The 57,671-nt window shown below is 31.8% G+C and carries 62 protein-coding genes and 1 riboswitch (1 of these 63 running past the window's edge); of the genes, 8 read left to right on the top strand and 54 right to left on the bottom strand.

Annotated features, from left to right (window positions below; translation table 11 throughout):
• From thiM to HMPREF2881_RS01260, 5 genes are all read right to left on the bottom strand, one after another.
• A protein-coding gene (gene thiM, locus HMPREF2881_RS01280) for a hydroxyethylthiazole kinase (RefSeq protein WP_002448660.1) crosses the window boundary here: on the bottom strand, window positions 1-402 show its 5' portion. It extends 387 nt beyond the left edge of the window; the window shows 402 of its 789 coding nt (coding positions 1-402); it begins with the start codon at window positions 400-402; its stop codon lies off the left edge, out of view.
• The gene (gene thiD, locus HMPREF2881_RS01275) at window positions 395-1,216 is read right to left on the bottom strand and encodes a bifunctional hydroxymethylpyrimidine kinase/phosphomethylpyrimidine kinase (protein ID WP_002455065.1); all 822 of its coding nucleotides are present in this window, start codon (window positions 1,214-1,216) and stop codon (window positions 395-397) included. The genes thiM and thiD overlap by 8 nt, the downstream gene beginning before the upstream one ends.
• Window positions 1,209-1,898, bottom strand: a complete 690-nt coding sequence (gene tenA, locus HMPREF2881_RS01270; RefSeq protein ID WP_002488134.1) for a thiaminase II — start codon at window positions 1,896-1,898, stop codon at window positions 1,209-1,211. The genes thiD and tenA overlap by 8 nt, the downstream gene beginning before the upstream one ends.
• A 76-nt stretch (window positions 1,899-1,974) precedes the next feature.
• Window positions 1,975-2,077, bottom strand: a riboswitch (TPP riboswitch).
• Window positions 2,078-2,288: 211 nt separating this feature from the next.
• Window positions 2,289-3,062: a transglycosylase family protein gene (locus HMPREF2881_RS01265; RefSeq protein ID WP_070653598.1), complete on the bottom strand. Its 774-nt coding sequence runs from the start codon at window positions 3,060-3,062 to the stop codon at window positions 2,289-2,291.
• A gap of 404 nt (window positions 3,063-3,466) precedes the next feature.
• Window positions 3,467-3,862: a single-stranded DNA-binding protein gene (locus HMPREF2881_RS01260; protein WP_002488153.1), complete on the bottom strand. Its 396-nt coding sequence runs from the start codon at window positions 3,860-3,862 to the stop codon at window positions 3,467-3,469.
• 193 nt (window positions 3,863-4,055) lie between these two features.
• Here HMPREF2881_RS01260 and HMPREF2881_RS01255 point away from each other — a divergent pair, with 193 nt between their 5' ends.
• The gene (locus HMPREF2881_RS01255) at window positions 4,056-4,496 is read left to right on the top strand and encodes a YwpF-like family protein (RefSeq protein ID WP_002448687.1); all 441 of its coding nucleotides are present in this window, start codon (window positions 4,056-4,058) and stop codon (window positions 4,494-4,496) included.
• 49 nt (window positions 4,497-4,545) lie between these two features.
• Here the strand turns inward: HMPREF2881_RS01255 and fabZ are convergent, their stop codons facing one another.
• From fabZ to fdaB, 27 genes are all read right to left on the bottom strand, one after another.
• Complete coding sequence (gene fabZ / locus HMPREF2881_RS01250; protein WP_002448673.1) at window positions 4,546-4,983, bottom strand: 3-hydroxyacyl-ACP dehydratase FabZ; 438 nt, start codon at window positions 4,981-4,983, stop codon at window positions 4,546-4,548.
• Window positions 4,984-5,010: 27 nt separating this feature from the next.
• A complete protein-coding gene (gene murA, locus HMPREF2881_RS01245; RefSeq protein WP_002488154.1) occupies window positions 5,011-6,276 on the bottom strand; it encodes a UDP-N-acetylglucosamine 1-carboxyvinyltransferase in 1,266 nt (421 codons plus the stop codon).
• Window positions 6,277-6,382: 106 nt separating this feature from the next.
• Window positions 6,383-6,613, bottom strand: coding sequence for a DUF1146 family protein (locus tag HMPREF2881_RS01240; RefSeq protein ID WP_002448711.1), 231 nt, complete (start codon window positions 6,611-6,613; stop codon window positions 6,383-6,385).
• A 308-nt stretch (window positions 6,614-6,921) separates the two neighbouring features.
• Window positions 6,922-7,323: a F0F1 ATP synthase subunit epsilon gene (locus tag HMPREF2881_RS01235; protein WP_002448708.1), complete on the bottom strand. Its 402-nt coding sequence runs from the start codon at window positions 7,321-7,323 to the stop codon at window positions 6,922-6,924.
• Between the two features lie 21 nt (window positions 7,324-7,344).
• A complete protein-coding gene (gene atpD, locus HMPREF2881_RS01230) occupies window positions 7,345-8,757 on the bottom strand; it encodes a F0F1 ATP synthase subunit beta (protein ID WP_002448706.1) in 1,413 nt (470 codons plus the stop codon).
• A gap of 21 nt (window positions 8,758-8,778) precedes the next feature.
• Window positions 8,779-9,645 carry an ATP synthase F1 subunit gamma gene (atpG, locus tag HMPREF2881_RS01225; RefSeq protein ID WP_002448682.1) on the bottom strand — a complete coding sequence of 289 codons (867 nt, stop codon included), beginning with the start codon at window positions 9,643-9,645 and terminating at the stop codon, window positions 8,779-8,781.
• A gap of 31 nt (window positions 9,646-9,676) precedes the next feature.
• The gene (atpA, locus tag HMPREF2881_RS01220) at window positions 9,677-11,185 is read right to left on the bottom strand and encodes a F0F1 ATP synthase subunit alpha (RefSeq protein ID WP_002448637.1); all 1,509 of its coding nucleotides are present in this window, start codon (window positions 11,183-11,185) and stop codon (window positions 9,677-9,679) included.
• Window positions 11,186-11,203: 18 nt separating this feature from the next.
• Window positions 11,204-11,743, bottom strand: coding sequence for a F0F1 ATP synthase subunit delta (locus HMPREF2881_RS01215; RefSeq protein ID WP_002448668.1), 540 nt, complete (start codon window positions 11,741-11,743; stop codon window positions 11,204-11,206).
• Window positions 11,743-12,273, bottom strand: coding sequence for a F0F1 ATP synthase subunit B (locus HMPREF2881_RS01210; RefSeq protein ID WP_002448661.1), 531 nt, complete (start codon window positions 12,271-12,273; stop codon window positions 11,743-11,745). Before HMPREF2881_RS01210 ends, HMPREF2881_RS01215 begins: the two co-directional genes overlap by 1 nt.
• Before the next feature lie 86 nt (window positions 12,274-12,359).
• On the bottom strand, window positions 12,360-12,572 hold the full coding sequence (gene atpE, locus HMPREF2881_RS01205) for a F0F1 ATP synthase subunit C (protein WP_002448651.1): 213 nt from the start codon (window positions 12,570-12,572) through the stop codon (window positions 12,360-12,362).
• Window positions 12,573-12,604: 32 nt separating this feature from the next.
• On the bottom strand, window positions 12,605-13,330 hold the full coding sequence (atpB, locus tag HMPREF2881_RS01200; protein ID WP_002448665.1) for a F0F1 ATP synthase subunit A: 726 nt from the start codon (window positions 13,328-13,330) through the stop codon (window positions 12,605-12,607).
• A 28-nt stretch (window positions 13,331-13,358) separates the two neighbouring features.
• Window positions 13,359-13,706: an ATP synthase subunit I gene (locus HMPREF2881_RS01195; RefSeq protein WP_002455060.1), complete on the bottom strand. Its 348-nt coding sequence runs from the start codon at window positions 13,704-13,706 to the stop codon at window positions 13,359-13,361.
• 147 nt (window positions 13,707-13,853) lie between these two features.
• Window positions 13,854-14,999 (bottom strand): non-hydrolyzing UDP-N-acetylglucosamine 2-epimerase, encoded by a 1,146-nt coding sequence (gene wecB, locus HMPREF2881_RS01190; protein ID WP_002448685.1) that lies wholly within the window; start codon window positions 14,997-14,999, stop codon window positions 13,854-13,856.
• Window positions 15,000-15,018: 19 nt separating this feature from the next.
• Window positions 15,019-15,648, bottom strand: a complete 630-nt coding sequence (gene upp / locus HMPREF2881_RS01185) for a uracil phosphoribosyltransferase (RefSeq protein WP_002448669.1) — start codon at window positions 15,646-15,648, stop codon at window positions 15,019-15,021.
• A 24-nt stretch (window positions 15,649-15,672) separates the two neighbouring features.
• Window positions 15,673-16,911, bottom strand: coding sequence for a serine hydroxymethyltransferase (glyA, locus tag HMPREF2881_RS01180; protein WP_002448684.1), 1,239 nt, complete (start codon window positions 16,909-16,911; stop codon window positions 15,673-15,675).
• 24 nt (window positions 16,912-16,935) lie between these two features.
• Entirely contained in the window at window positions 16,936-17,460 is a 525-nt protein-coding gene (locus HMPREF2881_RS01175; RefSeq protein WP_002448698.1) for a TIGR01440 family protein, read from the bottom strand.
• Between the two features lie 109 nt (window positions 17,461-17,569).
• Window positions 17,570-17,986: a low molecular weight protein arginine phosphatase gene (locus tag HMPREF2881_RS01170; protein ID WP_002448647.1), complete on the bottom strand. Its 417-nt coding sequence runs from the start codon at window positions 17,984-17,986 to the stop codon at window positions 17,570-17,572.
• The gene (locus tag HMPREF2881_RS01165; protein WP_002488137.1) at window positions 17,983-19,023 is read right to left on the bottom strand and encodes an L-threonylcarbamoyladenylate synthase; all 1,041 of its coding nucleotides are present in this window, start codon (window positions 19,021-19,023) and stop codon (window positions 17,983-17,985) included. Before HMPREF2881_RS01165 ends, HMPREF2881_RS01170 begins: the two co-directional genes overlap by 4 nt.
• A gap of 84 nt (window positions 19,024-19,107) precedes the next feature.
• Window positions 19,108-19,944: a peptide chain release factor N(5)-glutamine methyltransferase gene (gene prmC / locus HMPREF2881_RS01160; protein ID WP_002448696.1), complete on the bottom strand. Its 837-nt coding sequence runs from the start codon at window positions 19,942-19,944 to the stop codon at window positions 19,108-19,110.
• Window positions 19,931-21,007 (bottom strand): peptide chain release factor 1, encoded by a 1,077-nt coding sequence (gene prfA / locus HMPREF2881_RS01155; RefSeq protein ID WP_002488140.1) that lies wholly within the window; start codon window positions 21,005-21,007, stop codon window positions 19,931-19,933. Before prfA ends, prmC begins: the two co-directional genes overlap by 14 nt.
• A complete protein-coding gene (locus HMPREF2881_RS01150; protein ID WP_002448715.1) occupies window positions 21,007-21,606 on the bottom strand; it encodes a thymidine kinase in 600 nt (199 codons plus the stop codon). Before HMPREF2881_RS01150 ends, prfA begins: the two co-directional genes overlap by 1 nt.
• Window positions 21,607-21,780: 174 nt before the next feature.
• A complete protein-coding gene (locus HMPREF2881_RS01145) occupies window positions 21,781-22,038 on the bottom strand; it encodes a type B 50S ribosomal protein L31 (RefSeq protein ID WP_002448672.1) in 258 nt (85 codons plus the stop codon).
• A gap of 115 nt (window positions 22,039-22,153) precedes the next feature.
• Window positions 22,154-23,470, bottom strand: a complete 1,317-nt coding sequence (rho, locus tag HMPREF2881_RS01140) for a transcription termination factor Rho (RefSeq protein ID WP_070653597.1) — start codon at window positions 23,468-23,470, stop codon at window positions 22,154-22,156.
• Between the two features lie 239 nt (window positions 23,471-23,709).
• The gene (locus HMPREF2881_RS01135; RefSeq protein WP_002488147.1) at window positions 23,710-25,137 is read right to left on the bottom strand and encodes an aldehyde dehydrogenase family protein; all 1,428 of its coding nucleotides are present in this window, start codon (window positions 25,135-25,137) and stop codon (window positions 23,710-23,712) included.
• A 109-nt stretch (window positions 25,138-25,246) separates the two neighbouring features.
• Entirely contained in the window at window positions 25,247-25,582 is a 336-nt protein-coding gene (locus tag HMPREF2881_RS01130) for a winged helix-turn-helix transcriptional regulator (RefSeq protein ID WP_002488141.1), read from the bottom strand.
• 87 nt (window positions 25,583-25,669) lie between these two features.
• Window positions 25,670-26,941, bottom strand: coding sequence for a UDP-N-acetylglucosamine 1-carboxyvinyltransferase (locus HMPREF2881_RS01125; RefSeq protein WP_002488145.1), 1,272 nt, complete (start codon window positions 26,939-26,941; stop codon window positions 25,670-25,672).
• Window positions 26,942-27,337: 396 nt separating this feature from the next.
• Entirely contained in the window at window positions 27,338-28,195 is an 858-nt protein-coding gene (gene fdaB, locus HMPREF2881_RS01120; protein WP_002448638.1) for a class IIb fructose-bisphosphate aldolase FdaB, read from the bottom strand.
• 161 nt (window positions 28,196-28,356) lie between these two features.
• Between fdaB and HMPREF2881_RS01115 the strand changes: the two genes are divergently transcribed.
• The gene (locus HMPREF2881_RS01115; RefSeq protein WP_002455052.1) at window positions 28,357-28,878 is read left to right on the top strand and encodes a DUF2529 domain-containing protein; all 522 of its coding nucleotides are present in this window, start codon (window positions 28,357-28,359) and stop codon (window positions 28,876-28,878) included.
• 117 nt (window positions 28,879-28,995) lie between these two features.
• Here the strand turns inward: HMPREF2881_RS01115 and HMPREF2881_RS01110 are convergent, their stop codons facing one another.
• From HMPREF2881_RS01110 to HMPREF2881_RS01100, 3 genes are all read right to left on the bottom strand, one after another.
• On the bottom strand, window positions 28,996-30,603 hold the full coding sequence (locus tag HMPREF2881_RS01110) for a CTP synthase (protein ID WP_002448707.1): 1,608 nt from the start codon (window positions 30,601-30,603) through the stop codon (window positions 28,996-28,998).
• A gap of 197 nt (window positions 30,604-30,800) precedes the next feature.
• A complete protein-coding gene (gene rpoE / locus HMPREF2881_RS01105; RefSeq protein WP_002448639.1) occupies window positions 30,801-31,331 on the bottom strand; it encodes a DNA-directed RNA polymerase subunit delta in 531 nt (176 codons plus the stop codon).
• Between the two features lie 109 nt (window positions 31,332-31,440).
• A complete protein-coding gene (locus tag HMPREF2881_RS01100; protein WP_002448658.1) occupies window positions 31,441-32,301 on the bottom strand; it encodes a GNAT family N-acetyltransferase in 861 nt (286 codons plus the stop codon).
• Window positions 32,302-32,481: 180 nt separating this feature from the next.
• Here HMPREF2881_RS01100 and coaW point away from each other — a divergent pair, with 180 nt between their 5' ends.
• A complete protein-coding gene (gene coaW / locus HMPREF2881_RS01095) occupies window positions 32,482-33,282 on the top strand; it encodes a type II pantothenate kinase (protein ID WP_002488139.1) in 801 nt (266 codons plus the stop codon).
• 69 nt (window positions 33,283-33,351) lie between these two features.
• On the opposite strand, the gene HMPREF2881_RS01090 is transcribed toward coaW, so the two are convergent.
• The 3 genes from HMPREF2881_RS01090 to HMPREF2881_RS01080 form a co-directional block, all read right to left on the bottom strand.
• Window positions 33,352-34,017, bottom strand: coding sequence for a DUF2750 domain-containing protein (locus tag HMPREF2881_RS01090; RefSeq protein WP_002455050.1), 666 nt, complete (start codon window positions 34,015-34,017; stop codon window positions 33,352-33,354).
• A 104-nt stretch (window positions 34,018-34,121) separates the two neighbouring features.
• Entirely contained in the window at window positions 34,122-35,318 is a 1,197-nt protein-coding gene (locus tag HMPREF2881_RS01085; protein WP_002488135.1) for an L-aspartate--L-methionine ligase LdmS, read from the bottom strand.
• A gap of 4 nt (window positions 35,319-35,322) precedes the next feature.
• On the bottom strand, window positions 35,323-36,498 hold the full coding sequence (locus HMPREF2881_RS01080; RefSeq protein WP_002448654.1) for a M20 family metallopeptidase: 1,176 nt from the start codon (window positions 36,496-36,498) through the stop codon (window positions 35,323-35,325).
• 259 nt (window positions 36,499-36,757) lie between these two features.
• Between HMPREF2881_RS01080 and HMPREF2881_RS01075 the strand changes: the two genes are divergently transcribed.
• Window positions 36,758-37,228, top strand: a complete 471-nt coding sequence (locus tag HMPREF2881_RS01075) for an S-ribosylhomocysteine lyase (RefSeq protein WP_002448640.1) — start codon at window positions 36,758-36,760, stop codon at window positions 37,226-37,228.
• 66 nt (window positions 37,229-37,294) lie between these two features.
• On the opposite strand, the gene HMPREF2881_RS01070 is transcribed toward HMPREF2881_RS01075, so the two are convergent.
• From HMPREF2881_RS01070 to deoC, 4 genes are read right to left on the bottom strand one after another with little or no spacing between them, the layout of a single operon-like run.
• On the bottom strand, window positions 37,295-37,645 hold the full coding sequence (locus HMPREF2881_RS01070; RefSeq protein ID WP_002448667.1) for a DoxX family protein: 351 nt from the start codon (window positions 37,643-37,645) through the stop codon (window positions 37,295-37,297).
• 2 nt (window positions 37,646-37,647) lie between these two features.
• Window positions 37,648-38,832, bottom strand: a complete 1,185-nt coding sequence (gene deoB, locus HMPREF2881_RS01065; protein WP_002455047.1) for a phosphopentomutase — start codon at window positions 38,830-38,832, stop codon at window positions 37,648-37,650.
• Between the two features lie 11 nt (window positions 38,833-38,843).
• Window positions 38,844-40,145, bottom strand: coding sequence for a pyrimidine-nucleoside phosphorylase (locus HMPREF2881_RS01060; protein ID WP_002488152.1), 1,302 nt, complete (start codon window positions 40,143-40,145; stop codon window positions 38,844-38,846).
• 56 nt (window positions 40,146-40,201) lie between these two features.
• Entirely contained in the window at window positions 40,202-40,864 is a 663-nt protein-coding gene (deoC, locus tag HMPREF2881_RS01055) for a deoxyribose-phosphate aldolase (RefSeq protein WP_002488144.1), read from the bottom strand.
• 146 nt (window positions 40,865-41,010) lie between these two features.
• On the opposite strand from deoC, the gene deoD reads away from it, so the two are divergent.
• Window positions 41,011-41,721, top strand: coding sequence for a purine-nucleoside phosphorylase (deoD, locus tag HMPREF2881_RS01050; RefSeq protein WP_002448701.1), 711 nt, complete (start codon window positions 41,011-41,013; stop codon window positions 41,719-41,721).
• An 85-nt stretch (window positions 41,722-41,806) separates the two neighbouring features.
• On the opposite strand, the gene HMPREF2881_RS01045 is transcribed toward deoD, so the two are convergent.
• From HMPREF2881_RS01045 to HMPREF2881_RS01025, 5 genes are all read right to left on the bottom strand, one after another.
• Entirely contained in the window at window positions 41,807-42,247 is a 441-nt protein-coding gene (locus tag HMPREF2881_RS01045) for a Dps family protein (protein WP_002448670.1), read from the bottom strand.
• Between the two features lie 201 nt (window positions 42,248-42,448).
• Entirely contained in the window at window positions 42,449-42,844 is a 396-nt protein-coding gene (locus tag HMPREF2881_RS01040) for a thiol-disulfide oxidoreductase DCC family protein (RefSeq protein WP_002448659.1), read from the bottom strand.
• A 150-nt stretch (window positions 42,845-42,994) separates the two neighbouring features.
• Window positions 42,995-44,368, bottom strand: a complete 1,374-nt coding sequence (locus HMPREF2881_RS01035) for an EVE domain-containing protein (protein WP_002448691.1) — start codon at window positions 44,366-44,368, stop codon at window positions 42,995-42,997.
• Window positions 44,369-44,765: 397 nt separating this feature from the next.
• A complete protein-coding gene (locus HMPREF2881_RS01030) occupies window positions 44,766-45,698 on the bottom strand; it encodes a type I phosphomannose isomerase catalytic subunit (protein ID WP_002488146.1) in 933 nt (310 codons plus the stop codon).
• A 341-nt stretch (window positions 45,699-46,039) separates the two neighbouring features.
• A complete protein-coding gene (locus HMPREF2881_RS01025; protein ID WP_002488150.1) occupies window positions 46,040-46,696 on the bottom strand; it encodes an SDR family oxidoreductase in 657 nt (218 codons plus the stop codon).
• Between the two features lie 155 nt (window positions 46,697-46,851).
• On the opposite strand from HMPREF2881_RS01025, the gene HMPREF2881_RS01020 reads away from it, so the two are divergent.
• Window positions 46,852-47,178: an ArsR/SmtB family transcription factor gene (locus tag HMPREF2881_RS01020; RefSeq protein ID WP_002448641.1), complete on the top strand. Its 327-nt coding sequence runs from the start codon at window positions 46,852-46,854 to the stop codon at window positions 47,176-47,178.
• A gap of 3 nt (window positions 47,179-47,181) precedes the next feature.
• A complete protein-coding gene (gene czrB, locus HMPREF2881_RS01015) occupies window positions 47,182-48,135 on the top strand; it encodes a CDF family zinc efflux transporter CzrB (RefSeq protein WP_002448714.1) in 954 nt (317 codons plus the stop codon).
• 84 nt (window positions 48,136-48,219) lie between these two features.
• Here the strand turns inward: czrB and HMPREF2881_RS01010 are convergent, their stop codons facing one another.
• Entirely contained in the window at window positions 48,220-48,954 is a 735-nt protein-coding gene (locus tag HMPREF2881_RS01010) for a metallophosphoesterase family protein (protein WP_002448650.1), read from the bottom strand.
• Between the two features lie 128 nt (window positions 48,955-49,082).
• Here HMPREF2881_RS01010 and HMPREF2881_RS01005 point away from each other — a divergent pair, with 128 nt between their 5' ends.
• Window positions 49,083-50,144 (top strand): hypothetical protein, encoded by a 1,062-nt coding sequence (locus HMPREF2881_RS01005; protein WP_002448680.1) that lies wholly within the window; start codon window positions 49,083-49,085, stop codon window positions 50,142-50,144.
• A 57-nt stretch (window positions 50,145-50,201) separates the two neighbouring features.
• Here the strand turns inward: HMPREF2881_RS01005 and HMPREF2881_RS01000 are convergent, their stop codons facing one another.
• From HMPREF2881_RS01000 to cdaA, 6 genes are all read right to left on the bottom strand, one after another.
• Window positions 50,202-51,062 carry an HAD family hydrolase gene (locus HMPREF2881_RS01000; RefSeq protein ID WP_002448643.1) on the bottom strand — a complete coding sequence of 287 codons (861 nt, stop codon included), beginning with the start codon at window positions 51,060-51,062 and terminating at the stop codon, window positions 50,202-50,204.
• A gap of 63 nt (window positions 51,063-51,125) precedes the next feature.
• Window positions 51,126-51,986 carry an ABC transporter ATP-binding protein gene (locus tag HMPREF2881_RS00995; RefSeq protein ID WP_002488142.1) on the bottom strand — a complete coding sequence of 287 codons (861 nt, stop codon included), beginning with the start codon at window positions 51,984-51,986 and terminating at the stop codon, window positions 51,126-51,128.
• Between the two features lie 20 nt (window positions 51,987-52,006).
• Window positions 52,007-53,812, bottom strand: coding sequence for a glutamine--fructose-6-phosphate transaminase (isomerizing) (gene glmS, locus HMPREF2881_RS00990; protein WP_002488138.1), 1,806 nt, complete (start codon window positions 53,810-53,812; stop codon window positions 52,007-52,009).
• A 550-nt stretch (window positions 53,813-54,362) separates the two neighbouring features.
• Window positions 54,363-55,715: a phosphoglucosamine mutase gene (gene glmM, locus HMPREF2881_RS00985; RefSeq protein WP_002448705.1), complete on the bottom strand. Its 1,353-nt coding sequence runs from the start codon at window positions 55,713-55,715 to the stop codon at window positions 54,363-54,365.
• A gap of 28 nt (window positions 55,716-55,743) precedes the next feature.
• Window positions 55,744-56,676, bottom strand: coding sequence for a CdaR family protein (locus tag HMPREF2881_RS00980; protein WP_002488151.1), 933 nt, complete (start codon window positions 56,674-56,676; stop codon window positions 55,744-55,746).
• A 1-nt stretch (window position 56,677) separates the two neighbouring features.
• Window positions 56,678-57,484 (bottom strand): diadenylate cyclase CdaA, encoded by an 807-nt coding sequence (gene cdaA, locus HMPREF2881_RS00975; protein ID WP_002455035.1) that lies wholly within the window; start codon window positions 57,482-57,484, stop codon window positions 56,678-56,680.
• Window positions 57,485-57,671: the final 187 nt, after the last annotated feature.

Here is a 57,671-nt window from a genome sequence, read left to right as displayed (position 1 = left end):
AGTGCCTTTCATTGTAGTATTTGAATCTACTAAAGTAAGAATTTCAGATGCATTACCTTTAATTACAGAAACATTTATTTCAGAAAGAAAAGATTCACAAAATTGTTTACGATATGTTGATGCACCTACAGCAACTGGATCAAATACAATGGGTGTACCTTGTTGATTAGCAATTTTTCCAATTTCTAAAATATCTTTTTCATTTGCTTTAGTTAATGTTCCAATATTTATAAGCAGTGCCCCTGCTACTTTATAGAACTCTTCTGCTTCTTCTGGAGCTTCACTCATTGCTGGACTTGCACCAATACTCAAGAGTCCATTCGCAGTGAAGTTTTTAACCACATCATTGGTATAACAGACTACTAGTGGATTCTCTTGTCTTATCTTTTCTAAACTATTCATCGTCTAAACCTACTTTCTTCATATAAGCAAAATGGTTTACCGGGCCGCGTCCTTGACCGATTTCAGGTGTATGTTCAATACTTAATGAAATAAATTTTTTAGCTTTTTTTACAGCTTCATAAATGGTTTTACCTTTAGCTAGTTCGGCTGTGATCACAGCTGAAAATGTGCAACCTGTACCATGAGTATGTGGCGTATTAAATCGCTTCTCTTCAAAAGTATAGACATCATCTTTAGTAAATAAAAAGTCTTTAGCATTATTTAAATCAGCAGAATGACCGCCTTTAATTACTACACCTTTACTTCCTATTTCATTTATAAATATATGACCTGCTTTACGAATATTATCTTCAGTATCAATTTTCAAGCCAGTAATTTCTTCAGCTTCTGGAATGTTAGGAGTCACGACATCCGCTAATGGTAAGAGCGTTTTCTGAAGATGTTTTTTTGTTTCATCATCCATTAAGGAATCGCCACTTTTAGCTAGCATAACTGGATCGATAACATAGGGAATATCGCTATGATTTTTTAAATATGTTTGAATCAGTTCCATCGTTTCATGTGTAGCAATCATTCCAGTCTTAATTGCATGAGGTAATTCATCATCAAACACGCTATCTAATTGTTCTTTAACCCAACTAGTTTCTAGATTATGGATATGTTGAACTCCTTTAGTATTTTGAGCCACAATACTTGTAATAGCAGCCATTCCATATACGCCACAAGCATGGAATGATTTTAAATCTGCCATAACTCCTGCGCCACCAGAAGGGTCAGTACCAGCAATTGTTAACGCAATCTTAGGTTTATTCATGATTTGCTCCTCCAAAATCCCATTCTTCATCAATGTATGCCATATTAAAGAAATGACGTTCATGTACAGTACTTTGTAAAAATGCTTCTTTAATTTCTCTTTTTTCCTGTTCGGTACAATGTTCTGTAAGTTCATTTAACAAACGGTCAAATACTTCAATTAAAGGTGCCATTTCAGTGCTATAAAAATCAAACCACTTAGCAGTAAGTGCATCTCTATTAAGATTTGAATCTTCTAATCCCCATTTAGCAATCACTTCATATACGTAAGGACATGGTGCCATTGCAGCTATAGTGTATGCAGCATTTTCATGAGTATAAGCATGATAATACATATGTTTAATGTAATGGTCTCCACTAGGTGGCCACACTTTTTCTTTTACAATTTCTTCATAAGGTTCGTTAATATAGTCCGCTAAAATTTCATGAGCTTCTACTTCGCCTTCTAACATAAATTCAATTTGCTCTACTAAGAATTTTACTTCTTTCATAGTAGGTGCTTTAGGAATAAGTAAAGCATATAGATTAGTAAATTCTTTTAAATAAGAAGCATCAGCACGTAAGTATTGGCGTACTGCTTGTTTTGATAATTTTCCCTTTAATAAATCTTGAATAAAACCATCATTATAAATCTCTTCAATAATTGGCTTTGACGCTTGCTTTAATTCATCTGAAAAACTCATTAACTATTCCTCCTTAAATAAAAAAACTACATTTCAACGTAGAAATGTAGTCAATATTCAAAAAAATAGAATGAATGAATATGTATTACTACTTTCCTACGTTGGCATTAACCAAATCAGGTTATAAGGGTCTGAATGCTTCATCTCAGCCATATTCCATGGCTCCCCTAGTAGTCTTTAGTTTAACTTAACCATAACAAAACCATTGTTATAATTCAAATAAAAAAGATATTCATTGAAATAAGTTTAATTCATACAACTATTATTATAAATATAATAAATAAAGAATAGTACAGAAATCTTTTTAAATTCAGTCATTACTATCAATATATATAAAATGCCTAAGACAACTCATATTGTCTCAGGCACTAGTAAATTATTTATTAAGTTTTACGCTGTAACCCATTGAGATGGACCTGCAGTATTATAAAGTTTTACTGCCGCTGCATCTTGAACACTTTCAGGTGCTTGTGCTGGTGATACACCTTTATATTGTGCTGGTGCTACTGAATCCCAAGTAGATTGTAAGAATTGATATTTACCTGCTGCACCAGAAGAAGGGTTGATTGCATGAATATCTCCACCTGATTCGCGTTGAGCGATTTGTTGTAAATGACTATTTACATTTACAGATGAACCACTTGTTGATTGTTTAGGTTGATTTGTAGTTGCATTAGCAGGTGCTTGTTGTGTTTGAGTTGCTTGTTTAGTTTGTGTTGTTTTTGGTGTTTGTTGTGTTTGTGTTGTTTTTGGTGTTTGTTGTGTTTGAGCTTCATTTGCATAGTGTTGACTTACATTTGAAGTTGAAGCTGATTGATTTATATTTTTATAATTATTATTTTGGTAAGATACATTTTGTGCTGTTTGAGTTGAAGCTACATTTTGATTAGCACTATTTACAGTTGAACCGTTTGATGGATAATATTCCCATTTAAAATATGTTCCATCTGACCAAAAATGATAAGTTTTACCATTTAAATTAAATTGGTAATTATATGCTCCTTCTTGAATAGGATGTTGATTTAATGATTGATCGTTAGATTCCGCTAATTGAGCTAATTTTTCTTTATTAATTTGACTTTCACTTGCATCAGCATGACTTACGTTTCCTGCTACTAATCCTAAACCTACTGCTAATGAAGATGCAATAATTGTCTTTTTCATAATAGTATAATCCTCCTAAGTCATTTATTTTCTTAAATATTTTACAGGTACTACTCTAACATCTTAAAAAGCTTAGCAGGTTACAGTGAAATAAAAAAGAATGTATTTATTTTACATTAAAATTACATAGGTTTATAGATAATTCTTCTTATATATATACTATAAAAACTTTAATGGCAGTATTTATTAGATATATAATAAAAGAATTAACTGTAATCATCTTGTAATATTTCAGAAAAATGAACTGTATTTTTTATCATTCAATGAATTAGTTGTATCTAATGTCTCATACATAGTTAAAGAGGTCGGAATATTTATACCGACCTCTTGAGTATATTTGAGTATAATTGAAAGACTTATTTTATATTAATTGGAAAGGTTTGGAGTATTAAAAATAGAGAGTTTTATTTTATATTCATTAATTCGAGATGATCAAATGGATAAGTGTCTGTATTTAGTGAGTTATCTGAGAGTTTTTCATTATTTAATTTAGGGGACATAAATTTAATTGTTTCAACATATAATTCTGTTACAAAGTGAGTTTGTTTTTCCTTTTCATATTTACGAGAACGCATTTGGCCAGTAATACCTACTAATGATCCTTGAGAAGTATATTTTTCAATGTTACTGGCCATCTTACCAAATGCTTTACACAATATATAGTCACACGCCATTTCATCATTTTCATCTTTATAATTACGTTCAGTAGCCACACTAAACGTTGCGATTTTCACCTCCTCATTATTATAAATTTTTGCATCTTTAGTCATACGACCAACGATTACTATCTTATTTAACATGTGTCACCTCCTTATATCGTTATATTAAATAGAATTGAATATAACGTCAAAAAGCTATTTTTTTAAATTTCTTCCCTTTTTAGTATTAATATCTGATATATTTAAGAAAAATATTAAGATATGACACTTCTTATTTAACAAAAAAACAATAATCATATAATTTAAAAATTTTTAAGAGTATGGGAGTAATGTTATGAAGACGTTTAAAGCAGTTCGATTCCAAATAGTAAGCGATGGTAACAGGATTTCAGAATTTGAACTTTATGATGGTGTGATTATAAATAAAGAAAGTAGTGGTACAGGTTGGCTTCTGGAAATTGTAATTTCAGATACACATTATGATATCATGCAAAAATATTATGAATCACAAACAATATTAGATATCAGAGTAGTGATTACTAGACCTTCTAACGATCCAGCATTGTTTGATGCAACAATAAAAAACATTTCTCTATTTGCAGGAAAAATGTCAATTATTTTCGAGTGTCATATTTATACACATCGACAAGTATACGCAGAAACTCTATTAGAACAACTTATTGATGAAGGATTATCAGGAGAAGAATTGAAAATCACATTCAACAGAATGATGCAATCTAAGCCGAAATTAAAAGAAGAAAAATTTAAAAAATAGAAATAGAGTAGTAACGAAATGATTTATTTCGCTACTACTCTATTTTAAATTATGCATCTTGAATAGCAAAAGTAAGTTCACAACTACAAGCAAGCTGTCCATCAACAGTAGCTTTTGCTGTACCTTTTCCAATAGGACCTTTAATTTTTGTAATTTCAACTTCTAACATTAAAGTATCACCAGGTGTCACTTGTTTTTTAAATCTACATTTATCAATACCAGCAAATAAAGCAATTTTACCTTTATTTTCTTCACTATTTAACATAGCTACTGCTCCAGTTTGTGCCAAAGCTTCCGTAATGAGAACACCAGGCATAACTGCATAATCAGGAAAATGCCCTTGGAAAAATGGTTCGTTTCCTGAAACTTGTTTTAAACCTACACAACGCTTTCCTTCTTCATATTCAACAATACGATCAATAAGTAAAAAAGGTTGTCTATGAGGGATGATTTTTTTTATTTCATTATAATCAAAAATGGTTTCCATAACTATTACCTCAAATCTATTTAAAAATTAGTCATTGACTCTTTTGATATCTGCACCAAGTGATTTTAACTTCTCATGGAAATTAACATAACCACGATCTAAGTGTTTAAGCTCTGTCACTTGAGTTGTGCCTTCTGCTACTAAACCAGCCAAAATAAGAGCTGCGGCAGCTCTTAAATCGGTAGCTTTTACTTGAGCACCTTGTAGTTGACTTTTACCTTCTATTTTAGCACTTCTACCTTCTACATTAATATTAGCATTCATTCTTCTAAATTCTGCAACATGCATAAATCTATTTTCAAATACTGTTTCAGTAACCACTTTATGACCTTCAGCTGTTAATAATAATGCCATCATTTGTGATTGCATGTCTGTAGGGAAACCTGGATGAGGCAGTGTTTTAATATCTACAGGTTGAAGTTCACCATTTGTAGTGACATGTACACCCTCCTCATTAAAATCGAGATTAACTCCCATTTCTTCTAACTTATAAATTAAACTTGTCATATGTTCTTTAACAGCACCTTTTACAAAAACATCTCCTCTTGTAATTGCTGCTGCGATAATAAATGTACCTGCTTCAATGCGATCAGGTATAATTGCATGTTTAACTCCTGTTAATTTCTCAACACCATGGATAGTAATGGTATCTGTACCAGCACCAATAACGTTACCACCCATTTCATTGATATAATTAGCTAGATCTACAATTTCAGGTTCTTTAGCTACATTTTCGATAACTGTTTTTCCTTGTGCTAAAGAAGCACCCATTATAATATTTTGAGTTGCACCTACACTTGGAAAATCTAGATGAATATTTGCACCTTTCAATCCCTCTTTAGTGCTTGCATATATATTTCCGTTTTCTAAATGAATTTCTGCCCCTAATGCTTCAAAACCTTTGATATGTTGTTCAATTGGACGAGCACCAATTGCACAGCCACCTGGTAATGCAACGATTGCATGACCTAGACGTGCTAATAAAGGTCCCATTACTAACACACTTGCTCTCATTTTACTCACATATTCATAAGGCGCTTCTTCATTTAGTGTAGCAGAAGCATCAACTGTAACTAATCCATTTTCTTTATCATAATCCACTTTAGCGTTTAAAGTAGATAAAACATTATTGATAGTAACCACATCACTTAAATCAGGCACATTGGTTAATTTGCTTTTTCCTTCAGACGCTAATAACGATGCTGTAAGGATAGGTAATACAGCATTTTTAGCTCCTTCTACTTGAACTTCACCAGTAAGGCGATTGCCTCCATTTATAATTATCTTATCCATATTAATCCTCCACATTAAACTCCTATTTCTTATAACATTTCCCATTTTGAATTACTTATTTAATTAGTATATCTACATTTTTAGTTAATTGATAGAAATTCATTTTTTAAAATAAATATTTAATTTGTGTAGAGTACTGTAATAAATCTACGATAAAGTTACTTACTGCAGTACCCATTAAAATTGCTAAGAAAATCATACACACTTGCAGTCGTGTTGAATATCCTTTTTTAAAAAATTGATCTAATCTGAGAGAATGTAATGCCCAGTACGCAATACATATACATATTACATGTAAAAATAAATGTATTATTGCAAATTGTCCAACATATTCCATTCTTTTCTCTCCTTAAAGATTTCTGTAATATATTGTACATTAAAAAAGTTAATAATGATACATAAGAACGTTACAATATTTAATAAAAAGTAACTAAAATAAAAATTTAAAGTTATTATTATTCTAAGTTCTTTTATGTACAATAAAAAAAGAGTTTGAAACACTATTAAATGTCTCAAACTCTTTTAATATATTAAGAATAATTAACTAAATCAAAATATTTTAATACCTGTTACTTTTTCATTAACCATTCTCACTAAAGTGAGACAATATATTCATCATAAATATTATCCCACGTCATTTAATCATTATTTTAATTCAGCTACACGCAGACGGTTTTCCGCTCTAGCTAATGCGCGTTTAGCTCGGTTAATGTCACTGTTATCCTCTTCATCTAAATGAGACTGTGCTCTTTGACGAGCCAATTTAGCTCTTTCTACATCAATCTCACTAGCTGTTTCAGCTGTTTGAACAATGACAGATACTTTATGTTGTCTAATTTCAACAAAGCCACCACTAACAGCTATATACTCAGTACCATTCTTAAACTTAACTTTAATATGGCCTATCTTTAATGCGGCAACTGTCGGAATATGTCCACTCATGATACCTATTTCGCCCGCAGTAGTTTGAAATACAACGAGTTCAACATCATCTTTTTCGTAGACTGAACCATTAGGAGTGACAATATCAAGATTTACTGTGTTCATTATCTTTACCTCCTAATTAGTTTAAACTTCAACACCCATATCTTTAGCTTTAGCAATAACATCATCCATACTTCCAACTAAACGGAATGCATCCTCAGGAATATGATCGTATTTACCATTTAAGATATCTTTAAAGTTCGCTACAGTTGTTTTAACTGGAACATAAGAACCTTTTTGACCAGTAAATTGTTCAGCCACATGGAAGTTTTGTGATAAGAAGAATTGAATTCTACGCGCACGTTCTACTGTTAATTTATCTTCTTCAGATAATTCATCCATACCTAAAATTGCAATGATATCTTGTAATTCTCTGTATTTTTGTAATGTAGATTGAACTTCACGTGCAACTTCATAATGTTCTTGTCCAACAATAGATGGTTCTAAAGCTCTAGAAGTTGAAGCTAATGGGTCTACCGCAGGATAAATACCCATTTCAGTTAATTTACGTTCTAAGTTTGTTGTTGCATCTAAATGTGCGAACGCAGTTGCTGGTGCTGGGTCAGTATAGTCATCGGCAGGAACGAATACTGCTTGAATTGAAGTGACTGAACCTTTATTAGTAGATGTAATACGTTCTTGTAATTGACCCATTTCAGTTGCTAATGTAGGTTGATAACCTACAGCTGAAGGCATACGTCCTAATAATGCTGAAACTTCAGAACCAGCTTGAGTAAAGCGGAAAATATTGTCAATGAATAAAAGTACATCTTGACCTTGTTCATCACGGAAATATTCAGCCATTGTCAATGCTGATAAAGCAACACGCATACGCGCACCTGGCGGCTCATTCATTTGCCCAAATACCATGGCTGTTTTATTGATAACGCCACTATCGCTCATTTCATAGTATAAATCGTTACCTTCACGAGTACGTTCACCTACACCAGCGAATACAGAAATACCACCATGTTCTTGAGCGATATTATTGATTAATTCTTGAATTAATACAGTTTTACCTACGCCGGCACCACCGAATAAACCAATCTTACCACCTTTAATATAAGGTGCTAATAAGTCTACAACTTTAATACCTGTTTCAAGAATTTCTACTTCAGTAGATAATTCATCAAAATTAGGTTGACGACGATGAATTGGATCACGTCTAACAGAACTATCTATTTTTTCGTTTAAATCTATTGTTTCTCCTAAAACGTTAAACACACGTCCAAGTGTTTCTTCACCTACAGGAACACTAATATCTTTACCAGTATTCACAACTTGCATACCACGTTGAACACCATCAGTTGAATCCATTGCAATAGTACGAACAACATCATCACCTAGTTGCAATGCAACTTCTAATGTTAATTTAAATGTGCCATCATTTTTGGGTACTTCAATAATTAGGGCATTATTAATTTCAGGGACTTCATTATGTTCGAATCGAACATCAATTACAGGACCCATAACCTGAGTTACACGGCCATTACCCATGTTGTTTCCTCCTTTAAAATATTATTCAAGTGCGGCAGAACCACCAACAATTTCTGTAATTTGTTGAGTGATTTCAGCTTGTCTCGCTCTATTATATTGTAATGATAAGTCATCAATAAGTTCAGTTGCATTATCAGATGCATTTTTCATTGCAGTCATACGTGCTGCATGTTCACTAGCCTTAGCATCAAGAATCGTTCCATAAATTAAACTTTCAACGTATTGTGGAAGAATAACTCTTAAGATTGAGTCTTTATCTGGTTCAAATTCATATGAAGACATTTGACCTTGGCCTTGACTAGAATCTTCTTGAGATAATGGTAGAACTTGTTTAACAGAAGGTTTATTTTCAAGAACACTAACATAGTGGCTATAATAAATCTTAAGTTCATCAATATGTTCTTCACTGAATAAGTCAATCGCATGCTTAGCGATAGCTTGTATTGATTTAAATGAAGGTTGATCAGGTACATCAACAAGTGAACTTTCAACTTCATAACCTCTATTTTTAAGGAAATCAACACCGGATTGACCTAAAACAATAATGCTATATTCATCACTATTTGTATGTTTTTCTTTAATGTCATTGACTAGTCGCTTAAGCACATTCGAACTATAAGCACCCGCTAATCCTTTGTCACTTGTAATAACCAAGTAACCACTACGTTGAATATGTCTTGGTCTTAACATTGGATGATTTGAATTTTTACTTGCGCCTGCAATAGCAGTTATCGCATCTTGCATTTTTTCCATATAGGGTTCGAATTGCTTAGTATTTTTTTCAGCTCGACGTAATTTAGAACTTGAAACCATGTTCATCGCTTTGGTAATCTGTTTCATTTTTTTCGTCGATTTAATACGACTATCTATCTCTTTAAGAGAAGCCATTATCTCACCACCTTTTTGATTTAAAGTTTAGTTATTCAGATTTGCTAAAACTTTTCTTAAATTCATTAATAGCTGATTCAAATTTAGCATCATCTGGAAGATTACCAGTTTCTCTGATTTCCCCTAATAATTCTGAAGCATTTGATTTAGACCAACTATTTAATTCATCTTCAAAACGTGTAATGTCTTCTACAGGGATATCATCTAAATAACCTTTTGTTAAGGCATAAATAATTAACACTTGATTTTCAACAGGAAGTGGCTTGTTTTGATCTTGTTTTAAAACTTCAACCGTACGTTTACCACGTTCTAATTTTCTAGCAGTATATTCGTCTAAATCAGAACCAAATTGTGCAAATGATTCTAACTCACGATAAGATGCTAAATCTAAACGTAATGTACCAGCAACTTTTTTCATTGCTTTAATTTGTGCTGAACCACCAACACGTGATACAGACTGACCAGCATTAATCGCAGGTCGTACACCTGAGAAGAATAAATCAGATTGTAAGAAAATTTGTCCGTCAGTAATTGAAATCACGTTAGTTGGAACATATGCAGAGATATCCCCAGCTTGTGTTTCAATGATAGGTAAAGCTGTAATTGAACCGCCACCTAATGCATCGTTTAATTTAGCTGCTCTTTCTAATAATCTACTGTGTAAGTAGAAGACGTCACCTGGATACGCTTCACGGCCTGGAGGTCTACGTAATAATAATGATAATTCACGATAAGCAGCTGCTTGTTTAGTTAAATCATCATATACAACAAGTACATTTTTTCCATTAAACATGAACTCTTCACCCATTGTCACTCCTGAATAAGGGGCGATGTATAATAATGGTGCTGGTTCCGCTGCTGATGCAGATACAACAATTGTGTAGTCTAAAGCACCAGCTTGACGTAATTTTTCAACGTTTGCACGTACTGTTGAATCTTTTTGACCAATAGCTACATAAATACAAATTGTATCTAAACCTTTTTGGTTTAAAATTGTATCAATACCAATCGTTGTTTTACCTGTTTGTCTATCACCAATGATTAACTCACGTTGTCCACGACCAATTGGTACTAATGCGTCAATCGCTTTAATACCAGTTTGTAATGGTTCATCAACTGATTTACGATCCATAACGCCTGTTGCTTTTTGCTCAACAGGGCGTGTCTTAGTGGAATTGATAGGACCTTGTCCATCAATTGGTTGACCAAGTGGATTTACAACACGTCCGATAAGTTCTTCACCTACTGGCACTTCCATGATACGGCCAGTACGTTTAACTTCGTCGCCTTCTCTAATTTCACTATAAGGTCCTAAAATTACGACACCCACATTTGATTCCTCAAGGTTTTGTGCTAAACCAAGCACACCGTTTGAAAACTCTACAAGCTCACCAGCCATACAATCATTTAATCCGTGAATTAATGCAATACCATCACCAATTTGAAGGACGGTACCTACATCATCAACAGACATTTCTGACTCATAGTTTTCAATTTGTGAGCGAAGTAATGCACTGATTTCTTCAGCTTTGATGGCCATCTATGTCACTCCTCTTTTTTAATTAACTCTTTTAAATTTACGCTCTATTTGTTCTAAATCATTTTTTATACTACCATCTAATACAGTAGTCCCAACTTTTGCTCTAAACCCGCCAATTAAGTTAGGATTTATTTTAGTTGTAATATGTACTTTAGACAATTTAGTTTTGTTAAGAATTACTCTTTCAATATGAGATAATTCTTCTTCATTCAATTGATATACAGATTCAACCAAAGCATCACCTTGATTATAATGATGGTCATACAAATGTTTAAATTCTTTAAAGATAGAATGTATAAGCGCTAAATGACGATTATTTGCTAAAATCATTAGCATATTTTTTAAGTAATAGTTCGCATCCCCAAATACAATACCTGCAAATTTACGTCTTTCAGAAGCAGGTTGATTAGGATTTGAATCAATTGCTTTTAAATCATCAATGTAATTTAAAGTTGCATTACTAACTTCTTTTAATTCTTCATACATTAAATCTAATCGATCTTTATCTATAGAGACATCAAATAAAGCTTTAGCATATTTTTTTGCTACATCTGCCATTATTTATCGCCTGCCTCTTTAAGATACTTATCAACGAGACCTTTTTGATCTTGTTCTGAAATCTCTTTTTGTAAAACTTTAGAAGCAATTAAAACAGATAACTCAGAAACTTGATTATTAATATCTGCAAGAGCGCGTTCTTTTTCACTTTTGATTTCACTTTGTGCTGTTTCAATCATACCATTTGCACGTTCATGTGCATCTTTAATAATTTCTTCATGTTGTTTACGTGCTTGAATTCTTGCATCTTCAAGAATATGATGAACTTCATCTTGTGTTTCTTTAAGTGTCTTTTTATTTTCTTCTTCAAGTTTTTGTGCATTCAATTTTGCTTCTTCAGCTTCGTCAATATCTCTATTGATATCGCGTTCACGTTTATCCATTACTTCTTTTAATGGACCCCAAGCAAATTTTTTCAATAACGCCAATAGGATAATAAATGTAATAATTGTAACAATTGTTGTTCCCCATTCAACGCCACCTGCAGCTGCACCTAAAACAAATGAATTGGTTAATGCATTCACTGGCATTTGACACTCCTTTCATTATTAATCATCACTTTGCCACTAAATAAAACGAATGGCGAAGATCAAAGAGACTTCGCCTCGAACATTTCTTATCTGAATAATGTCATGAATGAGATAACAACGCCGATGATTGGTAATGCTTCAACTAAACCAATACCAATGAACATAATACTCATTAATTGACCACGTGCTTCTGGTTGACGTGCTACACCTTCAACTGTTCTTGAAACAATAAGACCGTTACCGATACCAGCACCTAATGCTGATAAACCGATTGCAATTGCTGCTGCGATTAAACCCATATTAATAATTCCTCCTAAAATGTTTGTTTATGTTAATGTGCGTCCGCAACTTTATGGGACATGTAAACCATAGATAGCATAATAAAGATATATGCTTGGATTGTACCGACAAAGATTGAGAATCCTTGCCATATAATTAAGCCAGGAATACTAATTATCCAGCCCCAGCCGTTTTGGAAAAACAGGCCAGCTAATAGTGATAATAGTAACTCACCAGCAAAAATATTACCGTAAAGACGTAAACCTAGTGTTAATGTTGAAGAGAATTCTTCAAAGACATTAATAATTGCTAATGGCCAGAAAGGTTTAAAGTAATTACCAACATATGCCTTTGTTCCACGCATTTTAACACCATAATAATGTGTTAATAAAATCATCATCGTAGATAACGTCAACGTTACAGTCGCGTCAGCAGTTGGAGATTTCCACCATAAATAATGATCATGTGTAACAATTGCAAATGGTAAACCTAGCATATTGGCAACAAAAATAAATAAAATTAATGTTACCGCCAAGAAGTGAAATTGACCACCTTTTTTCCAAGCCATGTTACTCTCAATAATGCCTCTTACAAAATCGAAAATCCATTCGATAAAGTTTTGTTTGCCACTAGGTCTTTTCTTGAGATTACGCGTACAAACAATAGCTATTATAAAAACAATAATAGCAGTAATAATAAGCATCATAATACTTGCTAAGTTGAAAACAATATCAAATCCAAACACATTCCAACTTACGAGTGGGGATTTGTGATCCATGTACTCACCTCTTTCTGTATATAGTTTACTATTTTAGCAAGAGAGGGCGTAAAATGATTAATACATAAGAAATCATAAGGCCTATCATTATACCAATGATATTTACATTCTCTTTAAAGACAACCCATACTATACATGCAATAATTGCGACTAAGTATCTCCATACATTGCCTGTAGAAATATGTATATTATCTGGTTGTTTTGTCCTAGAAAGATATATCTCAAAAATGTATGTGTTGATTAGAGACCCGAGTGTCCCAATTATTAAGCCTAATAAAAAAGAATTAGATTTAATAAAATACAAAATACTTAACATTATTAAAAAATAAATGTAATATTGAATGAATTGTCTAAATATGATGCTGAACCGTTTCATTCTTTGTGCCTCCAAAACTTATGACAATCATGGAAACCGTTCCACTCATACAAATTTAATAATAATATAGGGTAATTTATGTGTCAATTCTATTCAAATTGTTGTTTAATTTAACACCAATATTGTCATAAAATGTTCACAATTAAATCAACAATTTTTTAACTTTTCAAATTCTTTAGGTATTTCTTCGGTTAATCCTAAATAGTATTTAATGCTTTCACATATACGTTCAGATGCCTTTCCATCTCCATAAGGATTTTGAGCATATGCCATATTATTATAAACTTGTTTGTTCATTAATAATTTTCTTATTTCTTGATACACATGTGTATACTCTGTTCCAATTACTTTTAATGTTCCAGCTTCTACACCTTCAGGTCTTTCAGTTACATCTCTAAGAACTAAAACTGGTTTATTTAATGATGGTGCTTCTTCTTGAATGCCTCCAGAATCAGTCAAAATTAAATAAGCATGATTAGCAAAATTATGAAAATCAACAACATCTAATGGTTCAATAAGCTCTACCCTTGGATGTTTTTCTAAGTAAGCGTATGATAGTTTTCTAACTTCGGGATTCATATGTAAAGGAAAAACTACTACCACGTCTTCAATATCTTCAACGATATCTCTAACTGCTTTGAAAATATGTTCCATAGGTTTTCCAATATTTTCTCTACGATGAACGGTCAGCAATACAATTTTTTTATTTTTATGCTTTTCTATCAACTCAGAGGTATAATTTTTATTAATTGTAAAATTTAGTGTATCAATGGCAGTATTGCCAGTAATCACTATAGATGTCTTATCTTTATTTTCTTGAATTAGATTGTGTTTTGCACCAATAGTAGGAGCAAAGTGTAAATCGGCAATGTTACTAACCATCTGTCGATTTATTTCTTCTGGAAAAGGCGCATATTTATTCCCACTTCTAAGACCAGCTTCTATGTGTCCTACAGATGTATGATTATAAAATGCTGCTAATGCGCCAGAAAAAGTAGTCGTGGTATCACCATGAACAAGTACCATATCTGGACATTCTTTTTTCATAATTTGCTCAAGTTGAATAATAGATCTAGCTGTTATTTCTGAAAGAGTTTGCCCTTTTTTCATGATATTCAAATCATAATGGGGTGTTATGTTGAATGTTTTTAAAACTGAATCAAGCATTTCTCTATGTTGAGCAGTTACAACAATAATTGGTTCTAGCATTGAATCTTTTTCAAGTGCTTTAACTAAAGGTGCCATTTTAATTGCTTCTGGTCTTGTACCAAAGACTGTCATAATCTTTCTCATAATATTTACTCCTATAGTACTATTTAGTACCAAATAATCTATCCCCAGCGTCTCCTAAACCAGGTGTAATATATGCTTTTTCATTAAGTTTTTCATCTAAAGCTGCAATATAGATATCAACATCTTTATGCGCTTCTTGCATTTTTTCAACACCCTCAGGTGCGGCAATTAAACACATAAAACGAATATTCTTTGCACCTCGATTTTTTAGTGAATTGATTGCTTCGATTGCTGAAGCGCCTGTAGCTAACATTGGATCAACTACTATAATTTCACGCTCATCAATATCTTGAGGTAATTTAGCAAAATATTCTACTGCTTTTAATGTTTTAGGATCACGATACAATCCAATATGTCCTACACGAGCAGCTGGAACTAAGTTTAATACACCATCTGTCATCCCTAAGCCTGCTCTTAAAATAGGTACAATTGCTAATTTTTTTCCAGCTAATCGTTTGGCTGTCATAGTTGTTACAGGAGTTTCAATTTCTACATCTTGCAATTGTAAATCTCTTGTAACTTCATATGCCATTAGCATACCTACTTCATCAACAAGCTCTCTAAATTCTTTTGTTCCGGTATTTTTATCACGAATGTAACTCAATTTATGTTGAATGAGTGGGTGATCAAATACATGTACTTTACTCATAATTCATTTCCTCCATTTATGTTGTTATTCATATAGCGGATATTGTTGAGTCAATTGTTTTACTCTATCACTAGCTTCTTTCAATTTTGCTTGGTCATTTGAATTTTTTAATGCTGTACTGATAATTAAAGCTACTTCTTTAAATGCTACTTCATCAAAACCACGCGTCGTTGCAGCAGGAGTGCCTAGTCTAATTCCACTTGTAACGAATGGTTTCTCCTGATCAAAAGGTATTGTATTTTTATTACATGTAATACCAATTGAATCTAATGTTTCTTCAGCCTGTTTACCAGTTAAATTAACTGATTGTTTCACATCTACTGAAACTAGATGATTATCCGTACCTCCTGAAACAATTCTAAATCCTTCATCTTGAAGTGTTTCAGCTAAAGTTTTAGCATTTTTAATGACTTGTTCTTGATACACTTTGAAATCTGGTTCTAAAGCTTCTCCAAAAGCAACAGCTTTTGCAGCGATCACATGTTCTAGTGGTCCACCTTGAATTCCAGGAAATATTGTCTTATCTATCTCTTTTTTATATTTTTCTTTGCAAAGAATTAGGCCTCCACGTGGTCCTCTCAGCGTTTTATGAGTTGTACTGGTAACAAAGTCAGCATATTCTACAGGATTAGGATGTAATCCAGTTGCTACTAAACCTGCAATGTGTGCCATATCAACCATTAATTTAGCACCAACTTCATCAGCAATTTCTTTAAATTTCTTAAAATCTAATTGTCTAGAATACGCTGACGTACCAGCTACAATTAATTTAGGCTTATGTTTCAGTGCTAATTCACGAATTTCATCATAATTAATTCTTTCAGTTTCTTTATCTACACCATAATCGATAAAGTTATAAAACTTACCACTAAAATTAACTGAAGCACCGTGGGTTAAATGACCACCATGACTTAAATTCATTCCAAGCACAGTATCTCCCATTTCTAAAGCAACTAAATACACTGCCATATTAGCTTGCGAACCTGAATGTGGTTGTACATTTGCATGTTCAGCTCCGAATAAAGCTTTGATACGTTCAATAGCAATTGTTTCTGTAACATCAACATATTCACAACCACCATAATAACGACGACCTGGATAGCCTTCTGCATATTTGTTTGTCATTACAGATCCTTGCGCTTCCATTACCGCTTCTGAAACAAAGTTCTCTGAAGCAATGAGTTCAATATTATTGTTTTGACGGTTATATTCATTTTGAATCGCTTCATAAATAATGTGATCTTGTTCTTTAATATAAGACATATATTCCCCTTCTTCCTTTAGAACTTATTCGTATTTAGCTCTTTCTCCACCAATTTTTTTTGGTCTTGAAGTAGCGATTGTAACTATAGCTTCACCAACTTTTTTAACGCTTGTTCTCAATGGAACACAAACATGATTAATGTGCATTCCAATAAGCGTCTGACCAATATCAATACCTTTAGGCACTTTTATATATTCAATGACTATTGGATCGTTCATATGTTGATAGGCATATGTAGCAAGACTTCCTCCTGCATGAACATCTGGTACAACAGTTACTTCTTCCATAGTAAATGGATTATAATCTTCACGCTCAATTGTAATCGCCCTATTGATATGTTCACAACCTTGAAACGCAAATGAAACGCCCGTTTCACGTTTTATACGTTCTAATTCATTAAAAATAGTTTCAGCGACTTCCATTGAACCAACTGACCCAATTTTTTCCCCAATTACTTCAGAAGTTGAACATCCTATCACACACATCTCATCTTTCTTGAAAAAAGATTGGGATTTCAATTCATCCAGTAAAGTTGTAAGTTCTTGCATATTATTTCACCTCACTTGCAAAGATAAAAAGAAGCATAGCTGACAAGCTATACTTTTTTATTATAACTTATTTATTACTCAACTTATACTATTAGCGTAATATTTCTCTTTATTCTTCGTGTTTCAATTTGTTAATAAGAGAGTATAATTGGTTAAATGTGTGACGATAGGTATCTATGCTACCGCCAAATGGATCATCTATTTCACCTGTTTCTGATACATACTCACATAATGTATAGATAGGATATTCTGTCCCATATTGACTGATTAACTGTCTTTTATGATTATTGGTCATTGTTAAAATTAAATCACTTTTTAAGTCATCTTGACTGAATATTTGAGATACAGAGGGTTCTGGTAAATTATTTTCTAAAATAACTTCTAATGCTTCAGGAGTGATAGATTGTCCATTCATTGCAAATAATCCACGTGATTGAATAGAATCGTTAGGTAGAAGCGCTGTAGCTATACTTTCTGCAATAGGACTTCTACACGTATTTCCAGTACATACAAATATTATCTTCATAATTCTCTTCCTTTAACTATTTGATTTCCCGTTGCTTTCATCATACGATTCATAACTGCTTCAGAGCCTTCAATATTATCAAAAGTATAAATAAATGCTTTTTGTATTCGTTCATCATCATCAATGTCATGTAAAATTTTATATAAGTTATGATTAGCCCCTTTAACATCTCTTTGATTTTCACAAAGAGAGATAAATATACAATCTTTAGGTACATACTTTTTCATACTAGAAGGTAAAACAAATGCTAACCCTGATTCATTTAACTCAGAAATAGGTTGTGTAAATTCAGTTAACATATATACAGGTGTTTTAGGTGCATAGTGTTTATATTTCATACCTGGTGCTATGGGACGTTCTAATTGATTATAATCATATTGAATGACGCTGTGAGGTACCACGTGATTAAGCATTGTTTGAGTAATTGATCCTGGTCTTGCTATTCTAAAAGGAAATTGTGTGCAATCTAAAACTGTACTCTCTAAGCCTTCTTCACTTTGATCGCCATTTACAATACCATCTATTTTTCCATTTAAATCATTATACACATGTTGAAATGTCGTTGGAGAAGTTCTTCCACTTATATTTGCACTGGGTGCTGCGATTGGCAAATCAACATATTCTAATATGGCTCTTCCAATTGGATGACTTGGCATTCTTACAGCAATAGAATTAAGCCCACCTGTCACTTTCTCACATAAGTATCCTTGTTTTAAAGGAAGAATAAACGAGATTGGGCCAGGCCAAAATGCATTCATTAATTTTTTGACTTCCTTAGGGATAGTTGATACAAATGCATCCATTTGTGATTGCTTGTAAATATGAACAATCAGTGGATTATCAGACGGACGTCCTTTAGCTTTATAAATGTTTTCTACTGCCTGTTCATTTTTAGCATTGGCACCTAAACCGTATACTGTTTCAGTAGGTATCGCAATTAGACCCCCATTTTCATAAATAGTTTTTATTTCTGCTAATTGAGAAAACGTTTGGGAATCTTGACTATAATCTTTCATATTCCATATTTTTGTTTTCATTTTGATCACACCTTTCACATATGTGAAGTTATTAAAGAAAAAGAAGTGGGTTAGAAAATAATACATTTCTTTCCCACTCCACTATTACCACTTAAATGAAATCATTCTATTTAATCCGTTAATATCTTTCAAGAGATTTACATTAACATGCGGATATTTATTTATAATACGTGCTTTTAATATTTCTCCTTGATTATATCCAATTTCAAAAGTTACATAAGCCCCTTTATTAAGTACTTTGGGCAAATCATCTAGAATCATCTCATAAATCTCATACCCTTCATCCTCAGCAAATAACGCGATATGAGGTTCATACTTTACTACTGTGTCTTCCATATCTTTCATCTCAGTTTGATCAATATAAGGAGGGTTTGATATTAAGCCATCTAATTTAATATTTTCTTTAATAAGTGGTTTAAGGGCATTACCTTTTAAAAATCTGATATCCGCTTTTAATTGATGTGCATTATCAGATGCTACCTCTAGAGTATCTTCAATAAGATCTGTGGCTATTACATTTAAGGTTGGATTTAGTTTTTTAAGTACAATTGCAATCGCTCCACTGCCTGTTCCTATATCAGCAATTGTACTCCCATCCTTACAATGCTCTAAAAAATGAAGCATGACTTCTTCTGTTTCTGGACGTGGAATAAGACAATGAGAATTTACTTGTAATTGATATCCATAAAATGATTGAAAACCAACAATATATTGAATGGGCTCTCCTAATAACATACGGTCTAATGCAAGTGAAAATTTTGCTTCTTCAGCTTGAGACATCTCATCATACATATGCATTAAATAATCTGTCCTAGACCATTCAAATAAGTCTAACATCAGCCATTCCGCTCTAGATTGTTCAAATCCTTTTTCTTTTGTTAATTCAATTGCTTCTTGTAAGGTATCTTTAAAGCTCGCCATTATTTAGTTCTTTCAGTTTTTCAGTTTGCTCAGAAAGTGTTAATGCATCAATAATTTCATCCAATTTACCTTCCATAATTTGGTCGAGTTTTTGTAAAGTTAAACCAATTCGATGATCTGTCACACGACTTTGAGGATAATTATAAGTTCTTACACGTTCAGAACGATCTCCTGTCCCTACAGCTGATTTACGTTGAGCCGCATACTTTTGTTGTTCTTCTTGTAATTTCATATCATATAATCGCGCTTTTAATACTTTTAATGCTTTTTCACGGTTTTGAATTTGTGATTTTTCTGAAGACGTTGCAATAATACCGGTTGGAATATGCGTAATACGTACAGCAGAGTCTGTAGTATTAACGTGTTGACCACCAGCGCCACTTGAACGATACGTATCAATTTTCAAATCTTCATTACGCACTTCAATTTCTACATCTTCAACTTCAGGTAAAACAGCTACAGTCGCTGTAGATGTATGAATGCGTCCTCCAGATTCCGTTTCGGGCACACGTTGTACACGATGAGCACCATTTTCAAATTTCAACTTACTATAAGCACCACTACCTGAAACTGAAAAACTGATTTCTTTATATCCACCATGATCACTTTCTGCCGCTTCAACAATTTCAGTTTTAAAATTTTGAGATTCCGCATATTTTGTATACATTCTTAATAAATCGCCTGCGAAAATAGCTGCTTCATCTCCACCAGCTGCTGCTCTAATTTCGACAATAACGTCTTTTTCATCGTTTGGATCTTTAGGAATTAACAAGAATTTAAGTTGTTCTTCTAATTCTGGAAGTTCACTTTTTAATCCTGATGCTTCTTCTTTTAACATTTCAATTTCTTCTTTATCATCTGTTTCAGTTAGCATTTCATCTATTTCTGCTACTTCTTCTCTTTTACTTTTGTAATCTCTATAAACATCTACTGTTTTCTGTAAATCAGCTTGTTCTTTAGAATATTTTCGTAATTTATCTGGATCATTAACAATTTCTGGATCACTTAACATTTCATTTAACTGTTCATATCTTTCTTCAACAATATCTAATTGATCAAACACTATATTTCCTCCTTGTCATTGATGCTAGGTGCTACAATATGATGTGCTCTGCATCTTGGCTCATAACTTTCATTTGCTCCTACTAATATAATTGGATCATCAATTCTTGCTGGTTGTCCATTAATTAAACGTTGCGTCCGACTTGATGACGAACCACATATTGCACAAACGGCTTGTAATTTGGTCACTTGTTCACTTACGGCCATAATTTGAGGCATGGGGTCAAAAGGTTCACCTCTAAAGTCCATGTCTAATCCTGCTACTACAACTCTATGACCATCTTCAGCTAGCTTTTCTACTATATGTACAATTTCATTATCAAAAAATTGAATTTCATCTATACCTATGACATCAAATTGAGATAAATTTTGTAATAGTATTTCTCTAGCTGTTGAGATATTAATGGCTTCTAGCTCATTACCATCATGTGATACAACTTTCTCTTTATGATACCGGTCATCAATAGCTGGTTTAAATACGATTACTTTTTGTTTAGCATAAATTCCTCTTCTTAATCGACGAATTAATTCTTCCGATTTACCACTAAACATACTTCCAGTAATGCATTCAATCCAACCAGAATGGTAAGTCTCATACATTATAAGTTCCACCTTTTTCAAAACATAATCGCTTAATTATATCATATTTTCGATTATTATAAATGAGTTTATTACTGGGTTATCACTGAAGAAATTAATAAAATAGTTTAGAAATAAAAAAATACCTGCTTAATTCTATACATAATAGATTAGGCAGGCATTTTAAGTTCAAAATTAATTGTTGTTTGATTTGAGACCAAACTTTTTGTTGAAACGTTCCACACGACCATCCGCAGCAGCGAATTTTTGACGTCCTGTGTAGAATGGATGTGAATCAGATGATACATCTAAGCGAATAACTGGGTATTCGTTACCATCTTCCCATTCCATTGTTTCTGAAGAAGTTTTAGTAGAACCACTTAAAAATTTAAAGTTCGTTGTTGTATCTAAAAAGATGACTTTGTGGTAATCAGGATGAATTCCTTGTTTCATTTTTTTCAGCTCCTTTGCCCTGAACCATCTGGAACAGAGTTATTTGTGAGTTTTTACCCAATACTGTGTAATTATAATAGTTATTGAAGGAAAACGCAACCCTCAATCACATATTTTAGATAATTGGTTTTCCTGTTTTTGTACTTTCAGCGGCTGCCTTTTGCAATTGTTCAAAAAATTCTTTGTTATTTTCTGAACGTTTTAATTTTCTTATAAAACGCTCTGTAAAATCGGTAGAATCAGTAAACATATTTCTAAGTTGCCATAATGACTCTAATTCAGACTTACTAATTAATAATTCTTCTTTACGCGTAGAACTACGCCCAATATCAATAGCTGGGAATATTCGACGTTCAGATAATTTACGATCAAGATGAAGTTCCATATTACCTGTACCTTTGAACTCTTCATAAATCATATCATCCATACGTGAACCTGTATCTACTAGAGCCGTTGCTAAAATAGTTAGGCTACCACCTGCTTCAATATTACGAGCAGCACCGAAAAATGCTTTAGGCTTATGTAAGGATGCTGGATCCAAGCCACCTGACAATGTTCTACCACTAGGCGGGATAACAAGGTTATATGCTCTTGCTAAACGCGTAATAGAGTCCATCAAGATAATGACATCTTGTCCTATCTCTACAAGACGTTTTGCTCTTTCTAATAATAATTCTGCTACCTTAACGTGATGTTGAGGAGGTTCATCAAAAGTGGAATGTACTACTTCTGCTGACTCTACTGAACGCTCTATATCAGTTACCTCTTCAGGTCGTTCACCTACTAATAATATAAATAATTTAGCATCTGGTTTATTTGTACTAATTGCATTTGCATTTTCTTTAAGTAATGAAGTTTTACCAGCTTTAGGAGGAGCGACAATAAGACCACGTTGACCTAAACCAATTGGAGTAACTAAATCCATAATTCGAGTAGAATAATTTCGAGGCTCTGTTTCAAGAATAATTCTTTCCTCTGGATATAACGGAGTAAGTGCTTGGAAATGAGGACGTTTTTTTACAACTTCTGCATTTTCATCATTAACAAAGTCAACTTGTAGAAGTCCATAGTATTTTTCATTGTCTTTAGGCTTTCGTACTTTTCCAGTTACTTTATCGCCTCGTTTAATTTCAAAACGTCTAATTTGACTAGCTGATATATATATATCTTTTTCACCTTTAGAATAATTAACGGTTCTTAAAAAACCATATCCATCAGGTTGTATATCATCTAAAACACCCTCCATATAGTAATTTCCATCTTTTTCCATTTGAGCTTCCATAATTGCCAAGACAAGCTCACTTTTATTCAATTTACTATAATTAGTTAGTTTTAATGATTTTGCTTTTTGCGTAAGTTCTTTTGTCGTATAATTTTTATACAATTCATGAAAAGATTCATATTGTGGTGATGTTCGTTCTCTTTCAGGCATAAATTGCACCCATTTCTTATATTTTTATAAAAATCATCTAGCTACTAGCATTGTTAAATCATCTAAATGATTATAACTTAAATGTTTTAAACGTTAGCATCTTAAATACTAGAATTAATATAGCAAATTTTTAATTTAATTACAAAATGATTTTATTAAATTTCAAAAAATAAAACAGCTCATGGAACTAAAATGATTCCATGAACTGTATTTATATTAAACTATTTCATTATACTTAATTATTTAAAATAACCAGCAATTGATTTTACTTCTAAGAACTCTTCAATTCCGTAGTCGCCCCATTCACGACCGATACCAGATTGTTTATAACCACCAAATGGTAAATAGGGTTCGTTTGGAGATTCATTAATTTGAATTCTACCTGCCTCAATTGAACGTGCCACTTTTTGAAGCGTTTCTTTATCTTTACCAATTACATATCCTGCTAAACCATATTTAGTATCATTAGCAATTTCGATTGCTTCGTCTAAATCATTATATGTGATTACTGAAACAACTGGACCAAAAATTTCTTCTTGTGCAATAGTCATATCATTTTTAACATTTATAAAAATAGTTGGTCTAGCAAAATAACCTGTATCTAATCCTTCTGGTTTACCTGGACCACCATATAATAATTCAGCGCCTTCTTCAATACCTTTATCAATATAAGATTGTACTGTGTCGAATTGTTTTTTACTAATGATTGGTCCTACTTGGGTATTTTTATCAAGTGGATCGCCAACTTTAACATTACTAAACTCTTCTTTTAAGGCAGTTAAGAATTCTTGTTTAATACTTTCTGGAACTAAGATTCTTGTTCCTGCAGTACATACTTGACCAGTATTATTAACAACCTTTCCAGTTGTAGCTTTTGCAGCTTCTTTAATATCTACATCGTCAAGTACGATATATGGTGATTTGCCACCTAATTCAAGAGATACTTTTTTGATATCTTTAGCTGCTTTTTCCATAATTTTAGAACCTGTAGCTCCAGAACCAGTGAATGACATCATTCTAACTTTAGGATGTTCGCTTAATGGATTACCTACACCTTCACCATCACCATTAACTAAGTTAAATGCGCCTTTAGGAACGCCTGCTTTTTCAAAGATTTCAGCTAAAATTATTGCAGCAAATGGTGTTTCTTCAGAAGGTTTTAACACAACTGGACTACCTGCAGCAAATGCTGCTGCTAATTTAAGAGATGTTTGATTAGTTGGGAAATTCCATGGTGTAACTAATCCAGAAACGCCAATCGCTTCTTTAGTTACCAAATCATCTCCGCGACGTTCTTCAAATTCAAATGAATCTAAAGCTCTACGTGCTTCTGAAAAGTGTTGTAAACCCATTTGATAATGAACATTTTCTGAAACAGTTAGTGGAGCGCCTAACTCTGCTGTAATTGTTTCAATAATATCTTGTTTTCTATTTTTATATTCTTCTACTATTCTATCTAGTAGTTGTTTTCTTTCTTCAACTGAACTATGGCGAAATTCTAAATATACGTCATGAGCAGCTTGAACCGCTTTTTCTACATCTTTTTCATTACCTTTTGCAACTTTTCCAATAACTTCTTCTGTTGCTGGATTAATTACATCAATTGTTTCGTTACTTTCACTATCAATCCATTCACCATTAATATATTGTTGAGTATAATTTCTCATCAATGATTCACTCCTTAAGAATGTGTATGTCTAATATATATCCGATTTGATGTTATTTAAACATAATTAAAAGGTTAAAGTTTATATAAACTCCAACCTTTTAACTATATTATTTAACTGAATCGTTATGTTCTAATGTGACGTAATCTCTAGCCCATGCTTCAATTGGTCTTAAAGCCTCAGCAAGTGCTTTTCCTTTATCGGTTAACTCATAAACGATAGAAACAGGACGTGTAGAAATGACTTTTTTGTCTACTAATTCCCACTCACCTAATTCTGTAAGCTTAATACTTAATGCACGTGGAGTAATTGTTTTTAAATCCCTTTTCATATCGGAAAAGTGTGCAGTATAATCAGCGCATCGAGATAGGTAATTAATGATTAAACCGTTCCAACTTCTACCAACAATTTTAAAGGTTTCTTCGAGATATGGACAGATTTCCATTGTCTTCACCTCTATTCAAAACTTCTTAAACATTGCAGGTATTTAATATACTTCAGCAATTAATATATTTAAGTATATCAAAAATAATTAAACTTGTTCAGTCCAAATATCCGCACCTAATTCTTGAAGATGTTTAACGATATCTGTATATCCTCTATAAATATGTTTAACATTATAAATTGTTGTAACACCTTCTGCTAGTAATCCAGCAATAATCAAACAAGCTCCTGCACGTAAATCACTCGCATATACTTCGGCACCTTGAAGTTTAGAAGGTTTAATTGTTGCAGTACCAGTAGACGTATCTGCTTCAATACTAGCTCCCATATTTTTGAGCTCTTCTACATGGCGGAAACGAGCTGGATATATCGTTTCTGTAACGAAAGAAGGACCATCTGTCATAAATAATAAAGGCGTAATAGGTTGTTGTAAGTCAGTAGCAAATCCAGGATATACTAATGTTTTAATATCTACATTTTTATATGATGATTTACCTTTAATTACTATTTGTTCTTTATCATCATCGATATCAATATCAACGCCTAATTCATTTAGTTTAACTGTGAGAGCTTCTAAATGTTTAGGTACAATATTTTTAATTGTTACTTCTTCACCACAAGCAGCGGCAATACACATATACGTTCCCGCTTCAATTCTATCAGGAATCACTTGATATTCGGCTCCATGTAACTCTTCAACACCACTGATTTTTAGAGTACTCGTACCGGCGCCTTTGATATTTGCGCCTAAGCTATTTAAAAAGTTTGCTACATCTACTACTTCTGGTTCTTTGGCAGCATTTTCAATCGTTGTTTGCCCTTTTGCATGAACAGCTGCAAGCATAATATTGATGGTTGCACCAACACTTACCATATCTAAAAAGATGTTGGCTCCGTGCAATTCTTTTGCTTCTATTTTCATTGATGTATCACTTGATTCATCAATTTCAGCACCTAAAGCTTTAAATCCTTTAATGTGTTGATCAATTGGACGTGGGCCCAATGGACAACCACCTGGTAAACCAATCACACATTTTTTAAATCGACCTAACATGGCTCCCATCATATAATAAGAGGCACGTAAAGATTCAACTTTATTATTTGGTAATGGTGCATTTTTAATTTCTGATGTATCAACTTCTAATGTTTTACCATTAAGATTTGTTTTAATATTTAAATCTTCTAATAAACTCACAAGTGTTTCAACATCTGAGATTTGCGGTAAACCGTCAATTTTCACTTGTCCTTGCGCTAATAAAGTAGCTGGAATAATAGCTACGGCACTATTTTTTGCACCACTAATTGTAACTTCACCCTTTAGTGGTTGACCCCCTCGGATTTTAATTACTTCTTGACTCATTTATTTTTTCTCCTTTATCGCCTTTTGTAAAATTATACATAATTCGCATTATAAATTATATATTATTTATTTGTAAAACACTAACTTTTAAAAAAATTTAGCAATTATAATATTAATATTAATATCTAAAAATCTAATAATTCATATAACGGATTGATAACACTATTATAAATCAATTTATACAATTAATTAATTCTGTTTTTTCATAAATTTTATAAAAAGTTAATTTAATTTTTATACATCGTGAGTCAGTCATTGAGTAACACTCCGCACGACTAACTTTATACAAATACTTTAATAATATATCGTAAAATTTTGTATAAAATAAAAAAACTGTCAACAAAGCGATCACTTTGCTGACAGTTAAGGTTGCCTTAACCTTTAATAATCTTTATTTTATTTAGCACGATTAGACGTACCAAACTCTCTAATCTTGCCTTTTACTGTTTCTTTAATAGCTTCACGTGCTGGACCTAAGTATTTACGAGGATCGTAAACTTCTTTATCATTGTTCAATACATCTCTAACAGCTTTAGCTGAAGCAATTTGATTTTCAGTATTTACATTAATTTTTGCAGTACCATAAGGGATTGCTTTTTGAATATCTTTAGTTGGAATACCTGTACCACCATGTAAAACAAGTGGTAAGCCAGTTGATGCACCAATTTCTTCCATTTCTTTGAAGCCTAATTTAGGTTCGCCTTTATAAGGACCGTGTACTGAACCTAATGCTGGTGCTAAAGTATCAATACCAGTTCTTTCAACTAATTCTTGACATTCTTTAGGATCAGCATAGATGATACCGCCTACAACATCATCTTCTTGTCCACCCACTGTTCCTAATTCAGCTTCAACTGACACGCCATGTTGATGTGCATATTCTACTACTTTAGAAGTAATTTCAATATTTTCTTCAAATGGGCTATGTGAAGCATCAATCATTACTGAAGTAAATCCAGCATCAATAGCTTCTTTACACTTTTCAAAACTTGAACCATGATCTAGGTGGATAGCTACTGGTATAGTAATATTTAAATCATGCATTAAACCTTCTACCATTTTAACTACTGTATAAAAACCACTCATGTAACGTGCAGCACCTTCGGAAACACCTAAGATAACTGGCGCGTTCTCTTCTTGAGAAGCTTCTAAAATAGCTTGTGTAAATTCTAAGTTATTTAAGTTGTATTGACCAACCGCATAACCATTTTCTTTCGCATCGATTAACATTTCCTTCATTGAAACTAATGGCATGAAAGTTCCTCCTTGTATCCAATTACATAAATTTTCAAAAATTATTATAGCAGATAATATTTTTTATTGCATGCTTAATTTAAAAATAAGTGATAACTTTTGAAGCTTCATTGCATAAAATATCATATTTCATTACAATACTAATGAAATGGAGGATAATCATGTCAAAGATACTACAAACACAATTAACGGGTGTATTCAATCGTTTAGAAGACCAGGCGTTAGATATACAAATGGCTGCTCAATGTTTAATCCAAGCTATTGGTGGAGAAGGGTATGTATATATTAATGGTTATGGAGACTTAAAATTCTTTGAAACTTTTATATTAGACAGTGATGAAAAATTAAATTCTAGTAAAAAATTGAGTGAATTAAACAGTTTAAATGACTTAGACACAACTGACCGTGTATTTTTATTCTCTCCTTTTTATACCAAGGAAGTTGCTCAAGATGTTCAACAATTAATAGACAAAGATATTGATTTTGTATTAGTATGCAATCGTCCTAAACAAGAAGATTTCCCTGAACATCTTATGCATTTTGTAAACTTATCAACCCCGCGTCCAATCGTATATACTGAGGATTATGATAAAATTGTACAACCTCATACAATGGCGTTTAATTACATTTACTATGATATATATACACAAATGATTGAAATGACTAGAGACTTGGAATTATAAAATAACTTTATAATCATTAATACTTAACATGTACAGCCTTTAACTTCTATATAAATTGATATAAATGAAGCGGAATAGACTTTAAAAAGTAGTCTGTTCCGCTTCTATTTTGATATTTTAATTTTGTTGGTGTTTATAAGCAGCTTCTACAAAAGCTTTGAAAATGGGTTGTGGTCTATTAGGTCTAGATAAGAATTCCGGATGGAATTGACAAGCAATGAAGAAATCATTTTCTGGAATTTCTACCATTTCCACTAAACGACCATCTGGACTAGTACCAGAAAAGACCATTCCTTTATCTTCTAATTGTTCTCTATAAGTATTATTAAATTCATAACGATGACGATGACGCTCTTCAATATTTGTTTCATTATAAATATCATGCGCCAAAGTATGATCTTTAATAGTACATGGATAAAGACCTAAACGTAATGTGCCACCTAAATCTTCGATATCTTTTTGTTCAGGTAACAAATCAATAATTGGATATGGTGTATTTGGATCAAGTTCTGCTGAATGGGCATCTTTAAGGCCTACAACATTTCTTGCAAATTCGACAGTTGCTAATTGCATCCCTAAGCAAATGCCAAAATAAGGTATATTATTTTCTCTTGCATATTTGATAGCTGAAATTTTACCTTCACTTGCTCTAAAACCAAAGCCACCAGGAACTAAAATTCCATCCACATCACTTAAGTAACTCTCTACATTTTCGTCTGTTACTTCACTTGAATCAATCCATTTTACTACAACATCTTTTTTCAATGGATAACCTGCATGTTTTAGTGATTCAACCACTGACAAGTATGCATCTTGTAAACTTACATATTTACCAACTAAGCCAATAGTAATTGTACCATCTAATGAATTAACGGTATCTAATAAATATTGCCATTCATCTAATTGTGTATCGTATTTAGCATCTAAATCTAATCGTTTAATTACAATATCGTCCATATTTTGAGCACTTAATTGTAATGGGATTTCATATAATGACGATGCATCTCTACATTCAATAACACTCTCTTTATCTATATCACAGAATAAAGCAATTTTATCTTTTAAATCTTGAGTCATTTCATATTCTGTTCGAACAACAATTAAGTCAGGTTGAATACCTAAACCACGTAATTCTTTTACACTATGTTGTGTTGGTTTAGTTTTCATTTCTCCAGCTGCTTTAATGTATGGAAGTAATGTACAATGAACATACATAACATTCTCACGACCAAGGTCACTTCTAATTTGGCGAATAGCTTCAATAAATGGAAGGGATTCAATATCACCTGTTGTGCCGCCGATTTCGGTAATGACTACATCCGCATTTGTACTTTCTCCAGCTAATAATAAGCGTTCTTTAATTTCATTTGTAATGTGTGGAATCACTTGAACTGTTCCACCTAAATAATCTCCACGACGTTCTTTTTTTAGCACATGTGAATATACTTTTCCCGCAGTGACATTAGAATATTTATTTAAATTTATATCTATAAAACGTTCATAATGTCCTAAGTCCAAGTCAGTTTCAGCGCCATCATCTGTAACAAATACCTCTCCATGTTGATAAGGACTCATTGTACCAGGATCAACATTTAAATATGGATCAAATTTTTGAATTGTTACTTTAAGTCCTCTGTCTTTTAACAATCTTCCTAGAGAAGCGGCTGTGATACCTTTACCTAAAGATGAAACTACTCCGCCGGTTACAAAGATAAATTTTGTCATTGTCTGACCTCCTAATTTATTAAGGGTTGCTTCCTTACTCTATCTCTACAAAATTTAAACATTTCCTAAAAATAAAAAAATCGCTCCCTCTCACATATTTGTAAGGGGAGCGTATAACATTTATACACGTGTCCTAATTAAAGGAGCCCGAATAAAATTTTAACATTTTTCATTCAAAAGTCAATTAAAACTAATATTTAGTCATTAAAATCTTCTGCATCTTCAAATGCTTCTTCTTCACCTTCAGCGATGTCGTCATCATCATCTTCTTCAATAACGATATCTGAACCGTCAATATCTTCTTCATTATCATCAGAATCATCTAATGTTTCTTGATCATCCGTTTGAGCTGGAATATCATCGTCATCATCCATTTCATCGTCGCCAAGTAACTTAAGATTTTCATCTTCTTCATCATCGTCATCAAGAATATCAAATTTTTGAATTGTTGGTGCAATTTTTTCTTCAATATCATCTACTGAATACCAATCACGTAATCCCCATTGATTTTCACCAACGTTTAAGAAACGTCCATCTGTATTTAAATCAGTATAAAATTGTACAATACGGTTTTCAATTTCATCATATTCATAATTACCAAGGCTTTTAAATTCATCAATAATATCGTAGAGATTCATTGTTGACCCTTTATCATGTAATAAAGTATAAGCCATATCGATAAATGATTTTTCATCAACCATTTCTTTAGTATAATCTTGAATTTTCATTATAACTAAACTTCCTTTCAAAGGATTTTATTATCTTTATATTGCTTTTATTAATAGTAACAAAGATAAATTATAAATGACATTTTATGATTTCGCAATTGCTATTCAATTAGTAATTAATATATTTTTTGAAAATAACTAAGTCATCTGATTGATCTGTCTCAACAAAGCCGCTACTAATACATAATGGCTTAAGTTCATTATTTTCTCCAAATAATGTAATACCTATACTTCTTATTTCTTTAAAATGTTTGCGTACATATGTAGGGAGTTGTCTTAAAGCACTCCCAGCAATCCCCTCTTTTCTTTGATCTTTATATACTTCTATTGCGGCGATTTTTAGATGGGTATCTAGATGTTCGAGTGCAATAAATCCAACTTTTTGATCATCTTTTAATAAATCAATAATTTGATACATTGCAATATTTGAATCTTTATTCTCAACTAATTTCAATGACGATACATGTTTAGAATCCAAATCTAAATAGTATAAACGTTCTTTACCGATGGGTCCTTCTTCTTTAGTAGCTGTATGCATGAATCCAGCACGTTCATATACATTCCAGGCCCCTTCATTTTCAGTATCAACAACTAAATATAAATGATTGAAGTCTGGAAACAATGCTTGAACATATTGAGGTAAATACATCATCATAGTTGTACCATAGCCTTGTCCTTGAAACTTTTCATTAATAGACAATGATCGAACATAAACGACATGCTCAGGTGTATCATATCCTTCATGTTGATAATATTGATGAAGTACGAAGAATCCTACTACATCTCCATTTTCATTAATGGCAATATTAGCTACTCGATTTTCATCATTTAAAGCATCTTCTAATACAGATTTAGGTAATGATGAATAAATTTGTTGTCGTTCACTTAATTCAAAATTTAAGACATCATCGCGATATTGTTCTTCAAATTCTTGAATTGTAATGTTTTCAAATTGCTTTACTATACTCATAAAATTAGCCCCTATATCACAAAGTTGTTTTAATAATATCATATATAACCTTTAAATCTTATAAAATGATCTATTTACTCTAATATTTACCATTTATTTTATAATATTGTAAAATAATTGCAATTCGTCAAAATTATTATAGTATTAACTTGTCATATATTAATTTTAGAGGTGAAAAAAATGAGAGTAGGTATCGATGCCGGCGGTACATTAATTAAAATAGCAATGGAAGATGATACACACCGTACATTGTCAACTGAATTAACAACAGATATAAATAAAGTCATTCAATGGTTAAACCAAAATGAATTCGAAAAAATCAATTTAACAGGGGGTAACGCAGGCGTTATTGCTGAAAACATCAAACAATCATCCCAAATATTTGTTGAGTTTGATGCTGCTTCAAGGGGATTAGGTATTTTACTTAAGGAGCAAGGCCATCATATTAATCAATACATATTTGCAAATATAGGTACTGGTACATCTTTACATTATTATAACGGTCACCATCAAGAACGTGTAGGTGGAATTGGTACTGGTGGCGGAATGATTCGAGGTTTAGGTTATTTATTGACTGAAATATCTGATTATGAAACACTTACAGATCTCGCTCAATCTGGAAATAGAGATATTATCGATTTAAAAGTTAAACATATATATAAAGATTCTGAACCGCCTATTCCTGGTGAACTCACTGCTGCAAACTTTGGCAATGTACTAAATAATATGAATGAACATGTTACTAACTCAGATAAATTAGCATCTGTAGTAGGTGTCGTTGGAGAAGTGATTACAACGATGGCGATTACAGTAGCTCGTGAATACCAAACAAAAAATGTTGTTTATATTGGGTCTTCTTTTAATAATAATCCCTTACTACGAAAAGTTATTGAGGATTATACTGTCTTACGAGGATGCCATCCTTTTTACATTGAAAATGGTGCATTTTCAGGTGCAATCGGTGTCCTTCATTTAAGCTAATTCAAACCAAAAATATTAACATACAAATCCCAATAGATTTCTTAAAAAAGAAACCTATTGGGATTTGATTTAAAATGATAATTCATTAGATACTTTTTGTGGAGAAACAATGGTACCTACGACTCCAGGTTTTAAGTCTACTGCAACAGCTTGATCATTATCTCTTAATTTATCAAGCCATTCACTAAATACACTACCTTCGATTTCGATTAAATCACATTCTTCAAAATCTTTATCACGAACTTTTCGTGCCCGATTTTTAATACTCCATACAGGCATAATATTAGGTTTTTGATTTTCTTTATCACTAATAAGAATAAATCTTTTTTCCCCTTTACGTGTTAAACCAAAAACATGATTTTCTTTTGAAATATCTTTTGCAAATTCTTTAAGACGAATTTTGTCTAATTCAGACATGAGTTCATCCATCATGTCTACAACTTTGACAATATGTCCCTCTTCTTTAATTGAAGTATTGATTAAAATTTTATCACTTTCATCAAACAATTCATCCATGTCATACGTAACGAACGTATCAATATCAATATTTAATAGTCGATCAAATTGAATGTCTGAGTGATTTAAATACTCTTTTGCGATGTCTTCATTCGTCCACATCCCTGTATAATCACCATCTTCATGATGAATACGAATTAATTTTTTATTTTTACTAGCCAAAATAATGACTTCATTAATTAATATCTCTTTGAAATAGTCATTATGCTTATATTCCATTGCAAACCCTCTCTCTTAATATACTAATTAAATGTTAAATTATATTAAAATTAACGTCAAACATCTATATTCTTTTTTATAGTTAATTTAACCTATACTCTAACTTAATTAGTATCATCAAGTTCACTAATAAATGCTTGTTCTAATTGTTCAACTTCTTCTTTAGAATCAGCATTCCATATACATCCAAAGCGAGATTTCACTTCATCTTTACCAAACCAATCACCGTCATAATACGAAAGAGGATAAAGCACGCCTTGTTTAACATATTTTAAAATAACATTGAAAAAACGAGTATTATCTCCTCTTGAAAAATAACTATAAAATTTTTGATAGTTAGGATTTAATTCATCTTGCAATAGTAACATGCTTGTCGAACCATTTTGTCTAAAATTCAAATCTATAGCAAATACATTATCATTTTCATCTAATAATAAATCAAATCCTGCCACACCAATAAAGCCTAAGTTCACTCCATTTTGCATAATTTCACGACCAGCTTGAATCACTTTTTCTGGAACATCATGCACATTTTCATTTCCTGCGTATAGACCATATTTATCGGTAATTTGATGGGCAGTACCTAGATAGGTAATACCTATTTCTTTAGAATATGCAAATTGGACACAATAATTTTTAACTGCTTCTATTTTTTGTTCAATGATTAAATTATCGGTGGCATGGGCCGCTTCAAATATTCGTTTAGTTGCTTTTTCTAAGTCTTCGTCGTTATAGCAAATCATTACGCCATAGCCACCTGCAGTTGGTAATTCATCTCCTGGCTTAATTACAAAAGGATAATCCCAATCTTTGATACGACCTTTGAAGTCTCTAATTGACACAATTTCACGATCCGGTAAATATTTATGATTTGTCCATTCAGGAATACATGATTTATTATTTAAAGCTACAAAAACGTCTTTATCAATGGCATACGCTTCGTCATCTACTATGTCATTGTTTTCGATATATTGAAAATATATTTTTTTCCCTTCTTTATTGATAATCTCTTGTAACAAGCGTTCATACGTTTCACGATTTCTAAATGTATAAAGATGCTCCGGTATTTTTTTACCAATAAGATCAAATAGTTGTTGTAACTTATCTGTAATACTCGCTTCGTGTACAACAATCGGCATATCCTTAGCGATAATCATTTCACGACCAGTCAAAAAATTAGACTGATGTTCTTCTGTTGTGAGCCAAGGATTCAATGCATAAGAAGGTCTTGAATTATATACAATATTTTCATCATACAAATCACTTAACGTTAACTTTGGAACACTATATTCATTTTTCATTTATTTACCCCTTTATTTGAGAATGTTGCTCTACAACCTCATCAAATAGTTTTTTATTTTCAATTAATTCTAGTCCCATAAGAGCAATAATTTTTGCGCCTCGAATCAAAGCTTGATCGCCATGAACACTTGCAGCTGCTTCTCTAAAACGGTGTGTATGACCTACTAAATTTCTTGAGCCAATTTTAACATGTGGATGAATCGTAGGAACTATATGACTAACATTTCCTGTATCTGTCGAACCAAAACCAAAATCATCATAACTTACTTCTTCGCCAACTTCTATGGCGTATTTTTCAAATAATTCATCTAGTTTAGGTGTTTTTATAAATTCATTTACACCATTTTGAATAGGACCAAATTCATAGTCACAACCCGTTTGGATGGCTGCACCCCTTGCAATTTGATTAACACGTTCTGTTAAAATATCAAGTTCTTTTCTAGTAGTGGCACGTGTATAAAATCTTGCATGCGTATAATCAGGTATAATATTAGCAGCTTTACCTCCATCTAAAATCACACCGTGTACACGATGACTTTTCTTAATCTGTTGACGTAATTGAGCTACACCATTGAAATAAGAAATCATCGCATCTAATGCATTTAAAGCCTCATCCGCATTTTCTGAAGCGTGGGCGCTTTTACCATAAAATTTAATATCAAGCACATCAACGGCTAATGTATTTATCGTTGGATATGTTTCATTTCCAGGATGAATCATAAGTGCAATGTCAATATCATCAATCACACCGGCTTTTACATATGAAGCTTTCGCACTTCCATTTTCTCCACCTTCTTCGGCAGGACATCCTAATACAACTACTTTTCCACCAATATGGTCGATGACTTGTTTAAGTGCGACTCCTGCTAATACACTTGCTGTCCCAATGATATTGTGACCACACGCGTGACCTAAACCAGGTAAAGCGTCATATTCAGCTAAATATCCTATAGTTGGTCCTTCTTTTTCAGACTGGTAAGTTGCAATAAAACCAGTAGCATGTCCGGCAATATCTGTTTCTATCTCAAACTCATTTGCTCTTAATTGATCAATTAATGTTCTTGAAGCAAATATCTCTTCATTGCCTAACTCAGGACGCTCGTGTATACGATGGCTTATTTCGACATAATCGTACTTTTTATTCTCTATATAGTCTAATATCTCTTGTTTACTACTCATCAATCTATACTCCTTTTATACACGAATATTAATATCTATATTTATTTAGACATAAAGTCAATCAATTTCTTGATGTATCTTTAAATTTAATTATTACTTATTTTATCGGATTTACTATAGATTGTCATTAAATTCGTTTGAATTTACAAAATTTTCTTACAATAAGTATTTAAATCACTTAATTAAGAAAATTGTAAATGATTGGCACTCTTGTTACAATCATATTATTCAAGCAATGTATTTATAGGAGGAAATAAAAATGACTAAAATGAACGTTGAAAGTTTTAATCTTGACCATACAAAAGTAGTTGCTCCATATATTCGCTTAGCAGGCACAATGGAAGGGATTAATGGAGACGTTATCAAAAAATATGATTTACGTTTTAAACAACCAAATAAAGCGCATATGGATATGCCAGCGCTACATTCATTAGAACATTTAATGGCTGAACATATCAGAAATCATTCTGATAAAGTTGTAGATTTAAGTCCTATGGGTTGTCAAACTGGTTTTTATGTTTCATTTATTGATCACGATGACTACGAAGATGTATTAAATATTGTTGAAAAAACTTTAAATGATGTGTTAGAAGCTACAGAAGTTCCTGCTTGCAATGAAGTTCAATGCGGTTGGGCTGCTAGTCATTCTCTTGAAGGTGCTAAAGCACTCGCAAAAGAATTCTTAGATAAACGTAATCAATGGAACGACGTTTTTGGTGAAGGCAAATAATTAATAATTAAATAAACCATACCCTACCTAAATGCTTTAGGTAGGGTATGGTTTATTTAAATTTTATTATAATTTTTTTACGATAGCTATTAAAATGAATTGAAGTGGTAATCTTAAGTATAATGCCCACTTAGGAACAGATTTATTTCCTAATGGTAATTGCTTTCTTGCCATGTAAATGTTTGCTGGTAAAACTGCAAGTAAAAATGCATTAATACCTTTTTTCAACCAATCAGCAGGTCTTTTGGCTAATAACATAACTCCAAAGAACATTTCAAATACGCCTGTCACTAAAACTGCTGTTTTTCGTAATGGTAAATACTCCGGTACAATCGATCTAAATTGACGTTCATTTGTAAAATGTAGTATTCCTGCTGATCCAAATGCTAAACCTAGTAAATATCTCATTATTTTCATAATTATTCAACTCCCATTTCTTTTAAATAACTTTTTCCGTATTTTGGCAATTCAACATTGAAATTATCTGCTATTGTTGCACCAATAGAACTAAATGTTGTATCTCCTGATAATTCATGGTATGCATCTATTTTAGGGCTAAACATAAGCACTGGAATATATTCTCGCGTATGGTCAGTACCCTCTGCAATTGGATCATTACCATGATCTGCCGTAATAATAACTAAATCATCTTCTTGTAAATGATCAATTAATTCTGGTAAGCGTTCGTCAAAATCTTTAATGGCTTGTGCATAACCGTCTTTGTCTCTGCGGTGACCATATAACGCATCAAAATCCACTAAATTCAAGAAGCTGATACCATTAAAGTCCTTTTTAACGACATTAATGAGCTGATCCATGCCATCCATATTATTTTTAGTTCTTATTGCTTCTGTTACACCTTCACCGTCATAAATGTCATTAATTTTACCAATTGCAATAACATCATAGTCATGATCTTTTAATGTGTTCATTACTGTTTTACCAAATGGTTTAAGTGCATAATCATGACGATTAGACGTGCGTGTAAAGTTTCCTGGTTCACCTACATATGGGCGTGCAATAACACGGCCAATTAAGTACTTAGGATCTTTAGTTAATTCACGAACCTTTTCGCAAATATCATACAATTCTTCAAGTGGGATAATATCTTCATGTGCAGCAATTTGAAGTACTGGGTCTGCACTAGTATAAACAATTAAATCTCCTGTCTTCATTTGATGTTCGCCTAATTCATCAATAATTGCAGTACCTGAAGCAGGTTTATTTGCTACAACTTTTCGACCTGTCATTTCTTCAATCTCTTGAATTAATTCATCAGGAAATCCATTTGGATAAACTTTAAATGGTTGCATGATATTTAGTCCCATAATTTCCCAATGTCCTGTCATCGTATCTTTTCCAACAGAAGCTTCACTTAATTTAGTAAAAAAAGCACCTGGTTGTTCAACTTTATTGACCACTGGCAAATCTTCAATATTACCTAATCCTAATTTTTCTAAATTAGGTAATGATTGGTTAAAACCTTCTAACGTGTGTTTTAATGTGTGTGAACCTTCATCATTAAAAGCTGCAGCATCAGGTGCTTCACCAATACCTACTGAATCCATGACAATTAAATGCACTCTTTTAAATGGTGTCGTCATATTTAACACTCCTACTCTGTAATTATTTTATGAATTAATGTTGGTGTTTTTGCTTGCGCTTTAATTTCGATACTTTCGTCAAGTTTCTTAATTACATCATCAACATTTTCACGATTACTGTGAATCGTTAATAAAGACTCTCCTACATTGACTTTGTCTCCTACTTTCTTATTCAACACAATGCCAACACTTAAATCTATGTCATCGTCTTTCGTTTGTCTTCCCGCACCTAACATCATTGAAGCAACTCCAATTTCATTAGCAATAAGCTCTGAAACTACACCACTTGATTTTGCTTTATAATCAATTTGATATTCGGCAGTCGGTAATAACTCCGGTAAATTGACAACTGAAGCATCTCCACCTTGATTTTCTAAAAATGTTTTGAATTTATCTAATGCTGAACCATTTTCGATGGCTTCATTGAGCAATTGACGCGCCTCTTCAAGTGTATTTGCTCTTTCAGCAAGTACGACCATTTGTGAACCAAGCGTTAACACTAGTTCAGTTAAATCTTCAGGTCCCTGACCATTTAAGGTATCAATCGCTTCTTTTAATTCTAAAGCATTCCCAATCGCACGACCAAGTGGTTGGCTCATATCTGAAATAATAGCCATTGTATTTCTACTAACATTATTTCCTATGCTAACCATAGCATGTGCTAAAGCCTCGGCGTCTTCTAATGTTTTCATGAATGCACCATTTCCAGTTTTAACATCTAGGACGATTGCATCAGCACCCGCGGCAATTTTCTTACTCATGATAGATGATGCGATTAGAGGAATAGAGTTAACTGTTCCTGTAACATCTCTTAATGCGTATAGTTTCTTATCTGCAGGTGTTAAATTGCCAGTTTGTCCAATCACTGCAACTTGATTTTCATTAACAAGTTTAATGAAGTCCGCTTCAGAGATTTCAACATGGAACCCATCAATAGATTCTAATTTATCAATCGTACCACCCGTATGTCCTAAACCACGGCCACTCATTTTGGCAACTGGCACTCCCACTGCAGCTACTAATGGTGCCAACACTAATGTCGTCGTATCTCCAACGCCACCAGTTGAGTGTTTATCTACTTTAATACCATTGATTTTTGATAAATCAATAACATCACCTGAATTAACCATTGCCATAGTTAAAGCTGCACGTTCTTCTTCATTCATATCTTGGAAAAAGATTGCCATCGCTAAACTAGAAGCTTGATAATCTGGGATATCTCCATTGGTATATCCTTCTATGAAAAATTCGATTTCTTCTTTAGTTAATATCTGTCCATCACGCTTTTTTTCAATGATGTCTACCATTCTCATTGTGCTATCCCCTTTCTCGGTTGTTGCATTTCTAAATGATGTTAAAAAATATATTATTAATAATCAGAATTTGATTCTAAACCTTTGACAATTTGAACACCTGCACTTGCTCCAATACGTGTAGCACCTGCATTAAGCATTTTGTGAAAATCTTCAAGATTACGCACGCCACCTGAAGCTTTAACCTCTAATTCGTCTCCCACAGTGTCTTTCATTAATTTCACATCTTCTGGTGTAGCGCCTCCCCCAGCAAAACCAGTTGATGTTTTAACGAAATCTGCACCAGCAGCTTTTGCTAGTTCACTTGCTTTCACTTTTTCATCGTCTGTTAAAAGAACAGTTTCAATAATAACTTTCACTATTTTTCCGTTAGCTGCGGCAACTACGCCTTCAATATCTTTTTGAACATCTTCATATCTTTCATCTTTAAGTGCGCCTATATTGATAACCATATCAATTTCAGACGCGCCATTTTTAATCGCATCTTCTGTTTCAAAAATCTTTGTAGCGGTTGTTGTAGCTCCAAGTGGGAACCCAATCACTGTACATACGAGTACATCAGAATTCACAAGTTGTTCAGAAGCATACTTAACGTGGGTCGGATTGACGCAAATCGATTTAAAATGATACGCCTTAGCTTCAGAAATAATTTTATCAATCTGTTGACGTGTTGATTCTGGTTTTAAAAGTGTATGATCAATATATTTTGAATATTCCATAAAAATTTCCTCCAATGTATTGCTCGAAAGCCAACTTATATTAACATAATTTATATGTTTCTCTCATTTATATAGTACAAAAATTCGCAAAAATTTTAAACAAATGTTATCTTTATTTTGAATAAAATGTTAAGGAGAAGATATTCATGACAAACGGTACACCTCATATTCAACCTAATGGAGCTAAAATTGCTAAAACAGTATTAATGCCTGGAGATCCATTACGTGCAAAATATATTGCTGATAACTTTTTAGAAAATGTTGAACAATTTAATGAAGTACGTAATATGTTTGGATACACTGGCACTTATAAAGGTAAAGAGATCTCAGTAATGGGTTCAGGTATGGGTATTCCAAGTATTGGAATTTATTCGTATGAGCTTTATAATTTCTTTGATGTTGATACAATTATTCGAATAGGTTCATGTGGTGCATTACAAGAGAATGTGAATTTATATGATGTTATTATTGCTCAAGCTGCTTCAACTAATTCAAATTATGTAGATCAATTTAATATTCCTGGTCACTTTGCTCCAATTGCAGATTTTGAGTTAATTACTAAAGCTAAACAAGTTGCTGATGATATCGGGGCAGTTACACATGTTGGAAATATTTTATCATCAGATACGTTTTATAATGCCGATAAACATTTCAATGATAGTTGGAAGAACATGGGTATCTTAGGTATTGAAATGGAATCAGCTGGCTTATATTTAAATGCGATTCATGCTGGTAAAAAAGCTTTAGGTATTTTTACTGTAAGTGATCATATCTTAAGAGATGAAGCTACATCAGCTGAAGAACGTCAAACATCATTTACTCAAATGATGGAAATTGCTTTAGAAATCGCTGAATAATCACTTATCAATGTTAATATTAAAAGTTAAAAGAGCCATTGTAGACGTTTTATCGTCCACAATGGCTCTTTTTAAAATAGAATACTTAAACTAAATAAGATTTAAACATCCAATTATGTTTATCTACTGATGTTTGCATACCAATAAACATATCTTCTGAAACGTCGTCTCCTGCTTCACCTGCAACTTCAATTGCTTTTCCAAGTTGTTTAGAAATTTGAGTTAAATCTTCAGAGAAAGCTTTAACCATTTCTTCAGCAGTGTAATGTGTATCTGCTTCTTTTACAATTGAAAGTTCTAAACTTTCTTTTAATGTTGCTACTGGATTACCTCCAATTGCTAGAATACGTTCTGCTAAATCGTCTACATATTGACTAGCTTCATTGTATAATTCTTCAAATTTTTCATGTAATGAGAAGAAATTAGGACCTTTAACATACCAATGGAAGTTGTGTAATTTTGTATATGCTACTGTCCAGTTTGCCACTTGTTGATTTAATTCTTTTACTACATCTTGTTGCGTCATCGAATCTCTCCTTTTTTATACAATCATGTCTCTCTTTTACAATCATAATTATATTATAATAATTATAATCTGTAAAGTTATTTTACACACGTAATTTGAAAACACTAATACTCATGAATAAATATATAGAATCATTATCAAAAGCTTTATAATATATAATTAAAACTTATATATATTATCAATTAAAAATAGTTTTCTCATTTATTGTCTATCATCATCAATAAAGAATGATTTTTCATATGCGTTGGGTTTATGCCAATGTGTTTTCCACATTTTATCTCTATTATTAGCAAATAGTCGATAACCTAAGTTTCTTATTGGTAATGGCGTTACTCTAAGTAGTATACCTAACCATTTTTCACTACTTAATGTTGTGATTAATTTTGCTACTGCAGTAGTCTCGTAATATAAATGATCTCCTTCTTGTAGTATCACACTATTTTTATTTTTAGCTTCAGGATGTTGTTCAAATAAATGTTGTCCCGCTTTTCCTTTTAAAGTCGCAAACTCATAGTTTTTAGGTAAACCATGTTGTATTAGCCAAATACAATAATTATAGCAATACACACAGTTTCCATCGTAATAAACGATTGGCATGTTCCGTCACCTTCCTTTTTAACTTATTTAATTTATTCCTTTTACAAGGACTCATTAAACATAAAAAAGTGGATATAGAATTTATTTCAAATTCTATATCCACTTTAGCTCATTATACGTTATGATGTTTTTTATCTAACTTGTCTGCTATTATGCATCATGATTCACTTTTACAATACGTGTATATTTTAAAAATTGTTGTGAATATTTATTTTTTATATCTTCTAACTTTTCGTATGTTACCCCAATAATATGCCAATTAGGATTAAAATGATAAAAAGAATCTTTTTCACGAGACCAAGTAATCATGTTACCGTCTTTATTATATCTAGGTAATGTAACTTCGTACCCTTCTAAAACATTAATATAAGTTTGAAATATATCTGGATCAAGTCTATTAAAGTTATCAATTACTAAGTAACTTTTGTCATTTTTAGGCATAAGTTGTGTAATAAAACCTTCTCTATAATATAAGGCACCTGTCTCATTAGGTAGATATCTGCCATATAACATATCTTCACTAAAGTCAGGGTGACCACTAGTAATAACTGGATTAGCATTCGTTTTTTGTAAAAGATTATTGGCTGCTTTCAAACCTTCTTCACGTTTATCTACAACAAGTAAAATAAAAGGTTTAATTGTCTCATCATGATCTGTATTGAATCCTGGTTTTTTAATAGTCTCAAATGGTGTTCTAATCCCATCATTTTCACTCATTTCTATAATAGCATCGTATTGTGCTTGACTCATACTTGCTATTGCTTGCTTAGCATTTTCTTGTAAAAAGTATAAGTTTTTTAATTTAGGATGTTTATTTAGTGCGCCTAATGTAACAGGAGTGATATTCTTTTCATAATAAATCTCTATTGCAGTACTATTAGTACGACCAGGAATTGGAGGTTTTTCATGAATATGACGAGATACTTCACCAATTCCTACGACCGATTGATTACTATTCTTATCATAAAATATTAAATTATCCCCTACTTCTAATTGGTTATAAAAATGATAACCATTCCGTTTAATTCCATTATAAGTATGTGTAAAAATCGTATAATGTGTATCAGGTTCAAATTTTTCAGTTTCAGATAAGAAGAAATATCGAGGTAATTGAATGTTACCTTTTCCTAACTCAACGATTAATTGAAACTCTTCTTTTGTGAGCTGATTTATTAACGTTTCTCGCATATTATTCATTCGATAATCTAGCACTTCACTACGTTTTAAATAGTCAGTAGTTAAAGGCTTTAATTCTTCATTAAATTTAAATTCAACTCTAATTTTATTTTGTGCTCCTGTTTGAACACTAATAATTTCCCCAATTCCTAATAATCCAGTATCTGTTTGTACTTGATAAAAAATCACTTGATCGCCAATTTTAGCTTTTTTGAACGCTCGAAAACCCTGAGTAGGATTGAACTGTGCTCCAGACTCAAATAAAGTTATTTGTCCAACTAATGGTTCATTATGGTTCCATCTTGTATATCCACAATTTAACCAAAAGTAATTTACTTCTTCTGCCATCTAGAATCTCCTTCTTACTTATTTTAAATTTAGCATCTTTATTCATGTATATATTAATATTAATTTTAGCACCTATTAGTCATTTTTAGATAGCTTAACTTAAATATATGAATAGTCTATAAGATTTCGTTTTTTTTATTTTATCATATTTTTTTAATAGAGTTGACGTATTATGAAATCACTTTTTAAATTCAAAAAAGTGAAATAGAATCATATGAATCATCACAAAATTCCATTTCACTATTAAAATATACTACCTCATTATTTAAACCTTATTAGATTTCCGATTAACAGAAAAAGGAAAATAAAAAACTTCTAGATTCAGCTATCACACTAGAAAATCATGCTAGATATAGAAATTATTCCAACATTTCTGCTTATAAATTAAATTGATTAACTAAATATAACTTATAATTAGAGTGAACTCGCCTTCAAATACGCTATCTAAATCTTCAGAAGTTAAAATAAAATTAGACCCCTTTTCTAGCTTAAAGATTTCTCCATCTGTAATCACTTGTCCATGACCTTCTAATACAGAAATAAGACAAAATTCACGAGGCTTCATATAATTAAGCGTTCCACTTATTTCCCATTTAACCATTGTAAAAAAGTCATTAGATACAATTTGGCTACGTTTATGATTTTCTACAATTGTAGTTTCAGGTACTATAGCAGGTGCATTTGCAGTAAATTGAAGCACGTCTAATGCTTTTTTAACTTCTAATGATGATCCATCAGTTCGATTACGTTCATAATCATATACTCTATATGAAATATCAGATGATTGCATTGTTTCATATACTAAAACACCAGAACCTATAGAATGAAGCATTCCAGCTGGTATAAAATAAAACTCACCTGGTTTAACTTTGAGTCTTTCTACTACATCCAACACCGCCTCTTCTTTTATCTTATTCTCAAATGTTTCTTTTGAATCAGCAGAGGTACCGAGTATAATTTCAGCATCTTCTTCTGCATCAATAATATACCAACATTCTGACTTACCATATTGACCGTTTTCAAATTCATATGCATACGAGTCGTCAGGATGAACGTGAATAGATAGAGGGTGTCTTGCATCCACTATTTTACATAATAAAGGGAAATCTTTACTTGGAAAGTCTCCAAATAATTCTCTATGCTCATTCCATACTTGATCTAATGTTTGACCAGCATACTGACCATTTTCAATCATATTTTTTCCATTCGGATGTGCAGAAATACCCCAGCATTCTCCAGTTTGTTCACTTGGTATGTCGTAATTAAATTGATTTAACTTATTACCGCCCCATATTTTTTCAAAGAAAATAGGCTTTAAAAATAATGGCATGATTGCACCTCCTAAAACACGGTTATTGCTTCTCTCTTTATTTTAAAGTGAAATATCGTATTTAAATGATTATGTATAATTAGAACAATTGATGACCCATTTTATCTTTAAATTACTATCTATTTAAGCTTTTAATATATCAGATAACTAATTCTATATAAATGCTATTTCGCTTCTATAGTTAAATAAAAATTTTCACTCATATGTTTATTATATCAATTTCATTATTAATTTAATAGAAATTATATATATTAATAAAAAAGAATAGAACAGCAAGTTTTAAAACTCACTGTCCTACTCTAACACAGAACTTTTCATTTGTAATTAATTATCTAACTTAACTACTCAAAACGAGATAATGCTTCTTGAATAGATTGATGCCCTGAAAGAATTTGAAATTCTTTATTTTCAAATTTATTTTCAGAAGTCGCTACGTGTTTTAATACAGAAGCCACATCTTCGCGTGGAATTGTACTTCCTTCATCAAAATACAAGTCAGCTTTAATTTCACCAGTACCTGATTTATCTTCTAAACCACCTGGATGAACGATTGTATAAGTTAGTCCAGAATTTCTTAAATGATTATCTGCATAGTGTTTTGCAATTGTATAAGGTTTTAAATCTCCACTTGCATCAAATGCTTCACGACGTGAATCGTAAGTAGAAACCATTACATAATGTTTAACATTTGCTTTTTTACTTGCTTCAATCGTTTTCACTGCACCATCTAAATCAACAATGATTGTTTTATCAGCACCTGTGTTACCACCTGAACCAACTGAGAAAATAACTTTATCAAAGCCTTTGAATTTCTCAGTTAAATCATCAATACTATCTTTTTCTACATCTATTAAAATGGCATTAACACCTTGATCTTTTAACGCACTTTCTTGTTCTTCTTTACGAACACCGGCTGTAAAATCAACTTGATCTTCTTTTAATTGGTTAACCAATTTAGAACCTACGCCACCATTAGCACCAATAACTAATATACTCATAAACTTATTTCCTCCTTCAATTCATTTCATAGTTTATTAATACCACTTAGTATCATTTTTAAACTTATTTACTATATATCATTGACACTTAGACAAGGACACTATATATTAATATATGAATATATATTCATATATTAAAGAGAAGGTCTCATGTGATGTCCAATACAAATAAAGATAGAGATATATTTATAGATGAATACATGCTTAACCGTTTAACTGAGACATTTAAAGCGTTAAGCGATTATAACCGTTTACGTATTTTAGAATTGTTATATAAAGGTGAAGCTAGTGTTGGGCATATTACGCATACATTAAAATTAACTCAATCAAATGTGTCGCATCAATTAAAGAGTTTAAAACAAGCAGGCCTTGTTAAATCGTCACGTCATGGACAATCCATGATTTATTCTATAGACGATCAACATGTTTCTACTTTATTAAAACAAGCCATTCAACATGCTCATCATCAAAGAGGTGAATAATAAATGTCTAATCACACACACCATCATAACCATACTCATAATCATGTCCATACCAATAACAAAAAGGTATTAACAATTTCTTTTATTATTATAGGCTTATTTATGATTGTTGAAATTTTAGGAGGATTTATCGCTAATAGTCTTGCGCTATTATCAGATGGACTTCATATGTTTAGCGATACTGTTTCACTAGGAGTTGCTTTAATCGCATTTATTTATGCAGAGAAAAATGCTACTTCAACTAAAACATTCGGTTACAAGCGTTTTGAAGTCTTAGCTGCCTTATTTAATGGTATAACTTTATTAATTATTAGTGGCGTCATTATCATCGAAGCGATTAGAAGATTTTTCAATCCTATTAAAGTGCAATCCACTGAAATGTTTATTATTAGTGTGATTGGACTTATAGTGAATATTATCGTTGCAATAATCATGTTTAAAAGCGGTGATACGTCACATAACTTAAATATGCGCGGTGCTTTTATTCACGTTTTAGGAGACTTACTTGGTTCATTAGGTGCCATTATAGCATCTATTCTTATATACGTATTTAACTTTACAATTGCTGATCCTATCGCAAGCATTCTAGTTTCCATTATTATATTGAAAAGTGCAATCGGTATTTCACGTTCGTCACTTAATATTTTAATGGAAGGTACACCAAGTGACGTCAATTTAGATAAAATCATTAGTACAATTATAAATCATAATGAAATTTATAATGTCCATGATTATCACGTTTGGACTATTTCAAATGATATGAATGCGTTAAGTTGTCATGCAGTCGTCTCTGAAACTATGTCTGTTCAGGACTGTGAAGGACTTCTTAAAAAAATAGAACATGAATTACTTCACTTAAATATACAACATATGACAATTCAATTAGAAACAGCACAACATGATCACGATACTTCAGTACTATGCTCTGGATTACATAAAGAGCACGCTCATCATTAAGACTACACAAACAATGTCCGCAGTTTACAATATAAGTAAAAAGTCGAACAGAATTCATATTAGTTTCTGCTCGACTTTTTTTACTTATATAAAATAATCGAAAATAAATTGTTTGCCTGGTACATGTTTTTCATCAAATCCTTGAAGAAATTCTTCATTATCATACGGTAATTTTACTCTTTCAACACTAAACTCATTTTCGTTAATTGTGACGATTCCATATACGGCATATTTACCATTATTAAGTCCTACTGAACCAGGATTGAAATAGGTTTTGTTATTATCATCATACAAGTGTAATTGATGATTATGTCCAAAAGCTATAAAATCCGCATCCTTATCTTCAAATAATTTAACTATCTCTTCTTTTTGATTATCTACAATAGGTTCAAATGGTTGTTTATCAATCCCCTCTTCTAATCTTTGATTTTCAATTTCATAATGTATAAATAAACATTTTTTCCCACAAATTGTTTTTTCTAAATATCTTGGTAGTGTATTTAATACATCATAGTAATCTTCATCCATTCGACTTTCAATCCATTGATGGTGTTCATAAAATTTATTTTTTAAATCTTCTGGATACGGTGTACCATTAACAATTGACATAATTGCTTCATCGTGATTACCAGCAATAATTTCCATATCATCTCGATCGAAAATCATATCTAATACTTTATTGGTTTCATGGCCAATTCCAATATTATCACCTAAGTTAAAGATTTGATCGATATCTTCTCTATTATCAATATCATCTAAAACAGTTTGTAAGGCATCAAAATTACCATGAACGTCGGTTAAAATTGCAAATTTCACCATAAAGTCTCCTTTCATTATTAAATCATTAGCATATTTTAACACTTAAAACATAATATTGTTAGATATTAATTTAAAAAAAGCACAAATTCTGATATTGTGTATTATATTAACGTAAAGGAGTGCTTATTTTGTTTAAATTTCATAGTTTAGCATTTAAAAATGCTAAGTCACAACTCATAAAAACAATACTATTTAGTTTAGTAAGTTTTATTATTGTATTTGTGGCATTTGTGATTGCTAGAACTTTCTTCATTCAAAACTTTATGCAGATGCAACTAGCAGCACAATTTCAACAGTCATCAGGCGCGTCATTAGTAATGATAATACTCGTCTTGGTCTTAGGATTATTATTTTTTATACTTGCAGGTTATCAATTACTTGCAGGGGCTTTTAATATTATGGCTAAAGCTATTGAAAAAGAAGCTGTTCAATTTTCTGATTTGTTTTTTGCTTTTAAAAAAGGAAAATATGTTAAAAGTCTTCTTTTAGCTTTAATTACTATTATTCTTTATGCTGTATTATATTTAATCACATTAGGATTAAACTTTTTATTTAATAAAGCTTTAACACCATTATTCACATCTATTCAACAGTCAGTAAGTACATCCGATCACGCTATTGGTATTTTACTTACTGTACAAATTATCTTAATTATCATTATGGGATTCATTCTTTCAATCGTATATTGGTTCTTCTTTATATTAATGATTAATTATACTGTATCATTTGCACGTAAAAATGACTTAAGTGCTATAGGTCATTTTAAAGATGGATTTAAAGGAATTAAAAATGGACGTAAAACTTGGTTCAAATTCTTTTTAGCTATCTTATTAATTAACCTACTCATTATTATCATTACACAACCACTTGGTACAATATTAACTGTATTAACCGGAAATATGTCCCAAAATGTAGCACAAGTGATTTTAATTATTGCTCAAACGCTTATTATTATTGTACGTTTAATTCTATATTTTGTAATTATAATGGGTATTGTTCAATATTTCTTACGTCGCGGTGAGAATGTGAAAAGACCTGTAAACGAAAAGAAAAAAAGTAAACGAAAAGAAAAAAAAGAAATAAATCATAAAAAAGAAGCGTTAAAAAACGATCCTTCATCTTTTAATGATACAAAAAATCATGTTAAAGAAGACTTAAATCATCAAAAAAATTTAAATAACGATAAATAAATCACTATTCAACACAAAAGGTAAGAAAGCAGGTTTCTCCTACTTTCTTACCTTATTTTAATTTAAAAGATGGTGTTCTAAATATAAAGCCGCGCCATCTTCTTCATTTGTATATTGTGTAGTATCATCAGTAATAGACTGAATTTCTGGACGTGCATTTTTCATTGAAACAGTGTATCCTCCAAATTCAAACATTGCTCTGTCATTATCGCTATCACCAATAACAAGTGTTTCTTCTTGTTTAATATCGAAATGATCTATCATTTCTTTAATTCCAGTGCCTTTATCCACTTGATAAGCCATCGTCTCAGCATTAAACCTTGAAGAATTAGATACGCTAATATTTAATAACACTTTATTTTGTATTAATTCATCTCTAAACGTTTTAATTTTATTTAACTTTTTATTGAAAAGATAAATTTTAGAATAGGCGTCATTTGGAATATCTTTTCTCCAATTAATTTTACCATTCATGGCATCTCGACGTGATTTCCATTCACTTTCACTCACTTCATTTTGTGGATGTTCACTATCAATCATATCTTCCATCCATGATTGATCTTCAATTAGTGAAATTCTATCTCCTTCAAAAGGAAAAACTTCATAATAAATATGTTGTTGTTGAGCCAGTTGCACGATTTTTTTTGCACTATCTATTGTCAAACTATGTTTAAATAAAAGTTTATCTTCAATATCACCTCTTGTTCCATTAGAACTAATAACACCATCTACTTTAAAACCTTTTGGTACTAAATTATGAATTTCAGAATAAGAACGTCCTGTTGCTAGAAATACCTTATAATTTTTTTCTCTTAATTGATCAATTACTTCTTTTGTTTTTACAGTCGCTTTATTATCTTCATGCAATAGTGTTCCATCCATATCTAAGAATATTGCTTTAATATTTTCAAATATCATCGTGATACCCTCCATCTAATTCTTTCTTAAAAATTGTGACATTTATTTAACCAAAGTGCAAACTCAATTATATTTTATATAAAGATGATATCGATTTCTATATTGAATGACTTCAATTTGATTATTAAAAAATTTAGACATAATCGAATCAGTTAAAATATCTTTTGTTATTCCTTTATCAAAACAACTACCCTCTTTTAATAAAAATATCTTACTAAATAAAGGAATAATTTCCTCTATGACATGAGTCACGTAAATCATCGTCAAATGAGCGTATGTCTTATTTAAATTTTCTAATAAATATAATAACTGCTCTCTAGCCAAAAAGTCTAATCCTGATGCTGGTTCATCAAGAATAAGCACATCAGGTTGATGTATAAGCGCGCGAGCAATCATTACTTTTTGTTTTTGTCCTGTTGAGAGATATCCTAAATATTGATCTTTATATGATAACATTCCTACTAAATTTAATAATTTTTCTGCTTCTTTAATATGTTCATCAGAATACTCTTTATATAGACCAATAGATTTAAATATGCCGCTTAATACGACATCAATCACTTTCTCACCGTCTTGAAATTTTTCTAATAAACTATGCGAAACAAATCCAATATGTTGACGAACGTTTTCTGCAGAATATCCTTTTTTACCTGGTACCATTTCAAACATTTCTATTTCACCCTGAGATACACTCTCATAAGCATTCATGATATTTAATAGTGTTGTTTTTCCTGCACCATTCAACCCATAAAGAATCCAATTATCTCCCGCTTCAATATGCCAATTTAAATCATTAAGGATTGTTTTTCCGTGTTTCTTTTTATAGATATGCTTTAAATTTATCAAATGATCACCTCTACTTAAAATAAGTGTATGATGATTCTGATTATTTAACAAATTAAATAAAAAACTGAGACATGTCATTCATGTCCCAGCTTTTTGAATTATTCAACTGTAACTGATTTGGCTAAGTTACGAGGTTTATCAACATCTAATCCTCTGTGTAACGCTGCATAATATGCGATTAATTGTAGTGCTACTACTGATACTAAAGGTGTTAATAATTCGTGTACATGAGGAATCACATATGTGTCTCCATCTTTTTCTAAACCTTCCATTGAAATAATACAAGGTTTAGCGCCACGAGCTACTACTTCTTTAACATTACCACGAATTGATAAATTCACATTTTCTTGAGTAGCTAAAGCAATGACTGGCGTATCATCTTCGATTAAAGCAATAGTACCGTGTTTTAACTCTCCACCAGCAAATCCTTCAGCTTGAATATATGAAATTTCTTTAAGTTTTAATGCTCCTTCTAAACTTACATTGTAATCCATCGCACGACCAATAAAGAAAGCATTTCTAGTCGTTTCTAAGAATTCTTTAGTAATTTTTTCCATTACTGGTGCGTCATCTACAATCGTTTCAATTGCAGTTGTTACTTTTGCTAATTCTCTTAATAAGTCAATACCGTTATCGCGTCCATGCGCTTTAGCTACAACTTGAGAAAGAATTGATAATACAGCAATTTGAGCTGTATAAGCTTTAGTTGATGCAACAGCAATTTCAGGTCCTGCGTGTAATAACAACGTATGATCAGCTTCACGAGATAACGTTGAACCTGCTACATTTGTAATTGTTAAAGACTTATGGCCTAATTTATTTGTTTCAACCAATACTGCACGGCTATCAGCTGTTTCTCCTGATTGAGAGATATAAATAAATAAAGGTTTTTCAGATAATAATGGCATGTTATAAACAAATTCTGATGCCACATGAACTTCAGTTGGCACTCCAGATAGTTTTTCAAGATATTCTTTACCAACTAAACCAGCATGATAACTTGTCCCTGCAGCAATGATATAAATACGATCTGCATTCGACACATCTTTAATAATCTCAGAATCAATATTTAAATCTCCATTTTCATCTTCGTATTCTTGAATAATACGACGCATTACTGCTGGTTGTTCATTAATTTCTTTTAACATATAGTGATCATAAATACCTTTTTCAGCATCTGATGCATCTATTTGAGCAGTATACGTTGGACGATCTTGAATATTTCCATCTTTATCTTTAATTGTTACACTTTCTTTTTTAACAATAACAATTTCATGATCATGAATTTCTTTATATTGATTTGTAACTTTAATCATTGCTAATGCATCTGAAGCAATAACATTAAAGTCGTCACCAATACCAACAAGTAAAGGTGATTTATTTTTAGCTACATAAATAGTGTCTTCATCCTCAGAATCTAACATGCCTAAAGCATATGATCCATCTAATAAAGATACTGCTTTAGTGAATGCATCTTCAGTTTCTAACCCTTTATTTGAAAAATATTCTACTAATTGAACGATAACTTCTGTATCAGTTTCTGATTTAAACGTTACATCTGATAAGTATTCGCTTTTTAGCTCTTCATAATTTTCAATGACACCATTATGTACTAAAGTAAAACGTCCATTATTTGATTGATGAGGATGTGAATTAACAGTACTAGGTACCCCATGAGTAGCCCAACGAGTATGACCAATACCAATGTGACCATCAATGTCATTGCTATCTGCTACTTTTCTTAATTCTGCAATACGTCCTTTTTCCTTAAATACAGTAGTACCCTCATCATTGACAACAGCAATTCCTGCTGAATCATATCCTCTATATTCTAATTTTTCTAAACCAGATAATAATAATTCTTTGGCATTATCAAAGCCAATATATCCAACAATTCCGCACATATTTCTTTTTCCTCCATTACATAGTCATATGATAATTTTATCTGCTATATAAAATTTTTTAATTAGACATTGTTCGTTTTTTTGTATTGGATTCTAAACATCATATTTCTATGTCTTCTATTTATTTTATATTTGGCATTCTTATTATAGTTGTACATCTAGTTACCTATATGTTTTAAATAATAAGCTAACGAATGTGCCTCATCCGGAATAGCATCCGCCGATTATATCGATAACTATTCTCCTCGTCTACAATATAATTAGTATGTCTATGAGTATTCTCCTAATTAATACTAAATGATTAACATTCTAATTACTTGTCCAGGCGCTTTGTTTTATTTTTATTACATCTATCCTCCTTTCTTCCAATACTATTTATTTTACCTTTTTTTATTAATCATTTGCAAATATTATTATATTTAATTCATAAACTTATAGTCATAATTTGATATTTAATTTATATTTTTTGATAAAAAATACTCTCTTTAAAGTTTTCAGTTCTACAACTTTAACTTTAAAGAGAGTGTATTCTTGTTTTTTAATGGTACTATTAATTTAATCCCATTTTTTCTTTTACTTTATTAGCAATTGTTTGAGCGTAACGTTCAGCATCTTCATTTGTAGCTGCCTCAACCATTACTCTTACTAATGGTTCAGTTCCTGAAGGTCTAACTAATATTCTTCCTTCACCGTTCATTTCATTCTCAACTTCATCCATAACAGCTTTAACGTCTTCATTTTCAGACACATGATGTTTATCTGTTACTTTTACATTGATTAATGATTGTGGATACTTTTTCATTTGGGCTGCTAACTCACTTAAAGTTTTACCACTTGATTTAATAATAGCTGCAAGTTGTACGCCAGTTAGTAGTCCATCACCAGTCGTGTTATAGTCCATCATTACTATATGTCCAGATTGTTCTCCGCCTAAATTATAATGGCCTCGTCTCATTTCTTCAACGACATATCTATCTCCAACTTTTGTTTTATTTGATTGAATGCCTTCTGTTTCAAGAGCTTTATAAAATCCTAAATTACTCATTACAGTAGATACAATCATATTATTATTTAATTCATGATTTTTATGCATGTCTTGACCAATAATAAACATAATTTGGTCACCATCAATGATGTTACCCTTTTCATCAACAGCAATTAAACGATCTCCATCTCCATCAAAAGCTAAACCAAAATCACTTTCAGTTTCTACAACTTTTTCAGCTAAATGTTCAGGATGAGTAGACCCACATTCATCATTAATATTGTATCCATCTGGATTACAACCAATTGTAACTGTTGTTGCCTCTAAATCACCAAATAAGAAAGGCGCAAGTGAAGAAGTTGATCCATTCGCCCCATCTAATGTAATTTTAAGTCCATCTAAATTTATATCAATAGTAGATTTAAGATAACTTAAGTATTTTTGTGCACCTTCATAATAATCTGAAAAATGCAGAATGTCTTTACCTGCAGGACGTGGTAAGTCAGGTTGTTCTTGGTCTAATAATTGTTCAATTTCTTCTTCTTGCTTATCTGAAAGTTTAAAACCATCAGCACCAAAGAACTTAATACCATTGTCAGCCACAGGATTATGAGAGGCAGAAATCATTATCCCTAATTGTGCTCCCATTTCACGTGTTAAATATGCAACACCTGGAGTAGAAATAACTCCTAATCTCATTACTTCTGCACCTATTGATGCTAATCCAGCAATTAAAGCAGATTCTAACATTTCACCCGACACACGAGTATCTCTACCAACTAAAACTCTAGGATGTTTCTCTCCTTCATTATGTGCTAATACATAACCACCATAGCGACCTAGCTTAAACGCTAATTCAGGTGTTAATTCTTTATTAGCTACTCCTCTTACACCATCAGTTCCAAAATATTTTCCCATTTTAATTACTCCTTTATTATCTAGTTTACTATTTTAAATTGACATGTGCTGTGACTTCATTGAATTCAGATTTCTTAACCTGTTTAGGTATTTTGAGTTGAAGAGTTTTATTAGTTGACTCAGTGATATCATCTAAATTTACATCAGCTTCTATGTCATTAATATCCTTCAAATCATCTTTATTACCATAAATTTCTACTTCATTCTCATTTAGTTTAATGTTATCTAAACTTTCATCGTCAGGTAACGAACCTTTTTTAACAGTTTTAATTTTTACTTTTTTACTGTAAGGTTCAAGTTTCACTGACATTTTAACATTATTAGGCTTGATCTGAACGTTTAATTTATTCAATTGCTTGTCAAATGCAGTAATTTCAGCTACATCAGTAGTATCCTCACTGATATTAGTCGCATTTTTAAATGTCGCTTTTAAATATGCAATTTTATCTAATTGCTTTTTACCGCCCGTAACTTGAACAGTATTTTTATTTAAAAAAGCTTCACTTACTTTATAATTTGAATTTATATTGTTTTGTGCAATATCAGGCTGAACATGCATAGTTTTAGTGTCTTTATCTTCCAAAGTGATATACGCATGTTTAGGTTTAACATTATAACTAATATCGTTACTTAATCCCTTAACAATATAATCTTCTTTATAATTTCCAGATTTAGCATTAGATAAGTTAACTGTAACCTTGATATCGTCTGAACTTTCTATTTTCAATAACTTTGATTGTGGTCCTGAAATAGTAACATCAACAGTATCTGGTGATCTAGTAACATGTAAATTTTTAGTATTATAAAGAATTTCTACAGGTACATCTTCTATTGTTTTAGAAGAATTCTGAGATAGATTATCATTGTTAAAAATATTGCCAAACACATTATTAACAGAAAGATAAAAAAAGATCGCTAATATTAAGGCAAAAAATCTTAATCCCCATTTACTTTCTAACATGCTATTTCACACCCTTCTTTTGAGCGCGAGCTCCAAACCAATGTTCAGCTAATAACTCTTCGAATACTTCATCAGAAACATCACGTCTTAATTTACCATCGAAAGTAACTGATATTGAACCGGTTTCTTCAGATACTACCACAGTAAATGAGTCCGAAACTTCAGAAATTCCTACGGCTGCCCTATGTCTTGTACCTAAACTTTTAGAAATTTTATTACTATCTGAAAGTGGTAAATAACATGCAGCACTAGCAATTTTAGTATTTTGAATAATCATAGCCCCATCATGTAATGGTGTATTAGGTATAAAAACATTTATCAATAATTCTTGAGATATTGCAGAATTCATTGATATACCAGTTTCAATATAGTCTTGTAATCCAGTTTCCTTTTCAAAAACAATTAATGCTCCAATTCGTCTTTTAGCCATATACTGAACAGCCTTTGATACAGATTGGATTAATTTTTCTTCATCATGACTGTAAGTATTGGTATAGCGTTTAAATAGGCTTCCTCGCCCTAATTGCTCAAGTGCTCGTCTTATTTCTGGTTGGAATATCACAATTAAAGCTAAAACGCCCCATTGAATCACAATATCAAATAACTTTGAGGTAGCAGTTAAATTAAGAAGTTTACTTACTTGTTGTCCAATAACTATAAATAATATACCTTTAAGCAATTGAATTGCTTTAGTTCCTTTAAATACAGTAATGAGAAGATAAAGGACATACCAGACAATAAGTATATCTAATATACTTGTAATAATCTTCAAAGTACTAAGATTATTAAAAAAGTTGGAAAAATCCATAATCTCTCCTCCGTCTATAACTTTCATACTCATAATTATACCAATGAAAGGTATAACTGTCATACTATGAAAGTCAATACTTATAAATTTTTTCATGAACATCACTACTAAAAATGGGTAATAAAAAAGCACCCCATTAAGGAGTGCTTAAAGTGAGCCATAGAGGATTCGAACCTCTGACCCTCTG

It is taken from the genome of Staphylococcus sp. HMSC057A08, assembly GCF_001812925.1.
Lineage (GTDB): Bacteria > Bacillota > Bacilli > Staphylococcales > Staphylococcaceae > Staphylococcus > Staphylococcus hominis.
The sequence above is the reverse complement of the archived record's forward strand: the minus strand, read 5'-3'. Positions and strand labels throughout refer to the sequence as shown.

Bases quoted from the DNA above. Each gene is read 5' to 3' on its own strand.
- rpoE (WP_002448639.1), bottom strand. From the start codon at position 31,331: ATGAAAATTCAAGATTATACTAAAGAAATGGTTGATGAAAAATCATTT.
- coaW (WP_002488139.1), top strand. From the start codon at position 32,482: ATGAGAGTAGGTATCGATGCCGGCGGTACATTAATTAAAATAGCAATG.
- atpE (WP_002448651.1), bottom strand. From the start codon at position 12,572: ATGGGTTTAATCGCAGCAGCAATTGCAATCGGTTTATCAGCATTAGGT.
- HMPREF2881_RS01090 (WP_002455050.1), bottom strand. From the start codon at position 34,017: ATGGAATATAAGCATAATGACTATTTCAAAGAGATATTAATTAATGAA.
- fdaB (WP_002448638.1), bottom strand. From the start codon at position 28,195: ATGCCATTAGTTTCAATGAAGGAAATGTTAATCGATGCGAAAGAAAAT.
- HMPREF2881_RS01195 (WP_002455060.1), bottom strand. From the start codon at position 13,706: ATGAAACGGTTCAGCATCATATTTAGACAATTCATTCAATATTACATT.
- atpG (WP_002448682.1), bottom strand. From the start codon at position 9,645: ATGGCTTCTCTTAAAGAGATAGATAGTCGTATTAAATCGACGAAAAAA.
- HMPREF2881_RS01020 (WP_002448641.1), top strand. From the start codon at position 46,852: ATGTCCAATACAAATAAAGATAGAGATATATTTATAGATGAATACATG.
- HMPREF2881_RS01210 (WP_002448661.1), bottom strand. From the start codon at position 12,273: ATGCCAGTGAATGCATTAACCAATTCATTTGTTTTAGGTGCAGCTGCA.
- HMPREF2881_RS01035 (WP_002448691.1), bottom strand. From the start codon at position 44,368: ATGGCAGAAGAAGTAAATTACTTTTGGTTAAATTGTGGATATACAAGA.
- HMPREF2881_RS01150 (WP_002448715.1), bottom strand. From the start codon at position 21,606: ATGTATGAGACTTACCATTCTGGTTGGATTGAATGCATTACTGGAAGT.
- HMPREF2881_RS01255 (WP_002448687.1), top strand. From the start codon at position 4,056: ATGAAGACGTTTAAAGCAGTTCGATTCCAAATAGTAAGCGATGGTAAC.
- atpD (WP_002448706.1), bottom strand. From the start codon at position 8,757: ATGGGTAATGGCCGTGTAACTCAGGTTATGGGTCCTGTAATTGATGTT.
- HMPREF2881_RS01265 (WP_070653598.1), bottom strand. From the start codon at position 3,062: ATGAAAAAGACAATTATTGCATCTTCATTAGCAGTAGGTTTAGGATTA.
- deoB (WP_002455047.1), bottom strand. From the start codon at position 38,832: ATGACGACACCATTTAAAAGAGTGCATTTAATTGTCATGGATTCAGTA.
- HMPREF2881_RS01240 (WP_002448711.1), bottom strand. From the start codon at position 6,613: ATGGAATATGTTGGACAATTTGCAATAATACATTTATTTTTACATGTA.
- HMPREF2881_RS01010 (WP_002448650.1), bottom strand. From the start codon at position 48,954: ATGGTGAAATTTGCAATTTTAACCGACGTTCATGGTAATTTTGATGCC.
- tenA (WP_002488134.1), bottom strand. From the start codon at position 1,898: ATGAGTTTTTCAGATGAATTAAAGCAAGCGTCAAAGCCAATTATTGAA.
- prmC (WP_002448696.1), bottom strand. From the start codon at position 19,944: ATGGCGAGCTTTAAAGATACCTTACAAGAAGCAATTGAATTAACAAAA.
- wecB (WP_002448685.1), bottom strand. From the start codon at position 14,999: ATGAGAAAGATTATGACAGTCTTTGGTACAAGACCAGAAGCAATTAAA.
- HMPREF2881_RS01145 (WP_002448672.1), bottom strand. From the start codon at position 22,038: ATGAAACAAGGAATTCATCCTGATTACCACAAAGTCATCTTTTTAGAT.
- HMPREF2881_RS01115 (WP_002455052.1), top strand. From the start codon at position 28,357: ATGTCAAAGATACTACAAACACAATTAACGGGTGTATTCAATCGTTTA.
- upp (WP_002448669.1), bottom strand. From the start codon at position 15,648: ATGAGTAAAGTACATGTATTTGATCACCCACTCATTCAACATAAATTG.
- thiD (WP_002455065.1), bottom strand. From the start codon at position 1,216: ATGAATAAACCTAAGATTGCGTTAACAATTGCTGGTACTGACCCTTCT.
- rho (WP_070653597.1), bottom strand. From the start codon at position 23,470: ATGCCTGAAAGAGAACGAACATCACCACAATATGAATCTTTTCATGAA.
- HMPREF2881_RS01000 (WP_002448643.1), bottom strand. From the start codon at position 51,062: ATGATATTTGAAAATATTAAAGCAATATTCTTAGATATGGATGGAACA.
- HMPREF2881_RS01075 (WP_002448640.1), top strand. From the start codon at position 36,758: ATGACTAAAATGAACGTTGAAAGTTTTAATCTTGACCATACAAAAGTA.
- HMPREF2881_RS01125 (WP_002488145.1), bottom strand. From the start codon at position 26,941: ATGAGTCAAGAAGTAATTAAAATCCGAGGGGGTCAACCACTAAAGGGT.
- HMPREF2881_RS01130 (WP_002488141.1), bottom strand. From the start codon at position 25,582: ATGGAAATCTGTCCATATCTCGAAGAAACCTTTAAAATTGTTGGTAGA.
- cdaA (WP_002455035.1), bottom strand. From the start codon at position 57,484: ATGGATTTTTCCAACTTTTTTAATAATCTTAGTACTTTGAAGATTATT.
- HMPREF2881_RS01100 (WP_002448658.1), bottom strand. From the start codon at position 32,301: ATGAGTATAGTAAAGCAATTTGAAAACATTACAATTCAAGAATTTGAA.
- czrB (WP_002448714.1), top strand. From the start codon at position 47,182: ATGTCTAATCACACACACCATCATAACCATACTCATAATCATGTCCAT.
- HMPREF2881_RS01260 (WP_002488153.1), bottom strand. From the start codon at position 3,862: ATGTTAAATAAGATAGTAATCGTTGGTCGTATGACTAAAGATGCAAAA.
- atpB (WP_002448665.1), bottom strand. From the start codon at position 13,330: ATGGATCACAAATCCCCACTCGTAAGTTGGAATGTGTTTGGATTTGAT.
- HMPREF2881_RS01135 (WP_002488147.1), bottom strand. From the start codon at position 25,137: ATGAGAAATTATACTCAACAATATATTAATGGTGAATGGATTGATAGT.
- glmM (WP_002448705.1), bottom strand. From the start codon at position 55,715: ATGGGAAAATATTTTGGAACTGATGGTGTAAGAGGAGTAGCTAATAAA.
- HMPREF2881_RS01025 (WP_002488150.1), bottom strand. From the start codon at position 46,696: ATGAGTATATTAGTTATTGGTGCTAATGGTGGCGTAGGTTCTAAATTG.
- HMPREF2881_RS01040 (WP_002448659.1), bottom strand. From the start codon at position 42,844: ATGCCAATCGTTTATTACGATGGAAACTGTGTGTATTGCTATAATTAT.
- atpA (WP_002448637.1), bottom strand. From the start codon at position 11,185: ATGGCCATCAAAGCTGAAGAAATCAGTGCATTACTTCGCTCACAAATT.
- glmS (WP_002488138.1), bottom strand. From the start codon at position 53,812: ATGTGCGGAATTGTTGGATATATTGGCTTTGATAATGCCAAAGAATTA.
- HMPREF2881_RS01070 (WP_002448667.1), bottom strand. From the start codon at position 37,645: ATGAAAATAATGAGATATTTACTAGGTTTAGCATTTGGATCAGCAGGA.
- deoD (WP_002448701.1), top strand. From the start codon at position 41,011: ATGACAAACGGTACACCTCATATTCAACCTAATGGAGCTAAAATTGCT.
- HMPREF2881_RS01030 (WP_002488146.1), bottom strand. From the start codon at position 45,698: ATGCCATTATTTTTAAAGCCTATTTTCTTTGAAAAAATATGGGGCGGT.
- deoC (WP_002488144.1), bottom strand. From the start codon at position 40,864: ATGGAATATTCAAAATATATTGATCATACACTTTTAAAACCAGAATCA.
- HMPREF2881_RS01045 (WP_002448670.1), bottom strand. From the start codon at position 42,247: ATGACGCAACAAGATGTAGTAAAAGAATTAAATCAACAAGTGGCAAAC.
- HMPREF2881_RS01165 (WP_002488137.1), bottom strand. From the start codon at position 19,023: ATGAAAACAAAAATATGGAATATGAAAGATTATAGTCAAGATTCCCAA.
- HMPREF2881_RS01170 (WP_002448647.1), bottom strand. From the start codon at position 17,986: ATGAAGATAATATTTGTATGTACTGGAAATACGTGTAGAAGTCCTATT.
- HMPREF2881_RS01060 (WP_002488152.1), bottom strand. From the start codon at position 40,145: ATGAGAATGGTAGACATCATTGAAAAAAAGCGTGATGGACAGATATTA.
- HMPREF2881_RS01085 (WP_002488135.1), bottom strand. From the start codon at position 35,318: ATGAAAAATGAATATAGTGTTCCAAAGTTAACGTTAAGTGATTTGTAT.
- HMPREF2881_RS01175 (WP_002448698.1), bottom strand. From the start codon at position 17,460: ATGCAAGAACTTACAACTTTACTGGATGAATTGAAATCCCAATCTTTT.
- HMPREF2881_RS00995 (WP_002488142.1), bottom strand. From the start codon at position 51,986: ATGACATGTCTCAGTTTTTTATTTAATTTGTTAAATAATCAGAATCAT.
- fabZ (WP_002448673.1), bottom strand. From the start codon at position 4,983: ATGGAAACCATTTTTGATTATAATGAAATAAAAAAAATCATCCCTCAT.
- glyA (WP_002448684.1), bottom strand. From the start codon at position 16,911: ATGTCTTATATTAAAGAACAAGATCACATTATTTATGAAGCGATTCAA.
- HMPREF2881_RS01235 (WP_002448708.1), bottom strand. From the start codon at position 7,323: ATGAACACAGTAAATCTTGATATTGTCACTCCTAATGGTTCAGTCTAC.
- HMPREF2881_RS00980 (WP_002488151.1), bottom strand. From the start codon at position 56,676: ATGTTAGAAAGTAAATGGGGATTAAGATTTTTTGCCTTAATATTAGCG.
- murA (WP_002488154.1), bottom strand. From the start codon at position 6,276: ATGGATAAGATAATTATAAATGGAGGCAATCGCCTTACTGGTGAAGTT.
- HMPREF2881_RS01110 (WP_002448707.1), bottom strand. From the start codon at position 30,603: ATGACAAAATTTATCTTTGTAACCGGCGGAGTAGTTTCATCTTTAGGT.
- HMPREF2881_RS01080 (WP_002448654.1), bottom strand. From the start codon at position 36,498: ATGAGTAGTAAACAAGAGATATTAGACTATATAGAGAATAAAAAGTAC.
- HMPREF2881_RS01215 (WP_002448668.1), bottom strand. From the start codon at position 11,743: ATGGCAGATGTAGCAAAAAAATATGCTAAAGCTTTATTTGATGTCTCT.